This is a genomic window from Pseudovibrio denitrificans JCM 12308, assembly GCF_001310815.1.
In the GTDB taxonomy this organism is placed as follows: Bacteria; Pseudomonadota; Alphaproteobacteria; order Rhizobiales; family Stappiaceae; genus Pseudovibrio; species Pseudovibrio denitrificans.
Map to the genome: position 1 here is coordinate 1 of NZ_BAZK01000010.1, position 57671 is coordinate 57671.

56 protein-coding genes and 2 pseudogenes (1 of these 58 running past the window's edge) are annotated in these 57671 nt (G+C 51.6%); 30 read left to right on the plus strand and 28 right to left on the minus strand.

Going from position 1 to position 57671, the window contains the following annotated elements:
- The first annotated feature begins 266 nt into the window (after window positions 1–266).
- Window positions 267–1550 (plus strand): GGDEF domain-containing response regulator, encoded by a 1284-nt coding sequence (locus JCM12308_RS14460; protein ID WP_054784237.1) that lies wholly within the window; start codon window positions 267–269, stop codon window positions 1548–1550.
- Between the two features lie 20 nt (window positions 1551–1570).
- Here the strand turns inward: JCM12308_RS14460 and JCM12308_RS14465 are convergent, their stop codons facing one another.
- The 4 genes from JCM12308_RS14465 to JCM12308_RS14475 form a co-directional block, all read right to left on the minus strand.
- Window positions 1571–2323 carry an SDR family oxidoreductase gene (locus JCM12308_RS14465; protein WP_041768040.1) on the minus strand — a complete coding sequence of 251 codons (753 nt, stop codon included), beginning with the start codon at window positions 2321–2323 and terminating at the stop codon, window positions 1571–1573.
- Window positions 2324–2353: 30 nt separating this feature from the next.
- Window positions 2354–3832 carry an aldehyde dehydrogenase family protein gene (locus JCM12308_RS14470; RefSeq protein ID WP_054784238.1) on the minus strand — a complete coding sequence of 493 codons (1479 nt, stop codon included), beginning with the start codon at window positions 3830–3832 and terminating at the stop codon, window positions 2354–2356.
- Window positions 3833–3921: 89 nt separating this feature from the next.
- Window positions 3922–4278 carry an ATP-binding cassette domain-containing protein gene (locus JCM12308_RS30010; protein WP_208978622.1) on the minus strand — a complete coding sequence of 119 codons (357 nt, stop codon included), beginning with the start codon at window positions 4276–4278 and terminating at the stop codon, window positions 3922–3924.
- On the minus strand, window positions 4239–5786 hold the full coding sequence (locus JCM12308_RS14475; RefSeq protein ID WP_208978595.1) for an ABC transporter ATP-binding protein: 1548 nt from the start codon (window positions 5784–5786) through the stop codon (window positions 4239–4241). The genes JCM12308_RS30010 and JCM12308_RS14475 overlap by 40 nt, the downstream gene beginning before the upstream one ends.
- Window positions 5787–6072: 286 nt before the next feature.
- On the opposite strand from JCM12308_RS14475, the gene JCM12308_RS14480 reads away from it, so the two are divergent.
- Window positions 6073–7281: a TsoY family (seleno)protein gene (locus tag JCM12308_RS14480; protein WP_054784239.1), complete on the plus strand. Its 1209-nt coding sequence runs from the start codon at window positions 6073–6075 to the stop codon at window positions 7279–7281.
- Window positions 7282–7338: 57 nt separating this feature from the next.
- Here JCM12308_RS14480 and JCM12308_RS14485 read toward each other — a convergent pair whose 3' ends face one another.
- The 9 genes and pseudogenes from JCM12308_RS14485 to JCM12308_RS30015 all read right to left on the minus strand — a co-directional run bounded on the left by JCM12308_RS14485 (window position 7339) and on the right by JCM12308_RS30015 (window position 16849).
- The gene (locus tag JCM12308_RS14485; protein WP_054784240.1) at window positions 7339–7869 is read right to left on the minus strand and encodes a DUF934 domain-containing protein; all 531 of its coding nucleotides are present in this window, start codon (window positions 7867–7869) and stop codon (window positions 7339–7341) included.
- A gap of 7 nt (window positions 7870–7876) precedes the next feature.
- Window positions 7877–8620: a phosphoadenylyl-sulfate reductase gene (locus JCM12308_RS14490; RefSeq protein WP_054784241.1), complete on the minus strand. Its 744-nt coding sequence runs from the start codon at window positions 8618–8620 to the stop codon at window positions 7877–7879.
- Complete coding sequence (locus tag JCM12308_RS14495; RefSeq protein WP_054784242.1) at window positions 8610–10265, minus strand: nitrite/sulfite reductase; 1656 nt, start codon at window positions 10263–10265, stop codon at window positions 8610–8612. Before JCM12308_RS14495 ends, JCM12308_RS14490 begins: the two co-directional genes overlap by 11 nt.
- 26 nt (window positions 10266–10291) lie before the next feature.
- A complete protein-coding gene (locus JCM12308_RS14500; RefSeq protein WP_054784243.1) occupies window positions 10292–10597 on the minus strand; it encodes a DUF2849 domain-containing protein in 306 nt (101 codons plus the stop codon).
- Window positions 10560–12076, minus strand: a pseudogene (cysG, locus tag JCM12308_RS14505) (siroheme synthase CysG). The gene JCM12308_RS14500 and the pseudogene cysG overlap by 38 nt, the downstream one beginning before the upstream one ends.
- Before the next feature lie 487 nt (window positions 12077–12563).
- Entirely contained in the window at window positions 12564–13469 is a 906-nt protein-coding gene (locus JCM12308_RS14510; RefSeq protein WP_014284032.1) for a LysR substrate-binding domain-containing protein, read from the minus strand.
- A 560-nt stretch (window positions 13470–14029) separates the two neighbouring features.
- Window positions 14030–14428, minus strand: a complete 399-nt coding sequence (locus JCM12308_RS14515) for a RidA family protein (RefSeq protein WP_054784244.1) — start codon at window positions 14426–14428, stop codon at window positions 14030–14032.
- A 169-nt stretch (window positions 14429–14597) separates the two neighbouring features.
- Complete coding sequence (locus JCM12308_RS14520; RefSeq protein ID WP_208978596.1) at window positions 14598–16493, minus strand: hypothetical protein; 1896 nt, start codon at window positions 16491–16493, stop codon at window positions 14598–14600.
- Window positions 16430–16849 carry a THUMP domain-containing protein gene (locus JCM12308_RS30015; RefSeq protein WP_208978597.1) on the minus strand — a complete coding sequence of 140 codons (420 nt, stop codon included), beginning with the start codon at window positions 16847–16849 and terminating at the stop codon, window positions 16430–16432. The genes JCM12308_RS14520 and JCM12308_RS30015 overlap by 64 nt, the downstream gene beginning before the upstream one ends.
- A 145-nt stretch (window positions 16850–16994) precedes the next feature.
- Between JCM12308_RS30015 and JCM12308_RS32345 the strand changes: the two genes are divergently transcribed.
- Entirely contained in the window at window positions 16995–17129 is a 135-nt protein-coding gene (locus JCM12308_RS32345; RefSeq protein ID WP_280138385.1) for a hypothetical protein, read from the plus strand.
- A gap of 137 nt (window positions 17130–17266) precedes the next feature.
- On the opposite strand, the gene JCM12308_RS14525 is transcribed toward JCM12308_RS32345, so the two are convergent.
- Both JCM12308_RS14525 and JCM12308_RS14530 read right to left on the minus strand, forming a co-directional pair.
- Window positions 17267–18355, minus strand: a complete 1089-nt coding sequence (locus JCM12308_RS14525) for a hypothetical protein (protein WP_054784245.1) — start codon at window positions 18353–18355, stop codon at window positions 17267–17269.
- A 457-nt stretch (window positions 18356–18812) separates the two neighbouring features.
- Window positions 18813–19976: an acetyl-CoA acetyltransferase gene (locus JCM12308_RS14530; protein ID WP_054784246.1), complete on the minus strand. Its 1164-nt coding sequence runs from the start codon at window positions 19974–19976 to the stop codon at window positions 18813–18815.
- A gap of 374 nt (window positions 19977–20350) precedes the next feature.
- Here JCM12308_RS14530 and JCM12308_RS14535 point away from each other — a divergent pair, with 374 nt between their 5' ends.
- The 3 genes from JCM12308_RS14535 to JCM12308_RS14540 are packed head-to-tail and all read left to right on the plus strand — an operon-like array spanning window position 20351 to window position 22248.
- Window positions 20351–20986, plus strand: a complete 636-nt coding sequence (locus JCM12308_RS14535) for a glycosyltransferase family 2 protein (protein ID WP_208978598.1) — start codon at window positions 20351–20353, stop codon at window positions 20984–20986.
- Window positions 20946–21266, plus strand: a complete 321-nt coding sequence (locus JCM12308_RS30020) for a glycosyltransferase family protein (RefSeq protein WP_208978599.1) — start codon at window positions 20946–20948, stop codon at window positions 21264–21266. Before JCM12308_RS14535 ends, JCM12308_RS30020 begins: the two co-directional genes overlap by 41 nt.
- Window positions 21267–21285: 19 nt before the next feature.
- Window positions 21286–22248 (plus strand): glycosyltransferase, encoded by a 963-nt coding sequence (locus tag JCM12308_RS14540; RefSeq protein WP_054784247.1) that lies wholly within the window; start codon window positions 21286–21288, stop codon window positions 22246–22248.
- 127 nt (window positions 22249–22375) lie between these two features.
- Here the strand turns inward: JCM12308_RS14540 and JCM12308_RS14545 are convergent, their stop codons facing one another.
- The 3 genes from JCM12308_RS14545 to JCM12308_RS30030 are packed head-to-tail and all read right to left on the minus strand — an operon-like array spanning window position 22376 to window position 23974.
- Window positions 22376–22813 (minus strand): VOC family protein, encoded by a 438-nt coding sequence (locus tag JCM12308_RS14545; protein ID WP_054784248.1) that lies wholly within the window; start codon window positions 22811–22813, stop codon window positions 22376–22378.
- Between the two features lie 34 nt (window positions 22814–22847).
- Window positions 22848–23621: a glycosyltransferase family 4 protein gene (locus JCM12308_RS30025; RefSeq protein WP_373282373.1), complete on the minus strand. Its 774-nt coding sequence runs from the start codon at window positions 23619–23621 to the stop codon at window positions 22848–22850.
- On the minus strand, window positions 23528–23974 hold the full coding sequence (locus JCM12308_RS30030; RefSeq protein ID WP_208978601.1) for a hypothetical protein: 447 nt from the start codon (window positions 23972–23974) through the stop codon (window positions 23528–23530). Before JCM12308_RS30030 ends, JCM12308_RS30025 begins: the two co-directional genes overlap by 94 nt.
- Window positions 23975–24207: 233 nt before the next feature.
- On the opposite strand from JCM12308_RS30030, the gene JCM12308_RS14555 reads away from it, so the two are divergent.
- Window positions 24208–25425 carry a TIGR03862 family flavoprotein gene (locus JCM12308_RS14555; RefSeq protein WP_054784374.1) on the plus strand — a complete coding sequence of 406 codons (1218 nt, stop codon included), beginning with the start codon at window positions 24208–24210 and terminating at the stop codon, window positions 25423–25425.
- Here JCM12308_RS14555 and ftrA read toward each other — a convergent pair.
- On the minus strand, window positions 25416–26405 hold the full coding sequence (gene ftrA, locus JCM12308_RS14560) for a transcriptional regulator FtrA (RefSeq protein ID WP_054784249.1): 990 nt from the start codon (window positions 26403–26405) through the stop codon (window positions 25416–25418). The two genes, JCM12308_RS14555 and ftrA, sit on opposite strands and share 10 nt — an antisense overlap.
- A 222-nt stretch (window positions 26406–26627) precedes the next feature.
- Here ftrA and JCM12308_RS14565 point away from each other — a divergent pair, with 222 nt between their 5' ends.
- Complete coding sequence (locus JCM12308_RS14565) at window positions 26628–27041, plus strand: rhodanese-like domain-containing protein (RefSeq protein WP_054784250.1); 414 nt, start codon at window positions 26628–26630, stop codon at window positions 27039–27041.
- Between the two features lie 52 nt (window positions 27042–27093).
- Here JCM12308_RS14565 and JCM12308_RS14570 read toward each other — a convergent pair whose 3' ends face one another.
- Window positions 27094–27498, minus strand: a complete 405-nt coding sequence (locus JCM12308_RS14570) for a hypothetical protein (RefSeq protein ID WP_128647413.1) — start codon at window positions 27496–27498, stop codon at window positions 27094–27096.
- Between the two features lie 869 nt (window positions 27499–28367).
- Between JCM12308_RS14570 and JCM12308_RS14575 the strand changes: the two genes are divergently transcribed.
- From JCM12308_RS14575 to JCM12308_RS14625, 12 genes are all read left to right on the plus strand, one after another.
- Entirely contained in the window at window positions 28368–29570 is a 1203-nt protein-coding gene (locus tag JCM12308_RS14575; protein WP_054784252.1) for a substrate-binding domain-containing protein, read from the plus strand.
- Window positions 29571–29745: 175 nt separating this feature from the next.
- Entirely contained in the window at window positions 29746–30645 is a 900-nt protein-coding gene (locus JCM12308_RS14580; protein WP_054784253.1) for a bile acid:sodium symporter family protein, read from the plus strand.
- 17 nt (window positions 30646–30662) lie between these two features.
- Entirely contained in the window at window positions 30663–31454 is a 792-nt protein-coding gene (locus JCM12308_RS14585; protein WP_054784254.1) for an ABC transporter ATP-binding protein, read from the plus strand.
- Window positions 31447–32172: an ABC transporter ATP-binding protein gene (locus JCM12308_RS14590; RefSeq protein WP_054784255.1), complete on the plus strand. Its 726-nt coding sequence runs from the start codon at window positions 31447–31449 to the stop codon at window positions 32170–32172. The genes JCM12308_RS14585 and JCM12308_RS14590 overlap by 8 nt, the downstream gene beginning before the upstream one ends.
- Entirely contained in the window at window positions 32169–33197 is a 1029-nt protein-coding gene (locus JCM12308_RS14595) for a branched-chain amino acid ABC transporter permease (RefSeq protein ID WP_054784256.1), read from the plus strand. The genes JCM12308_RS14590 and JCM12308_RS14595 overlap by 4 nt, the downstream gene beginning before the upstream one ends.
- A gap of 12 nt (window positions 33198–33209) precedes the next feature.
- Window positions 33210–34265, plus strand: a complete 1056-nt coding sequence (locus JCM12308_RS14600; RefSeq protein ID WP_054784257.1) for a branched-chain amino acid ABC transporter permease — start codon at window positions 33210–33212, stop codon at window positions 34263–34265.
- A gap of 335 nt (window positions 34266–34600) precedes the next feature.
- Window positions 34601–34813, plus strand: coding sequence for a cold-shock protein (locus JCM12308_RS14605; protein WP_008552358.1), 213 nt, complete (start codon window positions 34601–34603; stop codon window positions 34811–34813).
- 401 nt (window positions 34814–35214) lie between these two features.
- The gene (locus tag JCM12308_RS14610) at window positions 35215–35766 is read left to right on the plus strand and encodes a TetR/AcrR family transcriptional regulator (protein ID WP_054784375.1); all 552 of its coding nucleotides are present in this window, start codon (window positions 35215–35217) and stop codon (window positions 35764–35766) included.
- Window positions 35767–35957: 191 nt separating this feature from the next.
- The gene (locus tag JCM12308_RS14615; RefSeq protein WP_054784258.1) at window positions 35958–37046 is read left to right on the plus strand and encodes a TRAP transporter substrate-binding protein; all 1089 of its coding nucleotides are present in this window, start codon (window positions 35958–35960) and stop codon (window positions 37044–37046) included.
- A gap of 362 nt (window positions 37047–37408) precedes the next feature.
- Window positions 37409–38347, plus strand: coding sequence for a nitrate- and nitrite sensing domain-containing protein (locus JCM12308_RS30035; protein ID WP_208978602.1), 939 nt, complete (start codon window positions 37409–37411; stop codon window positions 38345–38347).
- Complete coding sequence (locus tag JCM12308_RS30040) at window positions 38326–39453, plus strand: methyl-accepting chemotaxis protein (protein WP_208978603.1); 1128 nt, start codon at window positions 38326–38328, stop codon at window positions 39451–39453. Before JCM12308_RS30035 ends, JCM12308_RS30040 begins: the two co-directional genes overlap by 22 nt.
- 100 nt (window positions 39454–39553) lie before the next feature.
- Complete coding sequence (locus JCM12308_RS14625) at window positions 39554–40732, plus strand: BaiN/RdsA family NAD(P)/FAD-dependent oxidoreductase (protein WP_054784376.1); 1179 nt, start codon at window positions 39554–39556, stop codon at window positions 40730–40732.
- Here JCM12308_RS14625 and JCM12308_RS14630 read toward each other — a convergent pair.
- From JCM12308_RS14630 to JCM12308_RS14665, 7 genes and pseudogenes are all read right to left on the minus strand, one after another.
- The gene (locus JCM12308_RS14630) at window positions 40729–41130 is read right to left on the minus strand and encodes a polysaccharide biosynthesis/export family protein (RefSeq protein ID WP_208978604.1); all 402 of its coding nucleotides are present in this window, start codon (window positions 41128–41130) and stop codon (window positions 40729–40731) included. The two genes, JCM12308_RS14625 and JCM12308_RS14630, sit on opposite strands and share 4 nt — an antisense overlap.
- A 192-nt stretch (window positions 41131–41322) precedes the next feature.
- Window positions 41323–42522, minus strand: coding sequence for an O-antigen ligase family protein (locus tag JCM12308_RS14635; RefSeq protein WP_164845317.1), 1200 nt, complete (start codon window positions 42520–42522; stop codon window positions 41323–41325).
- Between the two features lie 234 nt (window positions 42523–42756).
- Window positions 42757–43530: a metallophosphoesterase family protein gene (locus tag JCM12308_RS14640; RefSeq protein ID WP_083417133.1), complete on the minus strand. Its 774-nt coding sequence runs from the start codon at window positions 43528–43530 to the stop codon at window positions 42757–42759.
- 6 nt (window positions 43531–43536) lie between these two features.
- Window positions 43537–45852 (minus strand): polysaccharide biosynthesis tyrosine autokinase, encoded by a 2316-nt coding sequence (locus JCM12308_RS14645; protein WP_054784261.1) that lies wholly within the window; start codon window positions 45850–45852, stop codon window positions 43537–43539.
- Window positions 45839–47094: pseudogene (locus JCM12308_RS33025) on the minus strand (outer membrane beta-barrel protein). The gene JCM12308_RS14645 and the pseudogene JCM12308_RS33025 overlap by 14 nt, the downstream one beginning before the upstream one ends.
- A 36-nt stretch (window positions 47095–47130) precedes the next feature.
- A complete protein-coding gene (locus JCM12308_RS14660; RefSeq protein ID WP_054784264.1) occupies window positions 47131–47649 on the minus strand; it encodes a hypothetical protein in 519 nt (172 codons plus the stop codon).
- Window positions 47650–47963: 314 nt separating this feature from the next.
- Window positions 47964–48593 (minus strand): sugar transferase, encoded by a 630-nt coding sequence (locus JCM12308_RS14665; RefSeq protein WP_054784265.1) that lies wholly within the window; start codon window positions 48591–48593, stop codon window positions 47964–47966.
- Between the two features lie 748 nt (window positions 48594–49341).
- Between JCM12308_RS14665 and nusG the strand changes: the two genes are divergently transcribed.
- The 10 genes from nusG (at window position 49342) to JCM12308_RS14715 (ending at window position 57443) form a co-directional block, all read left to right on the plus strand.
- On the plus strand, window positions 49342–49881 hold the full coding sequence (nusG, locus tag JCM12308_RS14670) for a transcription termination/antitermination protein NusG (protein ID WP_054784266.1): 540 nt from the start codon (window positions 49342–49344) through the stop codon (window positions 49879–49881).
- 574 nt (window positions 49882–50455) lie between these two features.
- Complete coding sequence (locus tag JCM12308_RS27865) at window positions 50456–50878, plus strand: hypothetical protein (RefSeq protein WP_128647417.1); 423 nt, start codon at window positions 50456–50458, stop codon at window positions 50876–50878.
- Window positions 50865–51500: a glycosyltransferase gene (locus JCM12308_RS14680; protein ID WP_054784268.1), complete on the plus strand. Its 636-nt coding sequence runs from the start codon at window positions 50865–50867 to the stop codon at window positions 51498–51500. The genes JCM12308_RS27865 and JCM12308_RS14680 overlap by 14 nt, the downstream gene beginning before the upstream one ends.
- A gap of 14 nt (window positions 51501–51514) precedes the next feature.
- Window positions 51515–51934 carry a glycosyltransferase gene (locus JCM12308_RS33030; RefSeq protein ID WP_373282374.1) on the plus strand — a complete coding sequence of 140 codons (420 nt, stop codon included), beginning with the start codon at window positions 51515–51517 and terminating at the stop codon, window positions 51932–51934.
- A 31-nt stretch (window positions 51935–51965) separates the two neighbouring features.
- Window positions 51966–52820 (plus strand): glycosyltransferase family 2 protein, encoded by an 855-nt coding sequence (locus JCM12308_RS14685; RefSeq protein ID WP_054784269.1) that lies wholly within the window; start codon window positions 51966–51968, stop codon window positions 52818–52820.
- Window positions 52820–53428: a nucleoside/nucleotide kinase family protein gene (locus JCM12308_RS14690; RefSeq protein WP_054784270.1), complete on the plus strand. Its 609-nt coding sequence runs from the start codon at window positions 52820–52822 to the stop codon at window positions 53426–53428. The genes JCM12308_RS14685 and JCM12308_RS14690 overlap by 1 nt, the downstream gene beginning before the upstream one ends.
- Window positions 53425–54621, plus strand: coding sequence for a polysaccharide biosynthesis protein (locus JCM12308_RS14695; RefSeq protein ID WP_054784271.1), 1197 nt, complete (start codon window positions 53425–53427; stop codon window positions 54619–54621). Before JCM12308_RS14690 ends, JCM12308_RS14695 begins: the two co-directional genes overlap by 4 nt.
- An 8-nt stretch (window positions 54622–54629) precedes the next feature.
- A complete protein-coding gene (locus tag JCM12308_RS14700; protein WP_054784272.1) occupies window positions 54630–55301 on the plus strand; it encodes a hypothetical protein in 672 nt (223 codons plus the stop codon).
- Between the two features lie 118 nt (window positions 55302–55419).
- A complete protein-coding gene (locus tag JCM12308_RS14710) occupies window positions 55420–56658 on the plus strand; it encodes an O-antigen ligase family protein (protein WP_128647418.1) in 1239 nt (412 codons plus the stop codon).
- Window positions 56655–57443 (plus strand): glycosyltransferase family 2 protein, encoded by a 789-nt coding sequence (locus JCM12308_RS14715; RefSeq protein WP_054784275.1) that lies wholly within the window; start codon window positions 56655–56657, stop codon window positions 57441–57443. Before JCM12308_RS14710 ends, JCM12308_RS14715 begins: the two co-directional genes overlap by 4 nt.
- A gap of 227 nt (window positions 57444–57670) precedes the next feature.
- On the opposite strand, the gene JCM12308_RS14720 is transcribed toward JCM12308_RS14715, so the two are convergent.
- Window position 57671, minus strand: partial view of an AraC family transcriptional regulator gene (locus JCM12308_RS14720; protein ID WP_054784276.1) — a 1-nt sliver only. Its footprint extends 1031 nt past the window's final position; a 1-nt sliver of its 1032-nt coding sequence is all that appears in the window; its start codon lies beyond the right edge, outside the window — the gene reads right to left on this strand; only part of the stop codon is in view: it crosses the right edge, with 1 base visible at window position 57671.

A 57671-nucleotide genomic window follows, 5' to 3' on the forward strand; every position in this document is an offset into this window, starting at 1 on the left:
GGCTCTAAATTTCGTTAAAACATCACATAAATGTGATCATATATGAAATTATACTTACATATTTTTGCATTTACTGGGTATTTAATTTCCTAAATTCTATTATTTCATGCAATTTTTGATTTTATTTAATTTTATCACAACTTTATGTCTAATTTTAAATACATTTCAAATATTGTTTATTACAAGCCATATTCGAGGCTATTGATGGCGGTTAATAGGTTGCGAACGCAATTATAATCGCATTTGCTGGTTTTTGAGGACATCACATGCCAGATCAGAAAAAGAGTATTCTTCTCGTTGAGGATGCCAATTTCTTCGCTCGCGTTACTGAAAGCGAGATTGAGCGTGCGGGGCATTATCATGTCACGACGGCGAAAACGTATGCTCAGGCAAAAGCAATATTGGAAGAAGGAAAGGTAAAGCCGTTCCTTGCTCTTGTTGATCTGACGCTACCAGATGCGCCAGATGGTGAAGTCGTGGATCTGACCATCAACGCAGGCCTACCTACGATTGTATTTTCCGGACGGTTTGACCAGACCACACGCCGATCCATTCTGAAGAAGGGTATCGTTGACTACGTCCTGAAGGATTCCCCTGCAAGTCTCGGATATCTTGGGGAGTTGGTGAACCGTGTTGATCGGAACCTGAACACCAAAGTCATGATCGTCGATGACTCTTCGCATGCCCTTGCACTGCTCAAAAAGCGGCTGCAGCTGTATTGTCTGCAAGTGATCACTGCAACTTCTGGTGAGCAGGCGCTCGAAAAGCTTAAGCAGAACCCTGATATCAAGCTGATCATCATCGATCATTTGCTGCCCGGTGCTACAGGCTTTGAGGTGATGACGCAAATCCGCCGGACGCACAGCTTCAACACGCTTGCTGTCATCGGCATCTCAGCAACAGACGACCCTGCCCTCACAGCAAAGTTCCTGAAGTCAGGCGCCAATGACTTCCTCAATAAGGCGTGTACGCCAGAGGAGCTGATGTTGCGCGTATCGCAGAACCTCAATCAGTTGGATCGCATCACAGAGCTCACCGAAATGGCGCACCGTGATCCGATGACGGGTTTGTTCAATCGCCGGCATTTGTACAACACGGTCGACAAGCTCCACAAAGACCAGATCAGAGCTGGCAAGGCTATGCGATATGCCATGATCGATATTGATCGCTTCAAGCAGATCAATGACAAGTTTGGCCATGAGACCGGAGACAATCTGATTATCTCCGTCGCGCATCGCATCTCTGACCTTCTTCCACCCAAAAGCGTGGCTATCCGGATTGGGGGCGATGAGTTCTGCGTTGCTCTGCCAGATATTGATGAGCCGACGTCCAAACAGTTTCTCTCTGAATTGAGAAGCTCCATGCCGGTTACAGATCCGGGCAACGATGAGCGTACGTTTGCACCGACCATCAGCGTCGGACTGTCAGCTGGCCATGAGAATACGATGGCGAGTGCTCTGCGGGTTGCGGACCGTTGCCTCTACAGAGCCAAAAAATCTGGCCGCAACCGCATTGTAACCTCTTCAGCTACCACTCTTGATGCCATGTGATCTGACGGCGCTATAAGCTGTCAGATTGTCCTCCCCCCGTCGACTTCCAAAGCTACACCAGTGATAAACTGTGCTTCATCCGAGGCAAGCCAGAGTGCTGCGTTGGCAATGTCCTCTGGCCTGGAGAAGCGGCCAAGAGGGATGCTCTCCCTGAACTGCTGGCGCTTTTCTGGTGTGTCTTCGCCCATGAACAGCTCCAGCATTCCGGTTTCACCAGCAACCGGACAAAGGGCGTTAACGCGGATATTTTGAGGAGCAAGTTCAACCGCCATGGATTTGGTTGCAGTGATCACCCAGCCTTTGGAGGCATTGTACCACGTGAGGCCCGGGCGAGGCCGTATGCCGGCGGTTGAGGCGGTGTTGATGATGACACCACCGCCTTGCTTTTCCATCTCTGGCAAGACTTCCAGGGTCGTCAGGTAGATGGCTTTGGTGTTGACCTCAAGAATGCGGTCGAAGTTGTTTTCATCAACTTGCGTGAGCGGGCAATTGCGGTGGGTGTAGCCAGCGTTGTTGACGACAATGTCCAGCCGTCCTGTCTTTTCGACAGCATGAGCCACCATGGCTTTCACATCTGAGCGAACAGTGACATCTGTCTCAATGAAGTAGGCGTTGTCGCCGATATCGTCTGCCAGTTTCTCAGCTGCTATTCCATTGAGGTCAGCAATGATGACCGCTGCACCTTCCTGCGCATACTTTCGCGCAATGCCTTCGCCGAAACCAGCAGCACCACCAGTGATTATTGCAGTTTTTCCTTCCAATCTTCCTGACACGCTTTCCCTCCCCGCGTGTATTGGTCAACCTTAAGCATGGCTGACGACAATGGTTTTCAAAACAGAAAATTCCTTCAAAGCCTCAAAGCCTTTTTCCCTGCCGTGGCCTGACTTCTTGACCCCGCCGAATGGAAGTTCCACTCCTCCTCCGGCACCGTAGGTGTTTACAAAGACCTGACCAGAACGAATGGCTTTAGCGACGCGTGTGGCGCGCACGATGTCTTTGGTCCAGATGCCTGCAACAAGCCCATAGGCTGTGCCGTTGGCAATGCGGATGGCCTCTTCCTCGGTGCGGAAAGGGATCACTGACAAGACAGGGCCGAACACCTCATCCTGCGCAAGAGGATGGTCGATTGGCACCGGACCATAGACCTTGGCTGTGGTGTAATAGCCCTCGGTGGGCGCATCAGGAGCGATCGTGCCCTCCCCGATCAATGTGATGCCGTCTGCTTCGGCTTGCTCGCAAAAGGCATTAACGCGCCGTAGCTGGCTTGCATTGATCAGAGGTCCGAGATCGAGGCAGTCCTTATATTGGCCCGAGACAACGCTTCTGAAGCTCGACCTCAGCGTGTCTACTGCCTCTTCCCAGCGACTCTGGTGCACAAGCAAACGGGAGCCTGCTGAGCAGGTCTGGCCGCCGTTCTTCAAGATACAATCCTGAATGATCGGTAGAGCCTTACTGAGATCCGCATCTTCGAAGAGGATCTGCGGAGACTTGCCGCCCAGTTCCAGAGTACAGCCAATGTGATTTCGAGCTGCTGCGGACTGGATCATGGCGCCTACATCCGGGGATCCTGTGAAGGTGATGAAGTCTACCTCAGGATTGTAGGAGAGCGCGGCTCCTGCTTCTTCTCCTAAGCCAGTCAGGATGTTAAGCGTGCCTGCTGGGAAACCAGCCTCCAATGCGAGGTTTGCGGTTTCGATGACAGAAAGACATGCGTCTTCAGAAGGTTTGACAACCAGTGTGTTGCCCATTGCCAGGGATGCCCCTGCAACACGGGCAAAGATCTGCATGGGGTAATTCCATGGCACGATGGACGCAACAACACCATGTGGCTCGCGAACGGTCATGGCCAGATAGTCTGTGGCTATTGGAAGGGTCTCGCCTGTGATCTTGTCAGCAGCCCCGCCGTAGAATCTGAAGTACTGAACCGCGGCTGCGATATCGCCATAGCCCTGGCTGAGAGGCTTGCCGGTATCCCGAGACTCTAGTTCGGCAAGATGGTCTTTGTTTGCCTCAACAAGCTCTGCGAGCTTTAGCAGACACTGCCCGCGCTCACCGGCAGACATTCTGGACCACTCCGAGGATTCAAGGGCTGATCGGGCTGAGGAGACGGCCTTTCCAACATCTGCAGCGCTGCACCGAGGAATCGTTGCGTAAGGCAAGCCAGTGCTCGGACAGATCATATCAATGGTTTCGCTAGAGGAAGCATCACACTGCAACCCATTGATAAGAGCTCTATATTTCTTCAGATTCTGAGAACTGAGTGTCGCGCCAAACTCGGTCATACCGCCCCCCTCGGATGATAAGCTTTGTGCAGGTCATCCAAACGCTAGATCATGTGGGAGGGCGGCGCAATTCTCTTCTTGGGGTAGTTTTATTGAGCCGCTGTTGGCGTGAGAACGGTTTCAGTGTTCTTCACTCCATAAAACTGATTGTGCCACAGCTCGGCATAAAGGCCGTCTTTTGCCAGCAGTTCAGCATGGGTTCCAGCTTCAACAATCTGGCCTTTGTCCATAACGACTAGGCGATCCATTCTGGCGACCGTGGTCAACCGGTGGGCAATGGCGAGTGTAGTTTTATCCTTCATCACATCGTTTAGAATTTCCTGAATATCCGCGTCCAGCTTGGTGTCCAGCGCTGATGTCGCCTCATCAAGGATCAGGATTGGCGGGTTCTTCAGAAACACACGCGCTAAGGCAATGCGCTGACGTTGACCGCCTGAAAGCTTGATGCCTCGCTCACCGACGTAGGCTCCAAACCTTTGCGACCTTTGTCATCTTCCAGCTCTTCAATAAAGTCCAAAGCGTGCGCACGGCGAGCAGCCTCGCAAACCTGTTCTTCTGTCGCATCATCTTTTCCGAGGGCAATGTTGTCGAAAATGGATCGATGGAACAGGGAAGTATCCTGCGTTACGAGCCCAATTTCTGCCCGCAATGTTTCCTGTGTGACGTCTCGTACATCCTGATGGTCAATGGTGATTGATCCGCCTTCAACGTCGTACATGCGCAAGAGAAGATTGACGACTGTGGACTTGCCAGCCCCAGAATGGCCAACGATACCAACCTTCTCGCCTGGTTGGATGGCGAAGTTCAGGTCTTTTACAATTGCGGCTTGTTGACCATAGGCGAAGTCTACATTGTTGAATTCAATCAAGCCCTTCTCATGGCGGAACTCTTTGGCTCCTTCAGCATCCGTCAAACCATATGGTCGCGACAGAATGCTGATGGCTGACTTGAACGTACCGTAGCCTCGGAACAGGTTGGTCAACATAGACAGCACTTCAAAGAGTTTGCTTTCCAACCGGATCACGAAGCCGAGAATGATGGCTACTTCACCTGTTGTGATGAAACCGTTCAACCAGAACCAGAGACTGGCAGCTCCCATAGCTGCTAATGCAAGAATACTGAGCAGCGTGACGGACAGGCGCGAGTTGGAAAGTTCTGCTTTGAACAAGTGTACCACATCGCGGAACTCACGCATGTGGTTCTCAAAATAAGTGAGGGCTCCCCGATCTCCCTGAAAGAGTTTAACCGTTTGAATATTTGCATAAATATCAACCAACGCACCGTTCACGCGGTGTGCGCTGTCTGCCCCAAGCTTTGCAACATTCTTGATGCGGGGCACGTGATAGTAGGAAGCTACTGCGAACAAAGCCATCCAGACCAAAAGGACTGCTCCCAGGATGGGATGCATCCATGACAACGCAAAGAGAATGGTGCCAATAAAGACAATGTTCGGCAAGATCGCCACTGAAACCATGGCAAACATGTCTGCCACTTCGCGCCCGCCCATCCATGTTTTGCTTGTCAGGTTTCCCGCGAACTCTTTTTGAAAGAAGGCCATGTCCTGACCGATCAGACGCCGAAAGAACTCCATTCGCGTTGCGACTGACATGTTGTTGTGAAAGTTGAGCGACATGAAGAAGGCTTCAAGAAGCGAAAACAGTGGCCGTAAAACCAGAAAGCAAATGGCTGTTCCTATTATAAAGTATTGATTTTCCTCCCAGAAGCCAGCAACGCCTGTGGCCTCCATGCGATCGACAAGAACACCGACAAATGAGAGCATCAGGACGGTAAGGATGCCTTCAGCGAAGACAAGGATCGATAACAGAACCGTCTGTTTCGGATATCTGAGCATCAAGCGGATGAGGTGTTGGAAGTGCGTTCTTCCTTCCCAGTCGATCTCCTTAAGCTCAAAGGGATCAACTAGATTCATAATCCAACGATAGAAAGATGACATGGCCGGGCGGCTCCAGAGAATCGGGCGGGGACTTCAAGGGTAGGTCAGGCGTGAAGCAAATTAAACGGAAATTTGTTCATCTATTGTTCTCAACAGGCAGTCAGTACCTTTGCCTGAAGCAGAGCATTGCACCCCTCAGCGCTGTTCGTCCCATACAGTTTTCCAAAGTGATAAACTAATATTTCCAATAGGTTATTCGGAACACGCGCTCATCTTCATTTTTCTTCTTGTTATTTTAGTATTTTCTAATATTCTAATATACAAATTCAAATAGAGGATTAGCCCAATGCGTTATCTTAGCAATTTAGGTGAGCGATATTCGCCTCTGTACTTCCTGTCCGCCGTAGGTGCAGGCGGCCTTGCAATCAGTTTCTTTATGTACCTGATGTGGATGACCCCTCATAAGGGATCTCCGATCGCCAACTTCGCATCGCTGACAGAAGCCTTCAGCACAGGCCCCCTTGCCATGCAGGCTCTGATTATCGTGGCTTCAATTGTCATCATCTTCTTTTCCGTCCTGCACTTCCGCCTGTTATTCTGGAACTTCTCAGAGTATGGCAAGTGGAAGAAAACCAAGGTCTTTGAAGGCTTTAAGAACTCCAATGCAGAAAGCCAGCTGATGACCATTCCGCTTGCTCTGGCGATGACCATCAATGTGAGTTTTATTGTTGGTGCGGTGTTCGTTCCAGGCCTTTGGGATATCCGTGAAGTGCTGTTCCCATTCTCCCTGCTGGCATTTGCAGCTGTTGGTGTTCTGGGTTTCCGCATCTATCTGGACTTCATCTCCCGCGTGCTGACTGAAGGCGGTTATGAATGTGCGAAGAACAACAGCCTTGGTCAGATGGTTTCGGTATTTGCCTTTGCCATGATCGGTGTTGGTTTCTCTGCTCCAGCAGCGATGAGTCATACTAAGGTGATCGCGGCAATCGGTATTGCGGGTAGTGCGCTGTTCATTGGTGCCGCGATTGTGATGGGTACCATCAAGCTGATCCTCGGTTTCCGGTCCATGATGGAGCACAAGGCGGCTGGTGAAACCACCCCAACACTCTGGATCGTTATTCCATTCCTGACTGTTGTTGGCATCGCGATCTTCCGCATCAAAATGAGCCTTGCCCATAACTTCGATGCGCCTGTAACTGCTGGTGGTATCTATGTTTTCCTGATCAGCCTGTTCGCAATCCAGATCCTGTTTGGCCTGATCGGCTGGGCAGTTATGAAGCGGGTTGGCTACTATGACCGCTGGATCGCAGGTCCAGACAAATCTCCTGGCTCTTACGCACTGGTTTGCCCTGGTGTTGCACTGTTCGTCTTCGGTAACTTCGTCATCAATGCAGGTCTTGTGAAGCTAGGTGTCCTCGGCTCAATGTCCATTGCCTACTTCGCTCTGTACGCACCTTTGATTGTCATTCAGATCGCAACGGTCTGGCTGTTCCTGAAGCTTAACGGCAAGATGCTCTCCGCATCTAGCCAGCTTCAGGCACAACCAGCAGAATAAGAAAAAGGCGGGTGAGTTACCCGCCTTTTCTATTTGTTTCCAAATAAGAAACGCTGATCACATTGGACGACGAGCCCATGGTCTTGTACCAGCAGGCGCTTCTTTTCTTGCAAACACCGGCTGAGTATAAGCGGTGACCTCATTGAGGTTCCCAGCTTCCAGATCCGCACGCAGGCGCGGGTTGTCCAGCGCGAAGCTGTTGATGCCAACGCGGAGCATGAAGCCAATCTGGTCCAGAATGAATGGACCAACGGCGCGGATCTCACCACCGTAGCGCAGGCCATCCCGCAGAATGCGTGCTGCGGAGAAGCCACGGCCATCAGCAAAGCTTGGGAAGTCCACAGCGACCAGCTCAAGGGCTTCAAGATGGTCAGAAAGCTCCTCCGCCTTTTCACCTGCACGCAGGACAACACCCAAAGTCAGGTTGGTCTGCTTAAGCTGCTGTTCTTCCTTCAGAAAGCGCTTCAGTGAGAAGATGAGTTTGCCTTCTGCTGGCAGAGCTTCATCATCTGCGATGTAAGCCCAGTCATCCGCGACGATCTTGTCGTTCTTGAAGATCTCAGTGGTCTGTTTGAGTTCTGCTGTCATTTGAACCTCAGATGCTTTGGGCTGCGCCGCCCTTGGACGCACTTGAGAAGTGGATTCCACATTCGGTTTTGTTTTGACCACGCCAACGGCCTGATCGTGGGTCCTCACCCGGAGCTACCTTGTCTGTACAAGGCATGCAGCCGATAGAAGGGTACCCTTCTGCGACGAGCGGATGCGGAGGCAAGCCGTTGTCCTTGGCGTACTGAAGCACTTCAGTTGCTGTCCAGTTTGCCAGTGGGTTCACCTTGATGCGGCCTTCTTCCAGCTCGAAGTGCTCAAGACTGGCGCGTGTGCTGGCCTGATGGCGCTTACGGCCAGAAATCCAAGCTTCGAAACCACCGAGCGCTTTTGCCAGCGGAACCACCTTGCGGATGTGGCAGCACGCGTCAGTATCAGATGCCCAGAGAGCACCTTTCGGGTCTTTCTCAGCGAGGTCTTCTGGTTCAGGCGTGATGACCCGCACGTCCAAAAGGCCAAGTTGTTCAACCAGTTCGTCGCGATATCGCTTGGTTTCACCAAACAGCTTACCAGTATCGACGAACAATACCGGGGTACGGACGTCGATCTGTGACACCATGTGAAGCAGCACGGAGCTGTCAGCACCGAAAGAAGACACCAATGCAATCTCTCCAGCGAACTGCTCAGTGAGCGCGTGCTCCAGAATATCCTGAGCGTCGCGCTCAGAATACATCCGGTTCAGCAGCTTCACCTGAGCCTCCAAAGAGGCCTTATGTGATTGACTATGCTCCATAAAGAGCGTCCTTGAATGGCTGATCACCCAAGCGGCGGTAGGCGTCGATGAAGCTTTCTTCTTCGTCCAGCCGGTTTGCCAGATAGGTGTCGACAACGGTTTCAACGGCATCTGTGATCTCTGCTTCCGGGAAGCCACGACCGATGATTTTGCCGATGGATGTGTTCTGATCTGCAGAACCACCCAGTGTGATCTGATAGAGCTCTTCACCTTTGCGGTCTACACCCAGAATGCCAATGTGGCCGACGTGGTGGTGACCACAGGCGTTGATGCAGCCGGAGATCTTCAGCTTCAGATCACCAATCTCGTTCTGACGCTTAACCGCCTCAAATCGCTTGGAAATTTCCTGAGCGATTGGGATAGAGCGGGCGTTTGCCAGCGCGCAGTAGTCCAAGCCTGGGCAAGCGATCATGTCGGTGATCAGGCCAGCGTTGGAATCTGCCAGATCGTTGGCTTTCAGAATCTTGAAGACGGTGGGTACATCCTGCAGCTTCACATGCGGCAATACGAGGTTCTGCTCGTGTGTAACACGCAGCTCGTTGTGTCCAAACCGTTCTGCCAAATCAGCAATTACGTCCATCTGGTCCGCAGTCGCATCACCCGGTGCTCCGCCGATTGGCTTCAGCGAGATGGTGATAGATGTGTAACCCTCTGCCTTGTGAGCATGCAGGTTGCGGCTTGAGAACAGGGCCAGATCACGGTCTTCGCGCTTCGCGGCTTCCAGCTCAGTGCTGATCTTTGGCAGAGCATCGAATGATGGCGGTGCGAAGTATTCGTTGATGCGAACCACTTCTTCGTTTGGCAGGTTGAGGATGCCGTTTTTGGTTGCCTCGAACTCTGTCTCAATATCCTGCTTCAGCTCTTCCAGACCGGTTTCGTGAACCAGAATCTTGATGCGGGCCTTGTATTTGTTATCGCGGCGACCATAGCGGTTGTAGACGCGCAGGATCGCCTCGCTGTACGCCAGCAAGTCGTTTTCTGGTAGGAAATCCCTGACTTTACGGCCAACCATCGGCGTACGGCCCAGTCCACCACCCACGAAGACCACAAAGCCGATTTCCCCGTCTTCGTTGCGGGTCAGCTGCAGGCCAATGTCATGCACCTGCACAGCAGCACGGTCCTGTTCAGCACCGGTAATCGCAATCTTGAATTTGCGTGGCAGGAACAAGAATTCCGGATGCAGTGAGGACCATTGGCGCAGAATTTCGGCGTAAACGCGTGGATCTGCGAACTCGTCGGCGGCGGCGCCGGCGAACTGGTCGGAGGTCACGTTGCGGATACAGTTACCGGAAGTCTGGATAGCGTGCATCTCAACGTCGGCAAGTTCGCGCAGGATTTGCGGAGTGTCAGAGAGCTTTGGCCAGTTGAACTGGACGTTCTGACGTGTTGTGAAGTGGCCGTATCCTCTGTCGTAAGTCCTTGCAATATGGGCAAGTTTACGCATCTGGGTGGCGTTGAGCGTGCCGTATGGAATAGCAACGCGCAGCATGTAAGCGTGCAGCTGCAGGTACAGGCCGTTCATCAGGCGCAGGGGCTTGAATTCGTCCTCTGTTAGTTCACCGGACATGCGGCGGCGGACCTGATCTTCGAACTGGGTTACGCGTTGATTGACAAAGTCACGATCAAATTCGTCGTAGCGATACATTGAAATACTCCAGAATTTAAAAGGACTTAGGCAGAACGCAAATGGCGTTCGGCCTGCTTGCCGAGATCAAGGCGTGTGGTTGGCCCTTGGGCGCGGATGCGCTCTTTCAGGCTCTTTGGCTGCAGGTGGCCATCTTTCAGTTCCAGATCAATCGCGTAAGTGCCGAGAACATATTGCTTTTCTTCACCGGCTTTCGCGAATTCCAGAGCTTTGGTCATGTCTTCGTCAGAGCCCAGAACCCAGGCAGCTTCAACAAACTCAACCCACTCTCCGTTGTGGCCGAGCCAGACGACATCACCATCGACCAGTCTGTTGGCGGTAATAGTTTTCATCAGGGGTCTCCCTAGCTGCGACCACAGCCGGTAACTTCTCGTATTTGTATGGGCTTAGCGGGAGCGATCGCGACTGGTCTGCGTGGGCCACTGCCTTACCGATGACGATAAGTGTGGGTCCGGTGACGCTGTCGTGATGCTCGAAATTACAGAGGTCATGCAGGGTGCCTGCAAAATTGCGTTCTTTTGTTTGGGCTGCGTTCTCAATGGCCATGACCGGGGTGGATAAGTCCAAACCTGCTTCGGCGAGCAGGTTTGCCACTTTCCCCGCCACTGTGCGACCCATATAAACGGCTGTGGTGGAGCCATTGAGTGCGAGATCCGCCCAGTCCGGGAGGACATCTCCATGCTGGTTGTGCCCGGTGGCGAACACCAGCGAGGAGGCAACACCGCGTAATGTCAAAGGTATTTGAGCGCTGGCTGCAGCGGCGAAAGCTGCGGTGACACCGGGCACAATCTCAAAATCCACGTCATGCTCTCGCAGCGCGGCAATCTCTTCTCCAGCCCGACCAAACACCATCGGATCCCCGGCCTTGAGGCGGACAACCCGCTTGCCGGACTTGGCGGCAGAGACCAATAACTGGTTGATCTGGGTTTGCGTTGAACTGTGCGTTCCTTTGCGTTTTCCCACGCTGATGCGTGTTGCATCGCGGCGGCCCATGGAAACCACGGCATCCGGTACCAACGCATCGTAGAAAATCACATCAGCTTCCTGCAGGACGCGCTGAGCGCGCAGGGTCAGCAAGTCTTCCGCTCCCGGGCCTGCACCCACGAGCCAGACGTATCCCTTCTGGTCCTGTTCAGAGTTCAGCAAGCGATGCGCTTCGGTCAGGGCCTTTTGTGTCTCACCAGCAAAAGTGTTCGCAGCGACGGAACCTGAAAAAAATTCAGCCCAAAAGCGGCGACGTGCGCTTCCCGAAGGCATCAGCTTACCAACTGTAGCACGGAAACTATCTGCCAACCTTGCGAGTTGACCGGCCTCCCGAGGCAACAGAGCTTCTACCTGTGCGCGGATGTGGCGGGCATAAACAGGACCAACGCCTGTTGAGGTGATTGCCACGGCAACAGGTGCGCGATTGACCATCGCGCCGGTGTAAAAGTCACAAAGCTCAGGACGGTCCACTGCGTTGACTGGAATGCCCTTCTCACGAGCGGCTTCCACGATTTCGCGGTCCAGCTCTTCTTCATCGGTGGCAGCAAACACGAGGCTGCGCCATCCAGATAAGCCGGATTGAATAGGCTGAGCATGAAAACGCCATCGGCATCGGCAACCGCTTCGGCCAAAGCTGCACTTGGGCGCTCGTGGCTGACAACACGGATGTGTGCTTTGGTTTGCGCCAAAAGCCTCACTTTCGCAGCAGCTTCATCACCACAGCCAACAACAACAACCATTTTGCCTTCAACCTTATGAAAGGTCGGAAAGACAGCGAGTTTATTGCTCTCGTCCTGCTGTGTGTTGTAGCTCTCTACCAAAGCCATTGCGCTCTCCAAGCGTTTTGGGATCATTTATGCTGGAGTGAATTCTTATCCGAAAACCGGTTCCCACTTTTCGGGAATGCACTTCATTGGCTGCGAGTGTACAGAGTAGAGCTACTCTAAGCTCAGCATGGCATTCCAAAGCTGACTGGAGGCGTAGAAAAGATTTTTTTCAGGTGCCCGAACGGCGGAAAGGTGCTCTGTCTCAAAATTCGGCGCACGAGAAACACAATTCTATTCCCGAAGTGCTTAAGAGGCACATAAGTCCTCAAAATTGCCGATACATGTACTGATTGAGAAAATAAATCTACATACGGGAGAGAGCCGCTGAAACAGCAAGCTGCAAAAACGAAAACCTGCAGTTCCGCCCAACGCACATTTTGAAGAATCTGGTTCTTCGCGTTTCACTTGCTGCTGTCGCTGCATTTAAGCAGAGTGCCGCACGGATGAAACCTGTCCCAGCTTGTACTGTAAAATCTGCCAAACAGGATCAGACAGCGTAGCAGGCTTTGTCTATTTCCATTTCGTTCAATATCCAGTCACGAAACAGCTTTATTTTCCGGTGGTTTTTCTGATTTTCTCGGTAAACCAGCCACACAGGATTTTCAGCTGTGCACTTTAACTCGAAGGGCTGGATAAGCAGGCCATCTCGCAATGCGCTTGAATGGAACAACGGCGTCAAAATCGCGACCCCATGCCCTGCAATGGCGATGTTTCCTTCAACAGCTTGCGTGCCCATTTGAGATACGGGTTGGTTTGAGAAATCGGGATCCTTCACCCCTGCAGCTTCAAACCAGTTTCTCCACCAAGGATCACCAGTATCAATAATGGGAAGTTTCAGCAGGTCTTCAGGCTTATGTACGCCGCCGATGCTCTCAGCAAGTCTTGGGCAGAGCATGGGCGTGTACGTAATCTCGGCGAGTTTGTGACAGATTAATCCGGGCGACTTTTTGGGGCTGTTTCTGATCCCGATATCAACGTCGGAGGATGCAAAATCGACAATGTCACCAGTGGTTTCCAACTGAACAGCAATTTTGGGGTTTGCCATCTGAAACTCGCCGATGCGCAACGAGAGCCAGTTCATGGCAAAGGTGGGAACTACACTTAGCTTCAGCCTTCCATCCTGCGTCCCTTGCACTGCCGAAAAACCAGCGCGAATGGACTGAAAAGCCTCGCTTGCGACAGTCGCAAGTTGCGCGCCTGCTTCTGTTAAAACAACCTGTCTTCCCACCCGTTTAAACAAGGGTGTGCCGGTGCGATCTTCCAGCACTTTTATCTGATAACTCACCGCCGCTTGCGTCATTCCCAGCTCCTCCGCAGCGCGGGTGAAGTTGGAATGTCTTGCAGCAGCTTCAAAGGCACGAAGAGCGTTGAGTGGAGGCAGGCTGTTTGGCATCCTTGATAAAATCTCCTTATGCTTTCATCCCTACATTCAATTGGACTGTAAATGCAACCTCCGGCATTAATTCTCCCAGCAACAACAGGAGAAACACATGGCAGACTGCACCGTCGGAACTCACAAAGAGAAATTATCAGTCAATATTTTCAATGTATTACGTAGAATACTGGAAAGCCTTTTCATTCCAGCAAAACGCGGACCTAAGCTATTGGATATACGTGAGCTCCCCGCTCACATCCAAAAAGACATTGGAGCTAACATAGGACCAGGACCATTTATCAGATAAGGCTCCATAAAGCCTTCATATGATTCCCCTCTCCCTCTGTTATCTCCCAAGTCCTCCTAAAACGACAAAGCCGATTACTGCTAAGCGGCTGCATTTCAGCGCATTTTTCTATCAGTAACGTCAGCAGTGTACTCAAGGCCTTTCAAGGGTCTGCCATCATCTAACATGTTATCCCCCTATGACCTCTTGGCGTTAGAATGATGTTATGAGTGGCACAAACGGCTTGGTGCCTACTCCAAAACAAGAGAGGTTTCATTAGCTCGATTAGTCATCACCCACCATAATTCGCGCTGACAACGGCGCGGATTTCTACTAGGGCACCTTCGCGGCGGAGGGCGGCGGCTTCGATGGCGGTCCAGGCTGGGTAGGGTTTGGAGAAGAGTTCGAGGCGGATGGAGTCGAAGAGTTCGAAATGTTCACGCAGGCCGATGTGGTAGCTGGTCATTTCGACGATGGCGTCCAGATCCAGATTAGCTTCGTGCAGGATACAGGCGATCTTCTTGAATGTGTTGCGGAACTGGGCTTCCGGGTCTTCCGGCATGTTACCGCTCATGTCCGCGCCAGTCATGCCACTCAGGAAGATGTGATTTCCTGAAAAGATTGCCGGTGACATGTTGAGCTTTTCTGCAACTTCCTGAAATTCCTGAGGGATGACTACGCGCTTGACCATAAAATACCTTTCCTGACGCCTCTCAGCAGACTGTTGCCCCGTTTGTGAGACGCGCAAACTATATCGTCCCCCTGAGCCTAAAGCAGTTCACATTAAGCTGAAACACTTGAACTGCTTTAGATACTCTGTCCTAGAGACCGACATGATATTGGCTGGTAGAGCTGGTCAGTTACTTGAACGCGGAGGGAATAAACTCAACGGCCTTGCAGGAAATGTATTTGCCGCGTCGGATCAGGTTTCGTGAGGCTGATTTATAACAGACATCCCGAAGGACCAGATAGGCAGGCAGTTTGGCGCCAGAGCCATAGGTTGTCATAATCATCTCTGCCCATTTCTTTGCCAGCGGGCTTGGCTTTTCGACAATCGGCAGGCCATCGTGTTTTTCGCCGGTGTATTTGAGGATCAGTTCCTTTTGAACGGCTGGCTTTGAGAGAGCTGCGAGGGCGCCTGTCAGTGACGCTTCATTGTCCTTTATTACGCCATCTGTTTCTGTACGACCGCCTTCTGGTGCGCCATCGGTTTCTTCTATCTCTTCCTCTTTTTCTTTAACGACGACATTGTAGTGGTTCTTCTTACCGTTTTCAGGAGGCTTGAACTCGATCTCAAACAACGCTGCCCATGGTTGTTTCGCTGCCCATTTCTTGATGTTTTTGAGGCTGGTGCCCTTGCCCATTTTGGCGATGACTTTCTGCAGGATGTTTTCCTGCAGGGCATTGAAAGCTTCGTGGGCTTCGCCATAGCTTTCCAGCATGCCCTCCCCTTTGGAGCTGAGGAACTTTTCCAGCGCTTCCTTATGCGCCTTCAGTTTTTCTGCTTTGCGTTCCTGATCTGCCTTCAAGTCGGCAATGTTGTCTGCAAGCTCTGCCAGATCTCCAGCCATGCTCTTAGGGGCACTGCGCAGTTTGTGGGCAGCCTGAACGGATTCCGAGGTCCCTTTGTAGGTTACGACGTGGACCTTCTTTTCCGGCTTTCCGCGTTTGAGCTTGCCTCGGAGCCCAGAGCGGTTTTCCCTGTACCAGACTTCTTTGACTTCCATATAGTCTGGCAGTTGATCGGAGATGTCCTGTCCTTCTTTCTGAGCTGTCAGCAGGGTTTTGGCCCATGCCATGGAGGCTTCACTTGGGATGCCGACAAATGGTTTGCCGTCCGGCCCTTTTTCGCCAGTCTCCTGATGAGACATGGACGCCATCAGCTGGTCTGAGCGAAGGCCATTGAAGCCAAGCTCCGGTGTGTTGGCAAGATCGGTTTTGGTGACTGATTTGTGGGGCATGTCGACATGGTTGTCGACCATCGGATCGCCTGTGTTTGCGGGTGTCTCCGGGGCGGTGCGCAGTTCAGAGGTGATGGAGTAGTCACGCCCCTCTTTTTTGATGCTGACCTTGACCATCTGCGACCATGGCTGGGTTTCTGCCCATGCCAGAGTTTTCTTTACATTGTTGCTTTTATCCAGATGTGTCAGCACCATCTCTTCTGCTGTGCGCTGCAATCCAGAAGTGGCGAAGACGGCTTTGGGGCGTTCGTCATTGAGTTGCAAAACCGCTGCTTCCACTTCTGCCCCTCGGCTGATGGCAGCTTCCACGCAGTTGGTGCAGTTGAGCGCGAAGGCCATTTGCTTGGATGTGGCTGTGCCGTAGGCGATGGCTTCTTCTTCCAGCTCTGCCAGACGCTTTTTTTCACGCTCCGTCACCGCGCTTGCCTTGGCTTGATGCAAGGTCTTCATCATAGTGTCGCCAAAGGCTTTTTCTTCCATCAACTCTTTGGTGGTGGCCACCAACTCATTGCCCAACACCTTCATATTCTGGCTGAAGAACATGATGGTTTCACGCTGTGCCGTATCCATTTTGTTAGAGGGGGTGTCGCTGGCCTGACGTAGGTAGGCCCGAAACTCCGGTGCGGTCGACTGATCCTGAAACACTTCGCGAGTAAGTTGGCGGGATTGTTTTTTCAGCTCAATTTCGTGCTGCATCAACACCATCTGGCGGGCTTTTTGATCGCTCTCGCCTAAGGTGCCTTTGACCAGACGGTCCCATTTGACGGCCTCCGGGTCGGCATAGGCTGCGCCCACCGGATCTTCCTCATAATGGGATTTTTGAGATTGGTAGGAGTTAAGCCGCTCTGTGAACCCTTCTGTTGGCCTGATGCCGCATCACTCAGCGCAGCCGTCAGCGGACGCTTTTTGCGCTCTTCAGCGGGTGTGCCTGCCACTACATAATCCGGGATGTCTGGATCAACGGTCCAATCCGGCGTGTCTTCATCAACTTGCGAGCCAATTGCCGCGCTGGCCTCAGAGATTTTACTGGTCACGCTTGGAGAGCGTTTTTTGCGTCCACCACCGACTAGGTCGTGGAACTTCCAATTCATCTCAACATAAACTTTCTTCAGCCAATCATCGTATTTCGGGGCGGGCGCTTGTGCTGGCATAGACACACCTCATCTCACCTTGCGTCATGCCGCTTATTTACCACGTTCACATTCACGTGATGTCGCTGGACTGTGGGCTTAGTTAGCGATTGGTGAGCTGCCCGAGGACAATGCAAAAGAAAAGCCCCGGCAGACCGGGGCTTTCGTGTCCAATTCTCTGATTTTGCTGTGCTTACTTGAGGCGCTGCTGATCAAGTTCTGTCACCTTCACACCAAACCGCGAGATCTTGCTAACCTGCTGCTGCATTTCGGCACACTCTTCCATCAGGGCTGTGAGTAGCTCACGTCCGAGGCCTTCAGGGAGTAGGATGGTATCTGCCTGCCTATAAGTAGAGAAACAATGGCGGGGCAGGCAGTGTCGATTAGTGCATAACTCGAGGTAGTACGACCATCGCATGACCCGCTTACATCTTATGTTTACTGCATAACTATGGTCTTAAAGGACATCTGCTCTGCACAAACAGATCTTCTATAATCTGAGGCGATGGCTCTTTGCGCTCTGAGGATGATCATAGGCAGCATAATGTCTGGTCTCATTTGCGTATACTCCTCAAATTCTGCCCAATCTCCACCACCTTCTAATATAGCCACTGTCATCCATTTTAACCCGCAGAGTTCATCTTTGGGGAAAGGCTTGCCCAAAAAGATGCCTTTACCAAGCTCCCATTGTGCTGTTGCATTGCCATTCTTTGCGTACCTTTCTAAGGACATCTCACGAGAAAGCGTACTTAGTAGTCCTTGATTGAGGCGTGTATTATAAGGTTGAACACTCTCTTTCAGCCAACTGAGCTCATCCCTATATTTTTGAAATCTATTCTCCTCAGGTATTCCCTCAAGTACTTCGATGCGCTCATTATTATTCTTAATGAACAAAAGTATGCGCTCGTAAAATGCTTGATAAGAAGGCGTGCGAAACTGATATGTCAACTCAGAAACATCTAAAATCTGCTCTGCAGTAAAATGAAAAGACCTTAAAACAAGCACTACGTAGAAGTCATGAGCAGAGCCTTGGAAATGTTCAATATTAAACTTGTAGGCGGCAATCTCTTCATAATTTCTTTCCCACTGTTTCCGTTGCGTAGGCTGCTCAAAGTCGGGCAGTTTTAAGATATGATCTTTGAAATGATCGACAAGGAGGTATTCGTTAAACTCGGTATCCAGCCCAACATTTTCAAGGAAAAGAGATGCGTAGGCGTCGATAATCCCTTTCCCCTCCAATTTCTGCGCTTTTATACCCCAATCAATTGCAGAATTAACATCTTCAGAAGCTCCTAATCCCAGCTTAAACATTTTGGAAAGTTGCCGCGCTGCTTGCGGATTTCCCGCCTCGGCTAGTGCCATAAAAGCCGGGAGGGCTTCTTCATAGCGCTCTGCATTGAGCAAACTCACAGCCTCTTCGTAGGAGACATCAGGAGCCTTGGGGTGTGTGGCCTGTGAAAATGCGATTGTAGGGATAAGTGATAAGGAGAGTGCCAAAACTAAAAATCGGATGCTTCGGGAAATCATTGCAAATGCCTGTAGTAATCATGCGAGACAATTAGTTGTATTATTATATAATACAATCATTACAGGCATACCTATTTGATATTAGTATTTTGCCAGTGTTTTATTCATTTCATTGCCCATCGACATGTAAAGCTGGACTGAGCTGGATTTGAATTGCCGAGCGTTTGTCCTGAGCTCAACGAACCTGTATTTTTCTCTTAGAAGCAAGTTTAATGATATTGCCATGGAGTTGAGGCCTATTAGTGGCTGGGTTGCACAATGGCAGGCCGCATGTCAGCTATGCTCACCAAGCAACATGCTGCAATGGCGAAGGCTTTTGCATGATGAACCGCAGCTAAAGCACTCGTTAGATACGAGAGTTTCTTACTCTTCTGTACTTGCAAGATTGTTCTCTCAAGAACACAAAAGCCCCGAACAAACGGGGCTTTCATGCGTTTACTGATATCTCCAGTGGCGCTTACTTGAGGCGTTGCATGACGGAGACGTAGTTGGCGACGGCGGCGCCGCCCATATTGAAGATGCCGCCGAGTTCTGCGCCTTCTACCTGAATGCCGCCAGCTTCACCCACCAGCTGCATGGCTGTGAGGGCGTGCATGGACACGCCGGTTGCGCCAATTGGGTGGCCTTTTGCTTTCAGGCCGCCAGATGGGTTGACCGGCAGTTTGCCGTCCTTCTGGGTCCAGCCTTCCAGAATAGCCTTTGCGCCCTGCCCTTCTGGCACCAGACCCATGGCTTCGTATTCGATCAACTCAGCGATGGTGAAGCAGTCGTGAGTTTCGACGAAGGACAGATCTTCGATGGTGATGTTGGCCATGGAGAGCGCGCGCTTCCATGCTTCAGAACAACCTTCGAACTTGAGGATGTCGCGCTTGGACATTGGCAGGAAGTCCTGCGCATGACCCAAGCCGCGGAAGGCGACTGCCTTCTTTGCGGAAAGCGCGGTGGTTGTGTCGGTGAGGACGATGGCTGCTGCACCGTCAGACACCAGCGAACAGTCGGTCCGCTTCAGTGGGCCAGCCACGAACGGGTTCTTCTCGCTCTCATTGAGGCAGAACTCCACGCCGAGGTCCTTACGCATCTGCGCGTATGGGTTTTCGACACCGTTCTTGTGGTTTTTCGCAGCGATGTGGGCCAGCGCTTCGCTCTGGTCGCCATGTTTCTGGAAGTACATGCCTGCTATTTTGCCGAAGACGCCAGCGAAACCAGCCGGGGTGTCGCCGTCTTCTGGCAGGTAGGAAGCTTTAAGCAGGTTTGCGCCGATTTCCGGACCGGGTGTGGTTGTCATCTGCTCAACGCCGACGACAAGTACGAACTTGGCATCACCTGCCTTGATGGATTTCACGCCCTGATGCACAGCAGCGGAGCCCGTCGCGCATGCGTTTTCAACGCGGGTGGTTGGCTTGAAGCGCAGGTTATCATCCGCCTGAAGCACGAGGCTTGCGGTGAAATCCTGCTTGGAGAACCCGGCGTTGAAGTGACCCAGAACGATCTCATCAATGTCTTCTGCGGCGAGACCGGCATCGGCAATCGCTTGCTTGGCAACCTTTGTTACGAGAGTCTCAACTGTCTCATCTGCCAGTTTGCCAAACGGTGTGTGTGCCCAACCAATAATTGCGGCCATTTTCTTCTCCCAAAGGAATTAAAGTGGGTGCCGAAAGTCTCGCCTCAAACCCGGCTCTTAAATGCGCGCAAATCGTTTCACCCCTCGGCATAAGATGCAATCATACGGAAGTTGTAGTGAGCGGGGCTATCCGAGGGACTTTATGCTAGGTTTTGGTGTTCTGGCAGTTGCTTGCACCAGTTCACCACGTTTTACCGCCAGTTTTCACGATGGGGTTACATCCGCATTTTGTGGCGAGGGTGGTGCGGCGCTTGTTCGGCCCCTTAATTGATACCAATGGGTTTCAATTGGGTGAAAACAGTCCTTCATATTGAGCGAATTTCGGAATGTGTAGGGGGGAGTAAACTCAGGATTATTGCGGAAAATCCAAGAGTTTGAGGCCCGGTATCTCCAGCCAGAGCAAAATCATCAGCATTGCAGAAAAGCGAGCCCAACAGGGGGCAGCGACCACAGATGGTCGTGCTGATGAAAAGCGCATTCCACTTTCCGTATTCATTATCGCCAAGAACGAAGAAGAGCGGATTGGCCGGACTATCGCCAGCTGCATTCAGTGGGCTGATGAGGTCATTGTGATCGACAGTGGTTCCACAGACCAAACTGTGACCGTTGCCCAGCGCATGGGCGCGCGGGTGCTGCACAATGACTGGAATGGCTATGGCTTGCAGAAACGCTTTGGTGAGGACCAGTGCCGGCATGACTGGATCCTGAACATTGATGCGGACGAGGTGGTGACGCCTGCATTGAGGGATGAGATTCTGGGGCTGTTTCAGACTTCTGTACTGGCGAACTATGACTTCTGGGAGGTCGACATCCGTGATGTTTGGCCTCACGAGGAGACAGCCGCCAAACACGCCTTTTCGCATAAGCAAATCCGGCTTTATCGCAAGAGCGTCGGGCGGTTTTCTGCCAGCTCGGTACATGACACCGTTCGCCCGCCCAGCGCCGCCAAGATTGGCATGCTGAAAGCATATGGACCATCGCAGCATTCCCAGCATCACGTTCCACTATGACAAGATGAACCGCTACTCGACCATGCAGGTTCAGGAGATGCGAGGACGTGGGCGCCGGTTGCCGCGCTATAGGTTGCTCTTTGAGTTTCCCCTGGCCTTTCTGAAGGGCTATCTGGTGCGCGGGTATTGCCGTTATGGCTGGTGGGGCCTGATTGCTTCCACCAACTACGCCGTGAGCCGGTACTTGCGGCTCGCCAAATTTGTTGAGGCTGAGCTGATGGAACAGTCAGGCCGGCCTGCAAAACACCCTTCCCCTTCCGCACAACACAAAAAAGCCTAGCACACAGGTGACTTAATCCATGGCTGAACAACAAACGCCAAGCAATCCCCCTCTTGTCAGCGTTTTGATCCCCGCCCGCGATGCAGCAGAAACACTCGGTGAAACCCTCAGCAGCCTGCTGGCACAGAGCTTCACCGATTTTGCCGTTGTGCTGGTGGATGATGGTTCCACTGACGAAACACGGGAGATCGCCAAGCATTTTGCGGGGCATTTTCCAAAGGAGCAGTTTCAGATTGTTGAAGGGCCAGCTAAGGGCATTTCCTCTGCGCTGAATGCGGGGCTTGCCGTGATCAAGAGCCCGCTTGTGGCGCGGTTGGATGCAGATGACCTTTCTGAGCCCCGTCGATTGGAGCGGCAAGTGCGGATTATGGAGCGCAATCCGGACTGGCTGCTGTGCGGGACTGAAGTTTCGGTGATTGATGAAAGTGGGCAGATCATCGATCAGATGGAGTGTCCGAAGACGACGGTTGAAATCCGCAAGCGGCTTTATGAGAAGTGCTGCCTCTATCATCCGACCATCATGTTTCGACGAGACGCTGTGATGGAGATTGGCGGCTATCGCTCTCAGTATGATGGCGCTGAGGACTATGATCTCTATTTGCGTTTGCTGGAGTATGGCAAGATTGGTGCCCTGAATGAGCGGTTGGTGCGATATCGCATCCATCCTGGTCAGGTAACCGCCCAACGTGGACGGCCTTATCGGATGATGGCAGACATGGTGCTGCTTGCCGCGATAGCCCGCATGCATGAAGAAGAAGAGCCAGAGTTCACAAAGGACACTTTGGCGGCAGACCTGAGCAGTGCTTTGCGTGCTGAATTGAAGGAACGTGGTTTTCTGGAGATCACGCCCAAGGTCGCCCGGCATATGGCCGTGCGGATCAAACGGGCGAACGCCAAGGCGAAACGGCTAAAGGGCCTGCTGTTTCAGAAGAATGCGCTTGCCGGGAACTACAAGGAAGCTGCAAAAGCGTTGATGGCTTAAAGAGCTGGATGGATAGCTTCTGACAGGCGCATCGGCTGGAGGAGCTGTTGAGTGACGAGAAGACTTGGCTCTTACGTCAGCATCCGCTCACCGTATGCTTTCTTCAGCGGTCTTGCCTTTGCGGCTCTTAGGTCGGTTTCATCCACTGAGCGAGTTCTATGGTGATCTTTTCTGGGCCGAAGAGGAAGACCAGCTTTCTGTCGTTGAACTCCATGACTTCAGAACGGGCGCTGAAACCGGCGGCCTGAAGGTGGGCTAGTCTGTCTTCCAGATCATCTACGGCAAAGCACAGATGGTTGTAGCCGGTTCGGCAGAGGTCTTCTGGGTATGGTTCTGCCCGGGCCTCAGGATTGCGGTAGTGGAGGAGTTGGATTTCAAACCTTGGGCTATGGCCTTTCAGCACCAATGTGACGTGGTCGGCCTCAAGATCCGGGATGCCCATGTACTCAGAAAACATCGGGCCTGAGATGACCAGCGCCTTTTGCTCTTCAAAATCCAGCAGTTTGAAGAATGTGCGCGCTTCCTCAAGGTCGCGGACGGCTACGGTGACGTGATCAGGGTGCATCTGGTTGATCTCCTGAAACAGAAGGCGGACTAACTCACTCGGATACGAGCATGTGGTCAATCAGGCCTTGCGTTTTGTTGGTGCCGCTGACGTGGTCATCCCACAGGCTCATGAGCATGTCGTCATAGGTCTCTGCAATCTGGTGAATGTTGAAGAGGCGCAGCACGCGTTCTCGCCCAGCCTTTGCCATCTCTTCGCGAAGGGGTTGGTTATCTGCCAGATCAAGCAGTGCGGTTGCGATCTCTTTAGGGGATCGTGGGTTGATCACCTTGCCGGTTTCACCCACGGCCTCCCACAGACCACCGGAGTGCGTGGTGATCACGGCGGCTCCGCAGCTCATGGCTTCGATCGCTGTGCGGCCAAAGCCCTCTGCAACAATGGAGGGCACAACCGCTATGGAAGAGGTTGCAAGGCGCTGCTGAACGCTGGGCGCATCCAGATTGGTTTCTATGGAGACACTGGAAGAATGACCGGAGAGCATCTGGCGAAGGGAGTTGGCCGTTGATTGCTCTCCTTCATCCGTAACTGCTAGTACAAGATTCAGCTTCCAGCCGGATTTCTCCAGCCGCTCTGCACAGGCGAGCCATGCCTGGGCCAGATCAAAGACGCCTTTGTCTTCCCGGGCGCGGCCCACATAGATCACGGAGTTTTCTTTTGGTGCCGGAGACCAGAGCTCGCAATCTATCCCGTTGGGTACGACAACACTGCGGGCTTTTACGCCGGTGAAGTTTTCGCAAAAGTTATTGCGGGCATCTTCACCAACCAGATGATCCCGGCCAGACGGTTCATTTTGCGGGTGTATTTCCAGCGTTTGAAGGCGCTGTTGCGCTCAAACCTGCCGTGTCGGTGCAAGATTACGGGTGTGCCGGGAAAGTCAGTGATGATCTGGAACGCCGTTTCCAGATGCTGGTGCACGACGATCAGCTGCGGGCCGAACTCAGAGAGGGGATCATAAAACTTTGCGGGGGTTGGTTTCTTGCCCGGTTCTGTCACTGCAACAACATCAATATCATCAAACAGATCCTCTTCCCCACCAGCGAAGATGCGCAGATTGCTTTTGTTCTGGCTGTGAAGCGCCAGATCATGAGCGCACAGGTCTATTGATGTGGCTCGAGACTGACAGAAATGCATGTTACGCGGCATTACGATTGCAGTTCTCAACGCGGCCCCCACTCTACTGTTTGCATTCAGGAAAGCGGGAACTGGGGGGACTGTACATTCCTTAGAAGTCTTCCTTCCAAAATCAGGGGTGCTTCTTTACGGAGGTGATTTTCCCGCATGAGGGTGCCTGTGCATCTGTGGGAGGCAGAGCGCATAACGCTTGTAATTGGCGGGAAACAAAGGCATTAGAGCTGCACCTTTTACTGGTCCGCACTGTCGTGACCAAAAGCGGAATGGATGGATCTTTGACAAAGCGCGTTGCAATCATCGGAGCAGGCCCTGCCGGGCTGTTTGCAGCTGAGCAGCTGGCGAAAGCCGGTGTGTCGGTAAGCGTGTTTGATCAACGCCCTTCCCCTGCCCGCAAGTTTCTGATGGCTGGTCTTGGTGGCCTCAATCTGACCCATAGCGAGGATCTGGAGACATTTCTCAGCCGCTATCGTCCTGCGCATGAGCAACTGCTGCAGTCTGTGAGAGCGTTCCCTCCGGCAGCGCTACGGGAGTGGAGTGCTGAACTGGGTGAGCCGACGTTTGCTGGCTCCAGCGGCAAGGTGTTTCCTGAAAGCTTCAAGGCCTCCCCTCTTCTGCGCAATTGGCTGAAGCTGCTGGCTCAGCATGGGGTGATGCTGTATTCCAACACCCGCTGGTGTGGGTTTGATGATGCTGGAGCTCTTTTGCTTCAGAAAGGCGATGAAGCTGTCGAAACGCAGAGCTTTGATGCGGTTTTGCTGGCCCTGGGCGGTGGCTCCTGGGCCAAGCTTGGTTCTGATGGCTCCTGGGTTTACATCTTGCGCGACAAGCAGATTGAGGTGAAAGAGCTGCTCCCGGCCAATTGCGGATTTGAGATTGCGTTTTCTGATCACTTCAAAGAGCGCTATAAGGGAACGCCTCTCAAAAAGATTGCTATCTCGCATGGTGGCCAGCGTGTTGTTGGCGATGCGATGCTTGATGCTTCCGGGATTGAAGGCGGCGTAGTCTATGCGCTTTCTGCAGTTTTGCGGGATGCTATCCTTGAGAACGGTTCCACGCAGATTGAGGTTGATCTGAAGCCGGATGTGTCCGCTGAAAAGCTGGTTGCCAAGTTGAAGAAACCGCGCGGTAAGCAATCCATGAGTAACTTCCTGCGCAAGGCCACTGGCCTACCCGCAGCGGCGATTGCCTTGCTGCGAGAGGCTGGGCCGTTGCCGGTTGAGGCCGATGAGCTGGCGGCGCACATCAAGGCTTTGCCGTTACAGCTCACCGCTCCTCGACCGATTGACCGCGCGATCTCCAGCGCGGGTGGTGTTTCTTTTGATGAGATCGACGAGCACTATATGCTCACCAAACTGCCTGGCGTGTTCGTAGCCGGTGAGATGCTGGACTGGGAGGCTCCGACCGGTGGCTATCTGCTGCAGGCCGTGTTCGCAACAGGCCGCTCCGCTGCACGTGGCATTCAGGCATATCTTCAAGCCTGACGGGTTTGGAACTGGCGGCGGTAAGCTGTTGGGGTGGTACCGTATTTGCTTCTGAAGTGATGGCGCAGGGTTGCTGCTGAGCCGAAACCGCAGAGGTGGGAGAGGTTTTCCATATCCATGGTCTCTTCCGCTTCCAGCAGGAGCTTGGCTGTTTCCAGCTGTTTGGCGCGTCGCCATTCTGCCGGTGCCTGACCGGTGACCTTTGAGAATTTGCGGATGAAGGTACGCTGGCTCATGCCCATGAGGGCAGCCATTTCTGGCACAGACATGGTATAGGCCCGCTTCTTTTCCAGCTCCTCAAAGAGGGAGGCAAAGCGTTTGCTTTCCCTTTCTTCCGGCACAGGCTGTTCTGCGAACTGGGTTTGTGTACCTTCCCGGAAAGGCGGGGCGACCAGTCGCTTGGCGACGCTGTTGGCGATCTGGGACCCATAGTCCTGCCGGATGATGTGGAGGGCCAGATCAATGCCTGCTGCACTGCCTGCGGAGGTGAACACTCTGTCGGTTTCAGAGTACAAGCGGTCTTCTTCCACGTTGATGGCGGGAAACTCGCTTTGCAGGGCTTCGGCGTAGCGCCAGTGGGTGGTGGCTATTCTGCCGTTCAGCAGGCCCGCTTGTGCCAGCACAAATGCACCGGAGCAGATGGAGGCAACACGGGCACCGCGCGTGTAGGCTTTGCAAAGTGCTTCGATCAGGTCTTCCGGCACCGGGGTTTCGATACCGCGCCAACCGGGGATGATGATGATGTCAGCATGTTCCAGCGCGTCGAGCTGCTTTTCAGCTTTGATCTCTAGACCGCCTGCGGCTCGGATTGGGCCGTCTTCAATGGCGACGGTTTCGTACCTGTACCAGTTTGCGCCAAACTCTGGTCGTGGCAGGCCGAAGAGCTCGTAGGCCTGTCCGAATTCGAAGGTGCACAGGCCATCATAGATGAGCGTTGCAACGAGTGGGCCTTTGGGCTTGGTGGATGTCTTTGAAATCATCGGAAATCATGCATTTTGAAATTGGCGTATTTTTTACGAATATAGTCATTCAAGCCAGTTTTGTGCAACGGGGAAATTCTTCAGATTACCTGAGCAGGCGAGATTCCTGCCATCACCGAAAGCAGTTCAGCGAAGCACCCATCGCACAAGCTGCTTTAAAACAAGCGTTTTTGGTGCTCCTGCCCCCTAAACGGGAGCGCCATCATAGATTTGGAGAGAGACATGGCTTCACGTGCACTCGAATATTCCCCGGCAGACCCGAAGCTGGCACTCGGGCATTTCCGTTCCATCCTGCAGTTTGAAACTGACTGCTCAGATGTTCAGGCTGATCTGGCAGAAGGTACAGCTGAGTTTGTGTTGCTTGATGTGCGCGGCCCAGTTCGGTTTGCGCAAGGACACGTGGATGGGGCACTTTGCATGCATCACCGTGATCTGACGGAAGAGAACCTTGCCAAGTGGCCGATGGATACCGTGTTCGTGGTTTATTGCGCCGGACCACACTGCAACGGAGCGGACAAAGCGGCTTATAACCTCTCAGTCCTGGGTCGCCCGGTGAAGATTATGCTGGGCGGTATGACCGGCTGGATCGACGAAGGCTTTGAGCTGGTTAAGTCACCGGCAGAAGAAATCGCTTAAAGGCAGAAAGCACCGGGGCTGACCTCGGTGCTTTTCAATCATGGTTTTGCGCTTAGCTTTTCTTTTTCTTCTTGCCTGCTTTTTCGAACATCGGCTTCATTTTCTCGTCCTCGCGCGCCATTTTGCAAAGTTGAGCTGATGTCTTGTCTTTGTAGGCTTTTGAGTAGTGCGTGTACCTTTCCAGATAGACGTTCACGTACTGTTTGACGGCGCATTTCCTATTGGCGCTTTTGCTGGCGAGGCACACAAGCATGGCAGATTGCGCCAGCAAATCCTGGTTCTTCATCGTCATAGAAGGGCAGTGTTTATCAATGTAGTTTGCTCGTGCCACTTTATCTGCCTGATCAACAAACAGATCTGGCAAGGAAGACCGTGTGGTCACACATCCACTCAGTACAACCGCTGCTGCAAGCACTACAAATAATTTTAGATAATTTTTCAAAGTATTAGCTCCCATAGCAAGTTAGAGCTAATTAGATGCATAAAGCACGTTTTGCAATTTTAAGATGAACTTTAATTACTACCCAATACAAAAGTTGCACCCCACAATAAAAAAGCACCGAGGTGGGAGGATACCTCGGTGCTTAACAAAGCAGGCATAAAAGGCCGAATGGGAGGGGGAGGTACGGCCTTAAAATCGTCGGGGCAAGACAACCTGCCTTGAGACAAGGATGGCCCACCAAGCAATGGAAATAGACCGCCCTTAAGTTGTCCGCATAAACATATGCAGATGATCCTGTATCAGGATTTATTGTTATTTTGATAATACTGGGTGCATAGCACTCAGTACTTAACGACGCCCTGTTAAACCAACATTCTTATTGTTATTGAAGGTAGCAGGATCTTGTTATCATCAGGTTGTCAGAGATGGTGAATAAACACTTAGCTGACTTGCCTTCGGAGAGAGGCGACCTAACGGCTAATTGAGGTGGAAACAGGGCGAAATATGGCTTTTCCATGGCGCGTGACCGTCAGCTTGTCGCAGAGGAAGCGCGTGCAGGCTCAATGGCTTACAGCGACAGGCCGTGCCGTACAGTTTTACAGAGCCGCCTTACAAGTATTGTCAAATATTGGTTGGCTTGCACGTTTGAGAAAATCGTTTTTCTCTCATTAAAAAATATGAGTGACTGAATTTTCTTAGTGAAACCGCTAAATACAAGTCACCGCCGAATACCTTAACAATTTGGCTCAATCTGGAATCATTGACTCCTTCCTGAATACATGCGTCAACTATCTTTACGTTGTTTAAGGTTTGGCTTCTGAAGTCTTTCGAGAGAACGACTGCATTTCAGGGAAGCTCCGGGACAGCGCGGGAGGGGTTTCATTATGCATAAATTACTTCGGGCCGCGGCGGTTAGCCTGGCGGCCAGCGCATTTGCACTTTCTGTTTCATCAAGCATTTCCTCTGCGGAAGAACCAATCAAGATTGCCCACATTTATGGTAAAACCGGCCCGTTTGAGGCTTATGCCAAGCAATCCCATGTGGGCCTGATGATGGGACTGGAGTACGCCACTGGCGGAACCATGGAGATTGACGGTCGTAAGATTGAGGTAATTGAGAAAGATAGCCAGCTCAAGCCGGATATCGGACGGGCCATGCTGGCCGAGGCTTATGGCGATGACGAGGTAGATCTGGCGATTGGGCCAGTCTCTTCTGGCGTAGCGCTGGCCATGCTGCCCGTTGCCGAAGAATATGAGAAGCTGCTGATCGTAGAACCTGCGGTGGCAGACAGTATCACCGGGGCCAACTTCAACCGCTACATTTTCCGCACATCCCGTAACTCCTCTCAGGATGCGATCGCCAATGCTGTGGCGCTTGGACAGGATGGCGCCTCTATCGCCACGCTGGCACAGGATTATGCGTTTGGCCGGGATGGTGTGGCTGCTTTCCGCAATGCCATTGCAAAAACCAATGCCAAGCTGGTGTTTGAGGAGTACGCACCGACGGACACCAAGGACTTTACCGCGAGTGCCCAGCGCATTTTTGAAGCGCTGAAAGATGAAGAGGGCCGCAAGTTCCTGTTCGTGATCTGGGCTGGTGGCGGCAATCCGCTGGCAAAGATTAACGCCATGAACCCAGAACGCTACGGGATTGAGATCGCGACAGGTGGCAATATTCTGGCTGCGCTTAAAGCCTACAAGGCCATGCCGGGTATGGAAGGGGCGACCTACTATTACTACGAGATCCCCAAGAACCCGGTGAACGACTGGTTGGTGAAGGAGCATGTGGCTCGTTACAACTCGCCGCCGGACTTCTTTACCGCTGGCGGCATGGCTGCGGGCATTGCGGCTGTGGAGGCAATCCGTAAAGCTGGCTCTACAGATACGGAAGAGCTGATCATCGCGATGGAAGGCATGGAGTTTGAAGGGCCGAAGGGACTGATGAAGTTCCGTGCTGAGGACCACCAGGCGCTGCAATCCATGTATCACTTCAAAATCCGTGTAGACCCTGAGGTGGAATGGGGCATTCCTGAACTGGTGCGTGAACTCACCATTGAGGACATGGATATCCCTATTCAGAACCAATAAGTCTGGCACCCTCACGCTTTCAGGAGGGAGCGGGCTTCTCGCTTCCTCTGCTCAATCTCAAAAACACAATGCTCTGGCCTGCGGTGCTTTTCTGCTTTGACGCTGACCTCATCCTCAGCAGCAGATAATTGGCACAGCGGGACTTGCAGAGCACCGAAGAGCGAAGTACAGGCCCATGGACATTCTCTTAAAGCTGTTTTTGCCGCTTTCGCTGGCGTTTATCATGTTCTCCCTCGGGATCACGCTGACACTGCAGGACTTCAAACGCGTGGTGCAGATGCCGCGTGCGTTCAGCGTTGGCATGCTGGGGCAGTTGCTGTTGCTGCCCGCCATCGCGTTCCTCATTTTGCAGGTTGTTGAGCTGGAGCCAGCCATGGCATTTGGCGTGATGCTGCTTTCCTTTGCGCCGGGTGGTGTGACGTCCAATATGCTGACGCGTTTCAGTGGCGGGTCGGTTGCATTGGCTGTGTCGCTGACGGCTGTTACCAGTGTGCTGTGTGTGCTGACGGTTCCGATCTTTTCGGCAGCAGCTGCGGATTACTTTCTGGGTGCAGCGATGCCCAAGATTGATGTGACTGCCATCGGTATCTCCATGGCTTTGATCACTGCTGTTCCCGTTGCTTTGGGTGTGGCCGTCAATCATCTGGCGCCCTCGTTTACCTCTGCCATTTCCAAGGCGGTTTCCCTGGTGGCTTCCGTGTTGTTCGTGGTGATTGTGCTGGGTGCGATTGCCACCAACTGGTCGGTGTTGACCGCTAACATTCTGGAGCTGGGACCAGTGCTCATCTTCCTGAATGTGGTGATGCTGCTGATTGGTTATGGCGGAGCGAAGATGATGAAGCTTTCGCATCCAGATAGTGTTGCCATTGCCATGGAAGTGGGCGTTCAAAACGCCACGCTAGGGATCACCGTCGGAGCTCTGATTGCCATGAGTGGTGAGGCCTTGCCGCCTTATAGTCTAGCCTCGGGCATTTACGGCATTACCATGTATGGCTGCGCTTTCCTCTTCATCTTATGGGCACGGCGGAAGGCGAAGGCACACCCGGAACTTCGTGCTCAAAATGAACTCTCCTAGAAAGCAGGCCGCTGGTGATGCAAGCAGATGAGAAGCCGGTTCTGAGTACGCGAGATTTGACCATTCGCTTTGGTGGTCATGTGGCGGTTGATGCGGTGTCCTGTGATTTTCATCGTGGGACGCTGACGGCAATCGTTGGGCCGAATGGCGCGGGGAAGACAACGTACTTCAACCTGATCTCAGGTCAGCTGGCAGCCAGTTCCGGTCATGTCTGGTTTAATGGTGAGGACATCACCCGCATGTCGGTGGCGGATCGCACTTTGCGGGGGATCGGGCGGGCGTTTCAGCTGACCAATCTGTTTCCCGGCCTGAGCGTTCGTGAAAATGCACGGCTGGCCGTGCAGGCTCATCAACGCATGGGGATGGATTTGTTTTCCATGGCGGACAGTCATGTGGAGCTGATCCAGCGGGCCGAGCACATTCTGGCGGAGGTTCATCTGCTGGATAAGGCCGAACAGATCACCTCAGAACTCTCTCATGGAGATCAACGCAAGCTGGAAGTAGCTCTAATGATTGCCATTGGTCCGCAGGTGCTGATGTTTGATGAACCAACAGCAGGCATGAGCGTTGATGAAGTGCCCATTGTGCTCGACCTGATCCGCGAACTGAAGCAGGACAAGGACCGAACCATCCTGCTGGTGGAGCACAAGATGGATGTGATCCGCTCTCTGGCAGACCGGATTATCGTGCTGCACAACGGAGAGTTGGTGGCAGATGGAGACCCGGCGGAGGTGATCGCCTCCCCTGTCGTGCAGCAGGCCTATCTGGGTGTTGCGCCCGAAGAGAAAGAAGAGGGTGCGCATGTCTGATGCTCTTCTCACGCTGAAAGGCGTTCACACCCATATCGGGCCTTACCACATCTTGCAGGGCGTTGATCTGGTGGTTCCACGCGGCGGCGTGGCGGTTCTGCTGGGGCGTAATGGCGCTGGCAAGACGACCACGCTGCGCACCATCATGGGGCTGTGGCAGGCTTCGCAAGGGGCTATCCTGTTCGACAATGCAGAGATCCAGAAGGAGACCACACCTGCCATTGCCCAGCGAGAGATTGCCTTTGTGCCGGAGGATATGGGCATCTTCACCGACCTTACGGTTCATGAAAACATGCTTTTGGCAGCTCGCAGTGGCGCGATTGATAAGGAACGATTGAACTGGATTTTTGGTCTGTTCCCTCCCCTCAAGACCTTCTGGCAGAGTGCGGCGGGCAATCTTTCTGGCGGACAAAAGCAGATGCTGGCTGTTGCGAGAGCCATCATTGAGCCACGTAAGTTGCTGCTGATTGATGAGCCCACCAAGGGGCTGGCCCCTGCGATCATCAACGCCATGATTGCCGCGTTGAGAGAGCTGAAGGAAATGCAGACGACGATCCTGCTGGTGGAGCAGAATTTTTCCATGGCGCGGGCGGTGGGAGACACCGTAGCGGTGATGGATGACGGGCAGATTGTGTACTCCGGCGAGATGGCGGAGCTGGCCGACGATGCTGAGTTGCAGGAGAAGTTGATGGGACTTTCACTGGAGGCGCACCAATGAGCGACAGCCTGATTAAACCACGCATTGAACGCCCTCCTCTTTCTGAAGTGATTGAAGCCAAAGCTCCCTTGTTTCTGGTGCCGGTTCTTATGTTGATTGGATTGCTGGCGATTGGGTCAGGTTCCACCTGGTTGACGCTGACCGCAGCCGGGCTGGCGATGGGGATGATGATCTTCATCATGGCCTCCGGCCTCACTGTGATTTTTGGCCTGATGGACGTGATCAACTTTGGGCACGGGGCATTCATCTCACTGGGTGCCTTTGCAGGTTTCACCATCTTGGGCCTGTTGGGCGGCTGGATCGAGAGCCCCAGCATTGCACTGAACCTTGGGGCTGTTTTGTTGGCGGTGGCGTTTGCCATGCTTGTGACGGGGTTGGCGGGTTATGGCTTTGAGCGGCTGATTGTGAAGGCAGTTTATGGGCAGCACCTGAAGCAGATCCTCGTAACTATGGGCGGGCTGGTTGTCACTCAGCAGCTGATCTATGTGATCTGGGGGCCGGATGAGATCGTGCTGGCGCGGCCAACTGCGTTTCAAGGCTCCTTCGTTGTTTTAGGAGCTGCCATTGAGAAGTATCGCGTACTGGCCATTGCAATCGGGCTCGCCCTGTTTGTTGCCATGCGGTTGGTGCTGAGCCGGACGCGTATTGGGTTGCTGGTGCGGGCTGGTGTTCAAAATGGCGAGATGGTGGAGGCGCTGGGGTATCCGATCCAGAAGCTGTTCCTCGCAGTCTTCATGGTGGGCTGTGCACTGGCCGGGCTCGGCGGGGTGATGTGGGGGCTTTATCAGGAAACCATTACAGCTCACATGGGCGCTGAAGTGATGATCTCCGTGTTCATCGTGGTGATCATTGGCGGGCTTGGCTCCATAGAAGGCTGCTTTATCGGAGCCATGCTGGTGGGGTTGCTGACCAACTACACGGGTTTCCTGATCCCCAAGCTGGCGTTGGTTTCGACTATTCTGCTGATGGGGGCTGTTTTGATGTGGCGGCCTCAGGGGCTCTACCCTGTCGTCAAAGCGCATTGAGGAGTTCAGGCGATGATGATGAAACTCCTTTCCGGTGACAGCCCTCGCAGCAAAATGCTCAGTGCCGTGTTGCTGCTCATCCTGTTCGGGCTGATGTTTGCGCCTTTCCTGTTTCCGGGCACGCGGTCACTGGATACAGCAGCGCGGATCTGCATCTTCATTGTGCTGGTGGCCAGCTATGACTTGCTGCTGGGCTACACAGGAGTGGTATCCTTTGCGCACACCATGTTCTTTGGCATTGGCGCTTATGGCACCGCGCTAGCACTGGTGAACATGGGAGCCTCCTACAGTGCGATTGTGCTGGGTACGGTGTGCGGTGCGTTGGTCGCCGGGGCGTTTGCCTTCGTGATTGCACTGTTCTCTTTGCGTGTGAAGGCGATCTTCTTTGCGATGATGACGCTGGCGGTGGCGAGTGCGTTTCTGGTGCTGATTTCACAGCTGTCAGGCATCACCGGCGGTGAAGACGGGTTGAGCTACCGCATCCCCCGGGAGATGACGCCCGCGTTCAAGCTGATAAAAGAGAAGGTTCTGGGTGTTCGGCTTAATGGCAAGCTGATCACTTACTATGTGGTCTTCTTCAGCAGCCTGTGCCTGTTCCTTGTTTTACTGCGCATGGTGAACTCGCCGTTTGGCCGGGTGCTGCAGGCAATCCGCGAGAATGCGTTCCGGGCAGAGGCGATCGGGTACAAAGTGGTGCGATATCGCAGCGTGGCAACGATCCTGTCTGCGGTGATGGCAGCGCTTGCGGGCTCCCTGATGGCCATCTGGTTGCGCTATACAGGGCCGGCAACCACCCTCTCTATGGATATAATGGTGGACATTCTGTTGATGGTTGTGATTGGCGGAATGGGCAGCATGTATGGCGCCGTGATCGGGGCTGTTCTGTTCCTGCTCACACAGTCATATTTGCAGGATCTCCTTGGTATCCTTCAGGAATCATTGGGTAGTTTGCCCGTTGTCTCCGATGTGGTCTCGCCAGAACGGTGGCTGCTGTGGCTGGGAATCTTGTTCATCTGCAGCATCTATTGGTTCCCCAAGGGCGTGGTGGGGCGGTTGCGAGGTACATAATTCTCCGAGATTTCGCTTTTTTGGCGTTTACACCTTGTGGATTTCATCGGGAGTACCTAGGTTGGCATGGACGAGCGAGCTAAGAGATTTGCTTATCCCGTAGTATTAGAGGGGCGACATATGACCCGTCCCCCTATATGAGAATTAAGACTGGCTTTTTTGAACGAGAACAGAGCTCAGGCTTGGTTACTACGGGCTGTTTTTGGAGACACACTTGGCAGTGTTACGATTGACCGATCGCGACAATGTCCTTTTCTGCCTTTGAATACATTGCTCGTCACAAATAACTCGCCCTCATCAGGTGAGTTGGATTTTTTGGCTTAAAGGACGTTTCGATGAGACAAGACGGTACCCTCAAATTCTTCAACCACGACAAAGGCTACGGCTTCATCACCCCAGGTGACGGATCCAAGGACATCTTTGTTCACATCACAGCTTTCGAACGCTCCGGCATCGCAGTTCCAGCTGAAGGTGCAGCGATCACTTTCGTTGCTGAAGAAGATCGTCGTGGCCGCGGTTTGCAGGCTTCCCAGATTGAGCTTGCTTAATCTTTACGATTTGTGGGTTTGCAGGGTTTGCTTCAGCGCAAGCTGAACGCACATTGTAACCACCTCAGGATTGGCCTGATGAGCGCGGCTTGTGCCGGACGCCGTCAGGCCTTTTCTTTTTTACGCGCAGATTTCAGCGATTTTTCCACGCAGGCACTTGCCTAAAGCTCCTGTCTTCCTATTTACGGAAACAGGCTGCAGCACACTGCCTTCGATAGTGGGTATTTTGTGCAAAGCCGCTCACATCTTTGTTTTCACACCCTAAATTTCATGGTTGTCTGGGTGACTTGGCCTCGCAAAGTTGCTGCTGATGGCCTATACTGACAAAAGTCGCAGATCTGCGATGACATACAAAACATTATTCTCTGCGATTTCTCGCAGAATTGGGCAAGGGACTCATTGTGAAGGGCACGACGAAAGCCAGCAGAACACAAAATCGCATTCTTGATGCGGCCATCGACTATGTGCAAGCACAGGGCGGTGGGCAGTTTTCGTTGGATGCTATTGCCAAGCATGCGGGTGTTTCCAAAGGCGGTCTTCTATACAACTTCCCGAGCAAACAGGCGCTCATCCGCGCCATGGTTCAATATCACGTAGATAGCACGCGCGAAACGATCGCCTCTGAAGAGCATAAGCTGGCTGAGGACCCGTATCGCCACAAGCTGATGCGTGCTTTCCTCAAAGGGCTTTGCAGCAAGTTCAAGGAAGACAACAAGGCCGCCTCCGGCATGCTGGCTGCAATTGCAGATGACCCAAGCCTGCTCGATCCTGTCCGCGTGTTTCATAAAGAGATGTATGCTCGTATTCAGGATGAGTCAGAAGACCCAGAGCTGGCGACACTCGTCTATCTGGCCGTTGAAGGCGTTCACAGCAATGGCATCTTTCAGGTTCTGGATGAGACCCAGCTGAATGTTGAAGAGCAGCTTGAACGGATGTTTGAGATACTCAAGTAAAGCTCTGCCAGACTTGAACTCTTCTCAGCCCTGAAAACCCAAATATATCGCCAGATCCCCCTCCCCTCTGCTAGCATTGATACTTAAGTATTTTGTACGGAGAACCGGTTGCGTTCTTCGTGGTTGCTCAAGGCGTATCCTGATCCGAAACCGCTGTCATTTTCGGGGATACGCTCAACGGAGGGGTACAGATGAAACGTCGTGACTTTCTTAAAACAGCTGTGGCAACGGGCGCTGCCGGTGGGGCCTCAGTTCTTGCTGCGCCAGCGATTGCAAACGCGACGCTGAACCTGAAGCTTGTGGGTGCATTCCCAAAGGGCTTCCCAGGTGTTGGCACCTCTGCTGAACAGCTGGGCAAGCGCATTGAAGCGCTGTCTGACGGAAAAATCTCCATCAAGTATTATGGTGGTGGTGAGCTGGTACCTCCGTTCGAGACTTTCTCAGCGGTTTCCTCCGGTACAGCTGATATCGGCCACAACGCACCTTACTATCAGGTGGGCAAAATCCGTTCGACCATGTACTTCACCACTCTGCCGTTTGGTCTGGATGCGACTGAGCTTTCAGGCTGGTTGCGTCATGGCGGTGGTCAGGCATTGTGGGACGAGGCCTATGCACCGCACAACGTGAAGCCATTTTACGCAGGCAGCTCTGGTGCACAGGCTGGCGGTTGGTTCAAAAAGCCGATCAAGTCTCTGGATGATCTTGTTGGTCTGAAGATGCGTATCGCGGGCCTTGGTGGAGACATTCTGCGCAAAGTGGGCGCAACCACTGTTGTGACACCTCCGCCAGAAATCTACCCAGCTCTGCAGTCCGGTGTTGTTGATGCCGCTGAGTTTGTTGGCCCATGGAATGACCTTGCACTCGGCCTTTACAAGATCGCACCTTACTATCATCTGCCAGCCTTCCATGAGCCAGGTCCGGGTCTGGAAATGATCGTCAACCAGAACACCTATGAAAACCTGAGCCCTTGGCTGAAGGAAGTTCTGGCACAAGCTGCGACCGCGCAGGCAGAAGAAAGCACAGCGGAGTTCCGCTATAACAACACCATTGCTCTTTCCACACTGGTTGAACGCGGCGCTATTCTTTCCGCCTTCCCACCGGATGTGATTGAAGCCATTGGTGCAGCGGCCCGCGAAGTTATTGCGGCTTACCCAGCAGGCGATGCGATGAGCGAAAAGATCCACGGTTCCTATATGGAATACGTGAAAGCTTGCTCTTTGTACGGTGCGCGGATGGAGGGTCAGCTCTATCAGGACCGGGCTCAGGTCTGGTCTACTTAAAGCTGGCTCAAGTAAAACGAACAGACGGGGAGAGTTATCTCCCCGTTACCCTAGGTTGCTTAAACGACTCACCAAATGCACACCCGCATGCAGCTTTCCTCTTGTAGCCTCTGAAAACTCAAGTATATTTGGGAAATAGTAATTAATTGCAACTTGCATATATACTTATAGCGTAAGTAGTTTATCTACTAACACTACTTAGGTGAGAATAAGTAGGTAGTTAGTACAAATCTAAGCAGTAGAATAAAGACTCTATAAAGAATTACTGACTCAATTTGGGCGTGTATTCACAAATCAGTGAAACTGGGTGTCAGATTACCCCATTTTAAATTGAAACTTGGGTTTCCCTAACAGGTGCTCTCATGCGTCGTATTCTTTTAAAATATCGCATCATCGCGATATTCATGCTGGCATTTGTGCCAATGCTTTATTTTGCAGGTGCACAAATCATCACCGCCTACAACAACAAGGTGGAAGCATCTAACATCGGACAGGTGGCAGAGTTTGTGCCTGTGTTGAGTGCGGTTGTCCATGAGTTGCAGAAAGAGCGCGGTCGCTCCGCCGGGTATCTCGGCGCGAAGGGCAAGGCATTTGCCGAAGGCCTTGCAGACCAGCACAAGCTGACCGACAGCAAAATCCGTATTTACAAAACCGCGCTGGAAAACATTCACCTCGCCTCCATTGATAAGGGCCTTGCTGCGCAGGTGGAGATGGTGAACAGCCGGTTGGCAAACATTGATCGCATCCGCAACAACGTCAAAAGCCTGAATACGACCGTTGGCGAGACTGTTGCTTACTACAGCGGCACCATCAATGAAGCCTTCACCTTCCTGCCAAGCACCATCGCTGTAAGCCGGGACGCAAGTCTGGTTCGCGAGCTGAGCATGTATGAAGAAATTTTGCTTGGTAAAGAGAACGCAGGCATTGAGCGCGCAATCGGCGCGAACGGCTTCAGCGCACAAGAGTTTAATGCAACGATCTACCACCGTTTCGTTCGCCTAGGCTCAAGTCAGGATACCCACTTCAAAACCGCTCGCGCGCTGATGACGGCTCCTCAGGAGAAGTTTCTTGATAAGATCTTCAGCCGTCCAATCATGAGTCAGGTGCAAGCCGCGCGTAAACTGGGCTATGCCTCCGCATTTGGCGGTGATATCTCCTCCGTTTCCGGTACCGAATGGTTTGATTTGGCAACCAAACGCATTGATGCGCTGAAAGACTTCGAAGATTACGCAGCTGATGAGCTGGTGATGCATGCGCAGAAGTTGTCTGCAGACGCGCAGTGGCAGTTCATGTTTGCCTGATCATCGCTGGTTTGGTGACCGTACTGGGTATTGGTGCTGCTTACACCATCATCCGCAGTGTTTCCGTTCCTGTTGCAGCTCTGCTGACAGATGCACGTAATCTGGCTGATGGCGATACCTCCGTGACCTTCTCCGGCGCTGTCGGCGTTGATGAAGTCGGTCAGGTGGCAAACGCTGTGATGTCCTTCCGTGACACTGTTGCTGAGCAGAAGCGCCTGCAGAGCCTTTCTGAGAAGGAACATGAGCAGGAGCGCAATCGTCAGATGCATGTTGATCAGCTGATCAGTGCATTCAACGATCAGGTTTCCAGCGTTCTTGACCGTGTTGATGACAACACTGGCAAGATGCAGCAGACTGCTGACTCCCTCACCCACATTGCGACCACTACATCCGACCGTGCAACAAGCGCTGCTGGCTCTTCCGAGCAAGCCTCTTACAACGTGCAGACTGTGGCTTCCGCAGCTGAAGAGCTTTCTGCTTCTATCGAAGAGATTGGCCGTCAGATCTCCCAGACCAAGCAGACCGGTGACGATGCAACCACTGTTGCAACTGCCACCAACGATCACGTCACGGATCTGGATCAGGCCGCGCAGAAGATTGGCGAAGTGGTCAACCTTATTCGCGATATCGCTGAGCAGACCAACCTGCTGGCACTAAACGCGACCATTGAAGCAGCGCGCGCTGGCGAGATGGGCAAGGGCTTCGCAGTTGTGGCCTCTGAAGTGAAGGAACTGGCGACCCAGACATCCAAGGCGACTGAAGAGATTTCCTCGCAGATCTCCGGTATTCAGGGTTCCACCAAGGAAGCTGTGACCGCCATTGAGCAGATTGCAGGCACCATGCAGCAGGTGAACGAGTACACCAGCTCCATCGCCACCGCGATTGCACAGCAAAACGCTGCGACCTCTTCTATCAGTCAGAACATTCAGCAGGCTGCACAAGGCACTCAGGATGTGGCGGACAGCATGAATGTGGTGACCAGCTCTGTTCAGGAAACCAACAGCTCTGCCAATGAAGTGCTGGAGGCTTCTACCTCTGTTTCCAAACAGGCAACGGAGCTGCGCCAGACCATCTCAACCTTCCTGAAGGATGTTGTGGCTGCCTAATTGGCCGGTCAAAGCGAAGAGTTGATGTAGGGAGGGCTTCGGTCCTCCCTATTTGTTTGTTCCCGAGTTGACCTTGGCTGGAAAGCCATATAAGGGCGCCATGCAAAACGTTGATGTTCTTATTATAGGCGCAGGCGCCGCTGGCCTGATGTGTGCTATTGAGGCTGGAAAGCGCGGTCGTTCCGTGCTGGTTGTTGATCATGCCAAGCGCCCAGCAGATAAAATCCGTATTTCTGGCGGTGGTCGCTGCAACTTCACCAACCTGCACGCCTCCCCTGCCAACTATCTTTCCGAGAACCCTCGTTTTGCGGTGTCCGCGCTGAAGCGCTATACCCAGCACGACTTTATCGCACTCGTCGATAAGCATGGCATTGGCTGGCATGAGAAGACACTGGGACAGCTGTTCTGTGATGACAGTGCCCAGCAGATCATCGATATGCTGCTTGGCCTTTGTCAGCAGGCTGGCGTGCGTATTCAGCTGGAAACCAGCATCACCTCCCTGACCAAGCCGGACGACCGCTTCACCATTGGTACTTCCAGAGACACAGTGCGGGCGCATTCTGTTGTGGTGGCGTGTGGTGGGCCTTCCATTCCTAAAATGGGTGCGACCGGATTTGGTTACGAAATCGCCAAGCGGTTTGACCTGCCTGTGGTGACGCCTCGAGCAGCGCTGGTGCCATTTGTGTTTGATGATGCCATGCGCGAGCGCTCCAAGCATCTGGCTGGTGTTTCTGTTGATGCTGTCGTGTCTTTCAAAAAGACCAGCTTCCGCGAAGGCCTGCTTTTCACACACCGCGGTCTATCTGGTCCATCCATCTTGCAGATTTCCTCTTACTGGGAAGAAGGCAAAGACATTCGCGTCAATCTGCTGCCAAACACCGATGTGTTTGAGGCTCTGAAAGCGGCGAAACAGAACCAGCCAAAACAGGACATCAAAACGGCCCTTTCCGGCTTGCTGCCCAAGAAGCTGGCGACCCATATTGCAGAGGAACATAAGCTGGGCGGACGTCTGGCGGACACCTCCGACAAGGTGCTGCGCAAAGCTGCTCTGGCGATCAACGAGTGGACCATCAAGCCTGTGGGCACGGAAGGCTATCGCACTGCTGAAGTCACTCTTGGCGGTGTCAGCACTAAGGCGCTCTCCTCCAAAACCATGGAAGCCTCAACCGTCCCTGGCCTCTTCTTCATCGGCGAAGTCGTCGACGTCACCGGCCACCTCGGCGGCTTCAACTTCCAATGGGCCTGGGCATCGGGACACGCGGCCGGGCAGTTTGTTTAGAAGAACCGCTCAGGCACTCTGATGCTGTCGCCGGGTTGGATGTAGACGCGGGCGCCGGTGAGTTTTACCGGGATGTCGTAGTCATTCCCGTTTTTGCGAATGAAGACGCGTTTGGTGTTGGCTCTGTAGGAGTAACCGCCAGCAATAGCCACTGCATCCTGTAGGGTTAGGCCGTTTTTGTAGGGATACTCGCCGGGTTTTCCGATTTCTCCCTGAATGAAAAATGGTCGGTAATTCAACACTTCCAGACTGATGCGTGGGTCTTTGAGATAACCATCTTTCAGGGCAACGACGATTGCATCTTCCAGTTCACCCAGGCTTTTGTTTTTGGCGGCGACATCTCCCACGAGCGGCAGGTCCAGATTGCCCTGATCGTCGACGACAAACTCGCCTGACAAGTCTGGCTCACCAAATACGATGAGGCGTAGTTTGTCTCCTGAGCTAGGTGATAGGCTTTAGCCTGTGAGAACGCGCTGTCTGTGACCAGTTGCTGATGTTGTGCGGAACTGCTCAGATCACTTGGTGTGCAGCCGTGAGCCCAGAACGCGACAAGGAGGACTGACAGGACGTGCTGTATGTATTGCATTACATTACCCTCTTACACTACTGCCTGCTCTGCTGTTCCTTGTACTCAAGGACTGCGCAACACCTACACACAACATAACAATGTAAACGAGAGCAACCGCCTGTATCTCAATACTGAAATCTACCGTTGAATGAATTACGACAACGGTGGAGGAGCAAATTCCGATCGCGGGGTATAGTTTTCGGACACGCCGGGAGTACAAACCAGATAAACACTTGGAAAACGACCAAATGAATACTGCAAACAGGATTATGCTTGCAGGAATGCCGAGCCCTACTATTGCTTCAAGATAACTGTTGTGGGCCTTGTCCCATGTGAGTTCTCCAGGGAGCTCAGAAGTCGGGTAGAGCATCAGCATCGTCGGGAAGGCTCCGGCACCTACGCCCTGTAGCGGGTAGTCTCCTATCATCTGCAGAACAGTTTGATAGAGCTGTAATCGATAGCTGTCAGAGATCCCCTGCTGGATCAGTCGGAGGCCTATTGCATTGCCGGACTGCACTAGCAGAAGCCCGATTACACCTGCAACCACCAGAACAACGAGTATGGACGAGGCGGAGACACCACGAGATCTTCGTTTTCGGCTGATGGAGAACGGGCCAAGGCATAGGAACAGAAAGAGCAAAAGAGCAATCAAACTGGAAGCGATGCCGGCTCTGGAATTGGTGAGGAACACTGCACCCCACAGAATGATTGCGGGCCCAAGCAAGGAAGCGGTTTTGAGGGAAGCCAGTTTTTCCAACAAGTGAAGGAAGGGTTCAGACGTGCTTGAGGTCTGAACCAGTTTTCGAACTCTTGCATAAAACAATGTGGTTGCGGTTATCGCTGAGATGCCAAAATAAGTAGCTGCGCTGTTTCGGTTTACAAAGGTTGCTGTGAGATTGGTCGTGTCAAACCGGGGGCCAAACCAAAGAATGTTTGGATCGCCTGAAGCCAGAGCCAATGCGCCATAAATTGCGTAGGCCGTGGCTGAGTAGATCACTGCCAGAAGCAGCACATAAGCACTGGAGGTCTCCTTAGCAAACTGAATGATAAGCCAGGCAAAGACGACGTACGTGGTTAGCCTCAGCAAAGTGAGTTTGCTGAGCAATGGGTTGGAAGTCATCCGGCCATCTAACTCCTCCTGCAACAACACCTCTGAGTAGTTCCAGATCGGGTTAGATAGACCAGCAAAGTCACTGGGGACCAGCTGGATTGAGATCCACAACAACACACTGCCAAGGCATAAAAAAGGGAAGACTAACTGGCTTATCGGAGGGCCTTGGTAGCTCCAGTTTATCCTTGCAGTACTCCAGAGGAGAAACGCCGCCCAAACAACTGCAAAGTTCACGATCCAAAGTAAAACCCTGTTGCTTCCTAAAACCAGCGGACAGAAAACGATGAGAAGCAGCACTAGAGTAAAAGCAGTTCTATCAAGAAATGACCTCGACATACTCCCTCCTCACAAGCGCAAAATGCTTACTTGTGATCCTTCAAGTTTCAAAACCGAGAGTTCACCGGTGAAGTAGGCGCCAGTATCAATGTTGATCCGGTTCTCAAGTATCTCTGGTGCTGAGACAGGAGTGTGTCCATGGACGACCTTTTTCGGGTAGCATCTTACAGAGGAGAGGAAGGCATCACGTATCCATAGTTGCTCGGCAGTGGTTTGCGCGGAGAGCTCTTTCTTTGGATTAACGCCAGCGTGCACGAAGTAGTAATCGCCCAGCTCAAAGCTCGTTGGAAGCTGGCTTAGAAACTCAATCAATCGCGCTCCCATCGCATTTTGCAGATCATACCGCAATTCGTTGCTCATAAGATGGGGATCTGCCCCGTTTAAGGACACACCAAAAGAAGACAGGGTTTCCAAACCTCCAAGTGAGATCCACATTTGGATCAGGGATGAGTCCTTCAGAAAGTCCAGTAAAACCTCTTCATGATTGCCTTTGAGACAAATCCGTTTCCTTTTGTGGGAGGACTGAAACGCCAAATAACTTAGAACCTCTGCACTTTGCTTGCCGCGATCGATGTAGTCACCCAGAAAAATCTCGTAGCAGTCGCCGGAGTATTCAGCGGCATCCTCGTTAATCATCCTGATTGCGCCCTTCAGTAGTTCAAAGGAGCCGTGAATATCTCCGACTACATAGGCCCGGGTGTTTTCTGGTAGTTCAAAAAACCGCGCCGATTGGTTGGCGTCATGCGAGCGCGAAGCTCTGTGTTTTCTGAGTAATGACAACATGAGGCACTACCCGTAGTAGGCTTCGTATTTGAAATAATCGTAGCCGTAGCTAGACTGATAGCTGTACTTCTTTGCTTTGTTGGAGTTGAAGTTGTTCAGCACTACTCCAAGAATGTTCGCGTTTGCTTTCTCCAAAAGATCAGTTGCACGTTCAACTGCAAACCGGTCTGTCCGATCCCAAAAGGATACCATTATGGTGCCTTGAACCATTCGAGACAGCACGCGACTGTCGATCACCGGAAGGACAGGCGGGCTATCGATCACCACCAGATCAAACGTTCTAGAAGCCGCATCTATCAAAGATTGCATAGCCATCGAAGAGAGGAGTTCGGCTGTTTCCCAGAGATCATTTCGTCTTGGAGCAGGCAGGAAATAGAGTGACGAGTTCGGCTCTTTCCGAACTGCATCCTTGATGTTGAACTCACCTGTCAGAACGGTCGCAAGATTGGCTTCTGTCGAGCCCGCCAATGCCGCTGTTGAAACAGGGTGACGCATGTCTGCGTCAATCAAAAGAACGCGCTCACCTGTTTTTGCTGCGTAATGCGCTAAGTTCAGAGCCACAGTGGACTTACCCTCGCCTGGAAGAGCAGACGTAATCAGCAGTGTTTTCAGAGAGTTATCGACATTGGAGAACCGGACACGGGACCGCAATACCCGCACCGCTTCAGCATACTGGCTGAATGGATTTTGCGAGGCATACTCCCAGATTCCCTCCGGCAGCGTGCGTAGCTTGGCTCTCGCTTTAGAGTTTGCCGAGTACTGCGCACTCTTGAACCCAAGGCGAGCTTTCAGGTTGTTCCAAACGCCAGCGATCGTCCCGCCCTCTTTGTTGATGCTAGACGAATGCTGGTCGATCATTGGCACTGTTGCAAACAGTGGCAGGCCAAGCCTCTCCTCAACATCTTCATGAGACTTGAGTGTGTAGTCGAAGAGTTCCAGAAGAAGGGAAATCACAACACCGACGACCAATCCAAGTAAGAATGACAGCACGACGAAGAGCTTCTTGTTTGGATAACTGCGTGCGACCGGCGGTGTCGCCTGCGTTAGGATCCGACTGGTGATGTTGTCCATTTTCTCAGATTCCTGCGTTTCCTTGAACCGGTTCAGGAATGACTCGTAGAGAGTTCGATTGGCTTCTGCCTCACGTGTAAGCTCACGCAGATAAACAAGGGCCTGGTTTTCTGAGCTTGTTACATTGCGAAGTTGTTCAAGGCTGCTTGAGATAGACAGCTCACGGCTTTTGGCAACGGCCAGTTCGTTTTGCGCTGTGTTGACGATGCGCTGAAGTTCCTCGCGAATCTGGCGATTGAAATCAGCAAGTTGGGAGCGAACACTGACGACTTCCGGGTGTTTCTTTCCGTACTTCACCACTAGCTCAGCTTCTCGTCGAGCAACTTCTGATGCCTTTGCCCTGAGCTGAGTAATAACAGCCGACTGGGCGGCATCTGCAAAAGATGAGGCCGAGCCACCTTGTTTTCGGACTTTAGCTATCTGGTTGACTTTTGCCTGCGCCTCAGCCGTTTTTGCGCGGGCTAGAACAAGTTGCTGGTTGAGAGTTGCGATCTGCTTTTCATTGAAGGTGGCACCATCTGCAACTTGCAGATTGTTCTCGTTTCGGAAAATCTCAACAGCCTGCTCAGATTTGCGTACTCTCTCCCTCAACTCCGCCAGTCTAATACTGAGCCATTCATTTACACGGCGCGTTGCATCGTATTTGGTTTCAAGCTGATCCATCAGGTAGGCATTTGCAAAGCCGTTCGCCAGTTCTGCTGCCAGACTTGGAGATCGGGCTTCGTACATAACATCAACCACGGTTGTGTTACGACGAAGCTTTACATCCAAGCCGGAGAGTACTCGTCTTGAGAGGTCTGAAGGATCACGTCCATAGGCTGTAAAGGTCTCCGCCTCTTCAGCTCCCATTATCTTCTTTAGAATGCCGTTAATGAGGGACGGTGTCGGCAGGAACTCAGGAGAGTTCCAAAGGCCATGCTTATCGATGACGCGCTCAGCTACAGCATTTGAGCCAATTATCTCAATCTGGCTTTGCAGCACTTTATCATCAGAGCCGAAGCCGCTGAGGACAGCTTCAACATCCACAATGTTCGCTGCCCGGGTTTCGATAAGAATAGAAGTGGTCGCGGTGTACTTGGGTGTGGCTATAAGAGAGATACCCGCCCCAACGATTGCTGCAAACAACGCACTGCCGATGATAAGCGTGGCATAGCGCTGGATAAACTGCAGAACTTCCCGCAAGTCGATTAGTTCTTTGGGTTGCTCCGCAGGAGGCGTGGAAGTTGACGTTGCCGCGTTAGTACTCTGCATTAAAGTTGACCCCTAACAAATGTCTGTCGTAGCTCACGCCAGGCCGATCAGAACTAAGCCTCTCGTATTCGTATGCAGCACCCAACTTCATGTAGCGATTGACGAAATAGTCCGTCTTAACCAATGCTCTGTATCTGTTATCAACGCGGTTGACTCCAAGGTAGTCTTCGCGTGAGTAGATGAAGGCGGGTGAGAAGATCCAGTTTCTTAAGAACTCATAGTCGACAGCGATTTCTGCATAAGATTCCAGCTGTCCAGCAGAACCAAAGACATAGCTTTCTTCAATGGATTGAAGACCGATGATGTTCACGGTCACCAGTGCAGTGGGTGTCCATTGAAGTTCAACGTTATAGGCAAATGTCTGAATATCCTGACGAGTTTCCAACTCGTAGTCCTGACTGAGATAACCGACACCCGCAGATCCATGAATGGTCCCGCGCATGTCAAACTCCATTCCAGCTAAGAGTTCGATACCATTTGAATCGCGATTGCTTGATCCGGTGTCGCGCCAGTTACGCTCATTGAACTCAGCGCTGCCATAAAAGCTCAAGCCCGGGAAGTATGCATAGGAGACCTTGGCAATAAGATCATATCGATAACCATCGCGATTATCCTGATCCAGCACATCTCCATCGACGGATTCGACGTATGATAATCATAGTGACTGATTGAGCCTGTTGCTCCCACAGTCACGCGATTGAATGTTTTCGAGGCTCCCGCATATCCGCCATAAACATTATAGCGAACCCCAGTCTTAGAAGTGAGCGGAACATCATTGTCTCCCAGTTCATCCTGATTCAGTTCAATCCTTCCGCCTAAGTTCAGCGCAAGGTCATTCAGCACATCGACGCGCCCATCAGCGAGCGCCCGTCCTGAAAGAGTTGAGGCATTGGCATCTTCAAAGACATAACGTTCCCGTGCAGAAAGGTAGAGATTGAGGCTGTGTCTGGAGAAGTCGGAGTTCACCGCAATAGCGGGCGAGATCAGGCCAACAAGACTGCCCTGCATGTTGTTTTGCTCTTGGTAGATATTGGAGTCGTAGTAAAGGCCTGAAGTAAGCGTGGGCATGATAAGCCAGCCAGGGAACCTCATCCCCTGAGCATCATATTCAGGCCTTGGCCGCATTCTGACCCGGTATTCTGAAAACTTACCCAGCATCACTTTAGTGCCCTCTTCGGCAACAGATGCATCCGAACAGAGAGCAGCCAAGCCTGCTAGCAATATGGGCCGTATGCTTCTCATCCATGCACCAACGGTTGAAGTAAACTTCGAGCAACATCAATTCGGGCTTGGGAGGCTAAACCCGCCTCCGCTCCCTTTTCCTGTTGTGGGAGCATCACGGGTTCTGGCTCCAACTTGCAGACGGGCACCTGCGACAACACCTGATCCACGCGTGGCAGAAACTGCATTAAATGCTGTCTTCATCGAATGGCTGGAATTGACAATGGCTTGCTCCAACGTGTTCATTCCATGAGCATCACCGGTGCTCATCATGGGTTGGAATGCCATGTGTAATCCCACACCCATTTGCTCGGCCTGCGGACCAGAAACAAACCAGGAAAGCCGGGAAACTGCGTGTGCCATCGATGGATCGCTTGCTACAGCTTCACTGATTGCTTGCGCAAACTCAGGAGTTGCTATGTGCGGGCTGGATTGCATCGCATCTCCCAGCATTTGAAGATGGCTGTCCTCCGCAGTGCTCGCGAACTGAAGCATGAGGCCAACCGATGAGACGGGATCAGCCATGACTTGCTCCACCATTGCATTTGCTGCATCTGGCACATCTTGTGCTAGCACCGACGTTGCCCAAAGAGACAAAGCTAGTGAGCTCGCACCAAGGCAGAGCAATAGGCTTCTTTGCTTCATTTCAAAACATCCAAATTAGCGTCAAATTTCCAACTGAAACAGTTTCAGACAAGCAGTCCTGCATGCCGCAATAAAAACAGCAGGTTCTGGAGAACAATGCTTTCGCAGCTTCTCAGAACTTAGGCTTTCCGCCAGCACCAGACGGCGCCGACGAAACCTTACGCAAACTACTGAGGGTACTCATTTGAGGCGGGAACACGGCGCGTGCGCCGCTGGATTTCTCATGGGGTTGGCAGTTCAATGGGTTACTCAAACTGCTCTGTGACGATCTCATCTCCACGGAACTCAGGCATAGTTGCATGGCCTACAGCGTTGATGCCTTCACGCCTGAAAACGATTATGAACGTAAGAAAGATGATCTTAAGGTCCAGCCAGAAGCTCTTGTTCTCGACATACCAGACATCAAGCTCAAAACGAGATTCCCAGTCGAGGCTGTTTCTGCCATTGACCTGGGCCCAACCAGTTATGCCTGGCTTCACCAAATGTCGACGCAACTGACGTTCTGAGTAGAGCTCTAAGAATCTTGCAAGTTGAGGACGTGGTCCTACAATCGACATGTCGCCCTTCAAAACATTAATGAAGCCAGGCAGTTCATCGATGCTCCAAGCACGGAGAAACTTGCCAAAGCGTGTTAAACGCTCAGCGTCTGGCAGCAACGCGCCATGCTCATCGCACTCGTCTGTCATGCTTCTCAGCTTGTAAATCTGGAAATTTCTACCAGCCTGCCCCGTTCGTGTTTGCTTGAATATTATTGGTCTTCCGAGCTTAGCTCCCACAAGCAATGCGGTAATCGCCAGAATTGGCAGAGTGATAGTTAGGACTGCCAGGCTGAACATAATATCGAAAGCCCGGGTCTTGTAGTCTTGGTACTTCATTTAACAACCCCTCAGAATAATTGAAGGAAATGCGTAGTATTCGCCGCATTTGCCTCCTCAAAGGAGCCGCCCTGATACAAATTGCTTTTTATGTACTCGCTGTTTGCTGAGAATCACTCTTTCGAAAATCAGGAAGAAAACAAGGGCATGAAACAAATCGCTCCCTCTTAGCTGTGAGTTGGAACAAATTGCTAGAATAAACCACCAAACCCGCAGTAGTCGTAAATACACCCCCGAATCACATCACCACTGACGCTCAGATCTACTAGAGCAGAGAAAAAGCACGGCTACGCCATAACTCATGATTGATATCATTGCTTGTTTTTACTGGGATTTTAATGAGTTTGAGCTTGTATACTTGAAGGTTTGACTGAACAACGAGAACGGAAGTGAGAGTGCCAAACTAGTAGATTTCTACTCATTCCCTTTATTACTACTTTTTTTTCAGTCCATGATTTTAGATGCAGTGATTTTTCAACGATTGTCTTGGCATTTATTTTCAGATTACGTTTCTAATCGACTCACCATGCAATTGTGAAAACCCTTGCATGACAATAGCTTATCAGCAAATCGACTAATCAACGCCACACAACATTTGAGTGGCGGTGCGGTAGCCGTTGTTTTTCAGGCTCTAAAATGAAGCTTCCATCAGTTGATGGACACCTACTTATGGTTCCTTCAACTCAACTGATCGACCGACTTCAATGCACCAATTTACCGAACATCCCTAGTCACTCTTGAGGTAGACATGATTGCTACTGTCGAAAATGATCCCAATCATTGGTTTCTCGTTCAGCTGAAACCCAACGGATTTGACATGGCGCTGCGCAATTTACTTAGGCAAGGTATCGCCTGCTTTATGCCCCTTCAACGAGGTGGAACTTCGCATGCTTCCAGAGGCAAAACTGCGCGTCTACGGCCTCTTTTTCCCGGATACCTATTCGTCAATTTTGATCCACTCAGTGGCAAATGGCAGTCGGTAAACAATACCAAAGGCGTGACGCGACTGGTCGGGTTCGGGAATGGGCTACCTTCGCCAGTTCCTGCAGCACTTATAGAAGGGTTGCAGGCTCGCTGCGACAGCAAAGGCGAGCTGTTACCGATTGATGATCTGGTCGTCGGAGAGAAGGTTCGTATCGTTGCCGGACCATTTGCAAACTATATCGTTGAAGTAGAAAATCTGCCGGACACAACACGCGTTGGTGTCTTGTTTGAATTTCTGGGCAGAACGGCACGCGCCACAGTTCCTGCAAGAGACCTTATCCGTTGCGGGAGTAGAGCTGCCTGAGATGGCACCCCTTCTAGATTTTCACTGCGTTGCTGATAGTCGCTGGCTAGCCTTGTTGGCATTGCGGCAGATATATCCAACCTACTCACCAAAACGTAGAGCTTTGTGGTTGCTGAACGCGCTTAACCAGATCAGCCTGCGACAGCGTCCAATAGGCTTTAAGCTCCTTACAGATTTTGAGCTCAGCCTTCTTCCAACCTTGAAACAGAGCCAGACACGAGCATTTCTTCTACACAAGATGTTTCAGAATGAGCGCGTTTATATCTTTGATTTTGAACCCGAAAACCAAATGAGTTCGGTTACCAAGCTGGCTCGGAGTAAGCGGGCTTCTCAAGGATTGGAGCGAGAGGCAAAACATTTAAGCGAAATCGCCGAGCACACAACTCTTTCGGTACCTGAAGTCCTCAAATTTTCCAGATGGGATGAGGGCGCTCTCCTTCAAGTAAGCGCGGCTCCAAAAGGCTTTCAGATTTATGACAAGACCTTCCCGGTTCCACAGAATTTGCTAGAGGCCATCAGAAAGCTAGATACACGGTCCCAATTACCTGCAAAAGAGTTCTCTTTCTGGAGGCAAATGTTCGGCCGGATCACAGAACCATCCCTCAAGGCCCTGGCTGATAACGTTTCTCCTGAGCGGCGGTTTGCAGTTGGAGCTGCGCATGGAGATCTGGGGTCTGAAAACATCTTCACACGCGGCCCTTCCAGAAAGCTTGAAGATTTTCTGGTGATCGACTGGGAAGCCTATGACAGCAGAGCACCAGAACTGACGGATCAGGTTGGCTTATGGCTCGGTCAACGACATCGCAGTTTCAAGTCAATGAGAAAGCCAAGTAGAGCTGCCTTAGCTCATGCCTTTCTAGAGGATTTTAAAGCGAAGAGCGGTGGCATCGAGGCTGCATTACTGGCACTCACATACCTCGCTTACAACGGAATCGATTTGGCACAGTCCTTAATTGGAGATACCGGAGAGCTAAAGCAAACACATGATCCTGCTTGATAATATCATCTTCGAACTTCAGCGTTTTGGTGGCATTTCTAAGTACTGGGCGAAAACTATCGAGCGTGTTGATGTCTCAAGTCTCAACATTTCCTTTCTTGAGAGTGAGAGAGCCTCCCAAAACTTCTTCCGCTCAGGTCTGCAATTGATCCATCCGCAACAGGCTGAAGATGGCGGACAAGTAATGCGCCGATTGACCCGTTCAAAACAACACTGCGATATCTTCCATTCAAGCTATTACCGCACCTCCCGAAACGCACGAGCTAATGTGGTGACAATCCATGATTTCATGAATGAGAAGTATCCGACCAGCTTGCGTGATAAGGCCTTAGCCTATCTCAAGAAGCAAGCCTGTCATCGCGCAGATGCCATTGTCGTGGTTTCTGAGCAAACCCGTCGGGATTTACTGGAAGCGTATCCATTTGTAGATCCAGGCTGCGTTCACGTGACCTACAATGGTGTTGATGAAGAGTTCTATCCTGAGTCACTAACCAGCTCTTTTGAAGTTGGCGAGAACACCTTTAATCCACGAGAGTACTTTTTGTACGTGGGCACTCGAGGATTTTGCAAAAACTTCCCCTTTGTGCTGCGTTTCATGAAGGAAGCCAAAGCTGAAGGCTGATCGCACCACTCATTCTGGTTGGCGGAGAACCGCTCTCTCCCAGTGAATGGGCAGAAATTGAAGCCTGTGGCCTCTCAATCAAATCAGTTCAACACCTAACCGGCATCTCAAATGATGTTCTGCGGCGTCTTTATAGCAACTGCCTGGCTCTACTTATCCCGTCTATTTATGAGGGGTTTGGCCTCCCTGCTGCTGAAGCTGCCCGCTGCGGTGCGCTGGTTCTATCAGCACGTGGCTCAGCACTGGATGAGATAGTCGGTGAAACGGAATATGCCTTCGAGCTATCTCTGAAAGGTGAGGCATCCCGAGTATTACGGCTAGGTCTTCACAATGCAAATGCTGAGCAGGAACGGAAACGTTTGCAAGTCCGTTCATTGATGTTCGACTGGGATGCTTCAACCACGAAGTTGATGGAGATCTACAATGACCTCTAACTGCGCCTCACAGGAGAAACTTCCGATATCAGTGGTCATTCTGACCAAAAACGAAGAGGACACAGTCGAAGGCGCAATCGCTTCTGCAAAGGCAGACTTTGAGGAGGTCATCGTTCTAGACAGTTACAGCACAGATCAGACTTCAGAGCGTGCAAAATCTGCAGGAGCTGTCTTTGTTCAGAACACTTTCGAAGGCTATGCCAGTCAACGCAACTTTGCTCTTAAAACCATGAGGCACCGCTGCAAATGGGTGTTCTTCCTGGATGCAGATGAACGAATTTCTTCAGAACTCATCACTGAGCTTCGCGAGAATTTCGCTGAGAAAGCCGCTTCAGTCGGCATGTTCTATCTGAGACGCAAGGATATGTTTGGGGGGCGCTGGATTCGTCGAAGCTCTGGTTACCCAACGTGGTTTGGTCGACTATGTCATGCTGATTTCGTTCATGTAGAACGCGAGATCAACGAGGAGTACCACTGTTCTCGTCCAACCGACCGGCTTGAAGAGCATTTGCAGCATTACCCTTTTGCAAAAGGGCTTTCCCACTGGCTGGAGAGACACAACAGATACTCAAGTGCAGAGGCTTTTACCAAAGCGACCCCAAACAACAGTAGTGCAAGTAATCCTTTGATGAGATTGATTTTCTCAAGTGATCCGGGACTTCGACGAAAAGGGCTCAAGCAAATCTACATGAGCCTCCCCTTCCGGCCTTTCTTCGGATTTCTATACCTTTACATTCTGCGAGGTGGTTTTTTGGATGGGCTCCCGGGATTACGCTTTGCATTGCTGAGAGCTTTTTATGAACTGATGATTTCAATTAAGCTCGATGAGATCCGTTCAAACACGATTCCAACTACTACGAAAACCGCAAAGACTAAGCTCTCGTAATGGCGCGCGCGCGATACATCATTGTTTTAGGGCCAGATGGAAGCGGTAAGACAACGGTCGCGGATCAGTTGGCTCATACCCTTGATATTGAGGGCCATTCCGTAACGCGATTAAACTTCTCATTTGGTATCCTCCCATCCATCTCCACGATGCTGAGACGGACCTCACGCAGCCAGAAGCCCGAAGGTACAAGAAATGCAGGTATGGTGAAGCCACTTAGTGTGAGCCGAGCCTCACTATTAGCTTGTTGGTATGGGCTGGATCATATGCTGGGGCATGTCTATCTGAAGTTCTGCCCCAGAAATGAGATCATCATTTTTGCGCGGTCTTATCATGACTTTTTATATCAACGCGCATACATCAATCTGCCACGCATTATTCCTCGCTTATTTATAGCTCTTGGACCAAAGCCAGATTTGCTTACAACCCCTCTGCGAGATCCCAACGTCATTCACGTACAAAAGCCTGAACTAACAGACGTAGAGATTAAGCAGCAATATACTCGCATATCCAAACGGATGCACCGCTACCGTTACTTCTCAGGTGTCGACGCGACACGCGGGATAAAACAGACCGTTCTGAGCTTGAGGGCTTTGGCGAAGATATGAGTGCTTCTCGTGCTGTTCTATCACTTAGCGAGCAGATCTTTGCTTCTGGCTTCAATTTTCTCCTTTTTCTGTGTGTTGCTCGTTTGTTGAGCGGCGAGGAATTGGGCATCTTCACAGCAATGTTCTCCCTCAACCAGAGCTTCTCATTCTTTCTTTTTGGCCTGGTCTTGTTTCCGGTATCCTCAGCTTCTGGAGCTGATACACCCAAGCAAATCGGGATTGCCCTAGTGCTGCTGGTAATCCTGCTTTTGGGATTTGCACTGCTGGCGCCACTAACAACTTACGCCTTTGATAGTTTGAAAGATCAAGCCAGTTTGCAGCTTTGGGTTTTGTCTGTCAGTTTCTTTGCTGGACAATGTTGCTATGAGGTGGGTCGTTGGCTTTGCATTAGATTGCACAGTGTTTTAGCTGCTTTGCCAGTGACCCTTCTTCGGTTTGTATCCTTCTTTACTGCGCTTTATTTACTCTCATATTGGCAACTGAATGCAGGACATGTGATTGTTTTACAAACATGTATCAGCCTGACTGCAGTTGGGTTTTATGTCTGGCTGCTGCGAGGTTTTCGGCACGAAATTGTTTGGGCTCTACCTGATCGAGTAACCTTCAAGCATTTAGCAACCTTCGGAAATTCAGTTGTTTCATTTGTCGCCAACTTCATCGTTGTCTCTCTAGTCGACAGAGGCTTGGGCGGTGGGGGACTTGCTGCTTTTCAAGCCATTCGTTCTGCAACCAACCCGATTGGTTTGGTCAGCCAGGTGCTCGACAACCATTTTTCTGCAGAGTTTTCTCGATCCGGACAGAGAATGAGCTTTCATAAGCACATTCTTCTCGTTGCAGTCTCAGGGGCAATTTTGCTGTTCCTGCTTTCGTTTATTTTTGCGAGAGAAATCACCGACATTCTCTTTGCCGGACGTTTTTCTGAGTATTGGATTTTGGTGCCGCTGCTATTTCTTGCCTCTCTCTGTCATGCATTAACGCGACCAGTTTTCGTTAGCTGGAGAGTGAGCAACAGCACGAAGTCATTAAACACCTACAGCTTTCTGATTTTGATCATTGTAATGCCAGTCTTAATCATCACCGGCCTAACAGGGCATAGCTATGTAATGATTGGTGTGTTTGCGCTCTTACCGATGACTGCATTACTCATCGAGCTTATTCGTCATCCTGCAGAAAATGGGAGATTAACCCAATAAAAGCCTTGATGTCAGACACCAAAATACTCGCACCTGCGCTCCTCGCAAGGATTCTTGGTTCCCTTCGCAAGACAGTCGTTTTTGTTGTGCTTCGTAACTATGAGAACTTACCGTCAAGTTGGGGGAACGACATCGATATTCTTGTCGCTCCGGAAGATCTGACACGAACTCATGCGGTTGTCATTGAAGAGATGAAAGCGAGTGTATTATCAGGCATCAAGATAGAGAGCATGCAGCGGTTTAACTTTCGGGCGACGCGCGTTGCTTGTCATGATCGTGAGCTTCACATCGATCTCTATTCAGCAATGAGCAAAGCGTGGCTAACATATGCGAGCACAACGGTTATCTTAAGAGAACGCAAAAAAAATCATGGTCTCTTCGATACGCCTGATCCTTTACACGAACAACTATTGATCGCAGCAAAAGAGCTTTTCTCCTATGGGCAAATACGTTCTCGATATCACTCAGGATTAACTGGTCATGATTTCGACAAAGCCATTTGTGTTGCTCAGGAGCTGTTTGGTGATCGGATTACGAAGGATGGGCGCGAGTTAATAGCACGTGCACTCGTGGATCCCTCTGTGAAGGGGCGCCCTCAACCAAGCCCACACAATTGGTTTCAACTTATACAAGCATTGCAATGGGTCAGACAGCGGCATCAAGGCTGGGTACCAGCTTAACTCAACTGCCTTGAACCTGGCACTGTTTCGCAGGTGTGTTCACTCATGGGAGTGATCTTCTCCCAAAAATTGTATTGAACTCTAAGTCCACAATCTCAAAGAGATCGCATCAATTATCATGCAAATAAGACGCCCTAAGGCCATAAGCTTTGCCGCTCTTGTAGTGATGTTCCTGCCGATCATCAGCATCTCATTAAACAGTCCGCTGATCACTGGAGAGTTGCAAAGCCTAATCTCATCATCACGCCATCTTTTGATCTGGCTTGCGGCAATCAGCGTGTTGCTTAATGCATCATGTCTAAGACATACCAGCATCTCCAAAATTGTTGGTGTACTTCTGTTTGCCTCAGTGATCTCAGTCGGAATATGGCTCACAAAGTATGTCAGCAGGGCAGACGTTAGATTGTATGGGCTTTACGCCAGCGTGGAGCCTGTTGCTTTTATACTATCAGCTGCCGTTCTTGCTGAACGACTGAAGGAAGACAGGCTGATTGCCCTCGGCATCGCTTCCTTATCTCTCTCTTTGATAACTTTCTTCTTCTTCCATGTTGCCAATGATCTACCATTGCAAACAAACATTTATGGCAGAACGCGTTGGACTTTCGGTTTTTTACATCCGGGCAAACTAGCTCAGGCCCTGTTCTTAGTTATCGTTTTTATTGCAATCTACCCGAGGCAGCTGGCAGCCAGAAGCACAAGGATGGTTTTCTTTGTGATGACCGTAGGGTCAATCATTGGCATTTTGCTCACCAATACGCGGCTCTTTTCACTCGCTTTGCTTATCTTTGCGACATTCAGATTTGCAGAACGGGTCAAAAAAGATCAGGCGATCTATTTGCTTCTCTCCGTCTTTTTTATCTTTGCTTTTGTCGGTGCAGTCATTGCATCCGTAACTTCTGAGGAACTCCTCAGCTTTCTTACCAGCGGACGTTTCTCCTGGTGGATGCTTGCCCTGCAAACCAATCTCAGTGAAACGCCCATTCGCGATTTCCTTTTTGGAGTTTGGGGCGAGCCGATTGGCAATCTGGAAGTTGTCTATCAGAGATCTGCTGAGGCACGCGGGGCGTTCAGGGTTGATAATGCATTCCTAGAAACGTTTATTCTACAAGGCGGCATTGTTCTCACTCTCCTGATTTACGCCTTCTTTCAGCTTTCTGGCCTGCGAAAAGCATATGACCTGTTCAACATCGGTCTCTGGACAATCTTGCTAATTTTTCTTCTCTCAGAATCCGGGCTTTTCTCCATCGGTAACTTCTATGCATTCCTCTGCGTTGCACTCATTTTACATCGGATCCAGCATTTCACTCCCACACATAAACTTGCGACAAGCCCAAGATTACAGGTGGTCACACAATGAAGATTTCTATCATCACTGCCGTACTCAACCGTCATGAAACGATTGCAGACGCCATCCTGTCCACGCAAGCTCAGACATGGAGTGATCGGGAACATGTTATTCAGGATGGAGGTTCAACGGATGGCACACTTAATATTCTCCGCAGCCTTGCAGACGATCACACATGCTTGCGAAGTGAGAGTGACAAAGGAATATATGATGCCATCAATCGCGGCATTTCCCGCAGCTCTAGCGATGTTGTTGGCTTGATGCACTCTGATGATGTGTTCGCACACAATCGTGTCCTAGAGAAAGTAGCTGATGCGATGTCTGATCCCGAAATCGACGGCGTTTATGGAGACCTGGAGTATGTATCTGCCTCTAACCCACATCAGGTTATCCGGTATTGGAAGTCTGGCCACTATGACCAAGCACGGTTGAAATATGGATGGATGCCCCCTCACCCCACCGTTTACTTGAGACGCTCGGTGTTTGAACGCTGGGGCCTCTATGACACGCGATTTCGCATTTCCGCAGATTATGATGCAATGCTGCGCTACCTGGTTCAGGGGGGGATTAAACTGGCTTACATCCCTGAGGTTCTAGTCAAAATGAGAGTGGGTGGAGAATCTAACCGTTCGCTGGGACGGATCCTACTCAAAAGCCGCGAAGATATGATTGCTATTCAACGCAACTCTGTTGGAGGCGTCGGGACATTACTTTCCAAGAATTTCTCCAAAGTTGAGCAACTCATGCATAGAAGACGGACAACGTTCCCTCTCCCTCATGAAGAGATATGCGCCTAGAAATCGGATTCAACTGGTGTTCTGATGTGTGCTTGTGCTTGCTCGGTGCATGGCAGATTTTTCGTAGATCTCAGCATGATGCAAGAGCCTGGAACAAATGGCTTGGCCTAAGCTGTGAGTTGAAACAAATGGCAAGGTTATCACTCAAATTATGACGGGAAGCTTCTATAAGAAGTATCGAATCGATAAAAGAAGAAATGGAGTTTCTCGGCTCCAGGACGCAAAAAT

Coding starts and splice junctions, on each gene's coding strand:
- JCM12308_RS14575 (WP_054784252.1), top strand. CDS start 28,368: ATGCATAAATTACTTCGGGCCGCGGCGGTTAGCCTGGCGGCCAGCGCA.
- JCM12308_RS14585 (WP_054784254.1), top strand. CDS start 30,663: ATGCAAGCAGATGAGAAGCCGGTTCTGAGTACGCGAGATTTGACCATT.
- JCM12308_RS14490 (WP_054784241.1), bottom strand. CDS start 8,620: ATGGAGCATAGTCAATCACATAAGGCCTCTTTGGAGGCTCAGGTGAAG.
- JCM12308_RS14500 (WP_054784243.1), bottom strand. CDS start 10,597: ATGAAAACTATTACCGCCAACAGACTGGTCGATGGTGATGTCGTCTGG.
- JCM12308_RS27865 (WP_128647417.1), top strand. CDS start 50,456: ATGTTCGGCCGGATCACAGAACCATCCCTCAAGGCCCTGGCTGATAAC.
- JCM12308_RS14475 (WP_208978595.1), bottom strand. CDS start 5,786: ATGTCATCTTTCTATCGTTGGATTATGAATCTAGTTGATCCCTTTGAG.
- JCM12308_RS30015 (WP_208978597.1), bottom strand. CDS start 16,849: ATGCCAGCACAAGCGCCCGCCCCGAAATACGATGATTGGCTGAAGAAA.
- JCM12308_RS14695 (WP_054784271.1), top strand. CDS start 53,425: ATGAGTGCTTCTCGTGCTGTTCTATCACTTAGCGAGCAGATCTTTGCT.
- JCM12308_RS14525 (WP_054784245.1), bottom strand. CDS start 18,355: ATGATTTCCCGAAGCATCCGATTTTTAGTTTTGGCACTCTCCTTATCA.
- JCM12308_RS14510 (WP_014284032.1), bottom strand. CDS start 13,469: ATGCCAAACAGCCTGCCTCCACTCAACGCTCTTCGTGCCTTTGAAGCT.
- JCM12308_RS14530 (WP_054784246.1), bottom strand. CDS start 19,976: ATGGCCGCAATTATTGGTTGGGCACACACACCGTTTGGCAAACTGGCA.
- JCM12308_RS14665 (WP_054784265.1), bottom strand. CDS start 48,593: ATGAAGTACCAAGACTACAAGACCCGGGCTTTCGATATTATGTTCAGC.
- JCM12308_RS14470 (WP_054784238.1), bottom strand. CDS start 3,832: ATGACCGAGTTTGGCGCGACACTCAGTTCTCAGAATCTGAAGAAATAT.
- JCM12308_RS14710 (WP_128647418.1), top strand. CDS start 55,420: ATGCAAATAAGACGCCCTAAGGCCATAAGCTTTGCCGCTCTTGTAGTG.
- JCM12308_RS14690 (WP_054784270.1), top strand. CDS start 52,820: ATGGCGCGCGCGCGATACATCATTGTTTTAGGGCCAGATGGAAGCGGT.
- JCM12308_RS14605 (WP_008552358.1), top strand. CDS start 34,601: ATGAGACAAGACGGTACCCTCAAATTCTTCAACCACGACAAAGGCTAC.
- JCM12308_RS14540 (WP_054784247.1), top strand. CDS start 21,286: ATGGCTGAACAACAAACGCCAAGCAATCCCCCTCTTGTCAGCGTTTTG.
- JCM12308_RS14480 (WP_054784239.1), top strand. CDS start 6,073: ATGCGTTATCTTAGCAATTTAGGTGAGCGATATTCGCCTCTGTACTTC.
- JCM12308_RS14600 (WP_054784257.1), top strand. CDS start 33,210: ATGATGATGAAACTCCTTTCCGGTGACAGCCCTCGCAGCAAAATGCTC.
- JCM12308_RS14555 (WP_054784374.1), top strand. CDS start 24,208: ATGGATGGATCTTTGACAAAGCGCGTTGCAATCATCGGAGCAGGCCCT.
- ftrA (WP_054784249.1), bottom strand. CDS start 26,405: ATGATTTCAAAGACATCCACCAAGCCCAAAGGCCCACTCGTTGCAACG.
- JCM12308_RS14595 (WP_054784256.1), top strand. CDS start 32,169: ATGAGCGACAGCCTGATTAAACCACGCATTGAACGCCCTCCTCTTTCT.
- JCM12308_RS30035 (WP_208978602.1), top strand. CDS start 37,409: ATGCGTCGTATTCTTTTAAAATATCGCATCATCGCGATATTCATGCTG.
- JCM12308_RS14645 (WP_054784261.1), bottom strand. CDS start 45,852: ATGCAGAGTACTAACGCGGCAACGTCAACTTCCACGCCTCCTGCGGAG.
- JCM12308_RS14485 (WP_054784240.1), bottom strand. CDS start 7,869: ATGACAGCAGAACTCAAACAGACCACTGAGATCTTCAAGAACGACAAG.
- JCM12308_RS14680 (WP_054784268.1), top strand. CDS start 50,865: ATGATCCTGCTTGATAATATCATCTTCGAACTTCAGCGTTTTGGTGGC.
- JCM12308_RS14570 (WP_128647413.1), bottom strand. CDS start 27,498: ATGGGAGCTAATACTTTGAAAAATTATCTAAAATTATTTGTAGTGCTT.
- JCM12308_RS14700 (WP_054784272.1), top strand. CDS start 54,630: ATGTCAGACACCAAAATACTCGCACCTGCGCTCCTCGCAAGGATTCTT.
- JCM12308_RS30020 (WP_208978599.1), top strand. CDS start 20,946: ATGGACCATCGCAGCATTCCCAGCATCACGTTCCACTATGACAAGATG.
- JCM12308_RS14590 (WP_054784255.1), top strand. CDS start 31,447: ATGTCTGATGCTCTTCTCACGCTGAAAGGCGTTCACACCCATATCGGG.
- JCM12308_RS14615 (WP_054784258.1), top strand. CDS start 35,958: ATGAAACGTCGTGACTTTCTTAAAACAGCTGTGGCAACGGGCGCTGCC.
- JCM12308_RS14715 (WP_054784275.1), top strand. CDS start 56,655: ATGAAGATTTCTATCATCACTGCCGTACTCAACCGTCATGAAACGATT.
- JCM12308_RS14580 (WP_054784253.1), top strand. CDS start 29,746: ATGGACATTCTCTTAAAGCTGTTTTTGCCGCTTTCGCTGGCGTTTATC.
- JCM12308_RS14545 (WP_054784248.1), bottom strand. CDS start 22,813: ATGCACCCTGATCACGTCACCGTAGCCGTCCGCGACCTTGAGGAAGCG.
- JCM12308_RS14515 (WP_054784244.1), bottom strand. CDS start 14,428: ATGGTCAAGCGCGTAGTCATCCCTCAGGAATTTCAGGAAGTTGCAGAA.
- nusG (WP_054784266.1), top strand. CDS start 49,342: ATGATTGCTACTGTCGAAAATGATCCCAATCATTGGTTTCTCGTTCAG.
- JCM12308_RS14640 (WP_083417133.1), bottom strand. CDS start 43,530: ATGTTGTCATTACTCAGAAAACACAGAGCTTCGCGCTCGCATGACGCC.
- JCM12308_RS14495 (WP_054784242.1), bottom strand. CDS start 10,265: ATGTATCGCTACGACGAATTTGATCGTGACTTTGTCAATCAACGCGTA.
- JCM12308_RS14460 (WP_054784237.1), top strand. CDS start 267: ATGCCAGATCAGAAAAAGAGTATTCTTCTCGTTGAGGATGCCAATTTC.
- JCM12308_RS14625 (WP_054784376.1), top strand. CDS start 39,554: ATGCAAAACGTTGATGTTCTTATTATAGGCGCAGGCGCCGCTGGCCTG.
- JCM12308_RS14565 (WP_054784250.1), top strand. CDS start 26,628: ATGGCTTCACGTGCACTCGAATATTCCCCGGCAGACCCGAAGCTGGCA.